The sequence below is a fragment of the Bittarella massiliensis (ex Durand et al. 2017) genome, from assembly GCF_009876955.1.
In the GTDB taxonomy this organism is placed as follows: Bacteria; Bacillota; Clostridia; order Oscillospirales; family Ruminococcaceae; genus Bittarella; species Bittarella massiliensis.
Map to the genome: position 1 here is coordinate 1 of NZ_WWVY01000008.1, position 56562 is coordinate 56562.

General features: G+C 64.2%; 56 protein-coding genes and 1 other annotated feature. Of the genes, 26 read left to right on the forward strand and 30 right to left on the reverse strand.

Annotated features, from left to right (window positions below; genetic code table 11):
• Positions 1 to 1278, forward strand: a 1278-nt coding sequence (locus tag GT748_RS09610; RefSeq protein ID WP_161222338.1) for a recombinase family protein, incomplete at its 5' end; no start/stop codon positions are given.
• 109 nt (positions 1279 to 1387) lie between these two features.
• On the opposite strand, the gene GT748_RS09615 is transcribed toward GT748_RS09610, so the two are convergent.
• The 3 genes from GT748_RS09615 to GT748_RS09625 all read right to left on the reverse strand — a co-directional run bounded on the left by GT748_RS09615 (position 1388) and on the right by GT748_RS09625 (position 3549).
• Positions 1388 to 2068: a DUF2461 domain-containing protein gene (locus GT748_RS09615; RefSeq protein ID WP_021658186.1), complete on the reverse strand. Its 681-nt coding sequence runs from the start codon at positions 2066 to 2068 to the stop codon at positions 1388 to 1390.
• On the reverse strand, positions 2065 to 2925 hold the full coding sequence (locus GT748_RS09620) for an RNA polymerase sigma factor (protein WP_021658185.1): 861 nt from the start codon (positions 2923 to 2925) through the stop codon (positions 2065 to 2067). Before GT748_RS09620 ends, GT748_RS09615 begins: the two co-directional genes overlap by 4 nt.
• Positions 2926 to 2994: 69 nt before the next feature.
• The gene (locus GT748_RS09625) at positions 2995 to 3549 is read right to left on the reverse strand and encodes a GNAT family N-acetyltransferase (protein ID WP_021658184.1); all 555 of its coding nucleotides are present in this window, start codon (positions 3547 to 3549) and stop codon (positions 2995 to 2997) included.
• Positions 3550 to 3651: 102 nt separating this feature from the next.
• Between GT748_RS09625 and GT748_RS09630 the strand changes: the two genes are divergently transcribed.
• On the forward strand, positions 3652 to 4236 hold the full coding sequence (locus GT748_RS09630) for a DUF6434 domain-containing protein (RefSeq protein ID WP_021658183.1): 585 nt from the start codon (positions 3652 to 3654) through the stop codon (positions 4234 to 4236).
• 11 nt (positions 4237 to 4247) lie between these two features.
• On the opposite strand, the gene GT748_RS09635 is transcribed toward GT748_RS09630, so the two are convergent.
• Entirely contained in the window at positions 4248 to 4808 is a 561-nt protein-coding gene (locus GT748_RS09635) for a YdeI/OmpD-associated family protein (protein WP_021658182.1), read from the reverse strand.
• A 43-nt stretch (positions 4809 to 4851) separates the two neighbouring features.
• The gene (locus GT748_RS09640) at positions 4852 to 5370 is read right to left on the reverse strand and encodes a methyltransferase family protein (RefSeq protein ID WP_021658181.1); all 519 of its coding nucleotides are present in this window, start codon (positions 5368 to 5370) and stop codon (positions 4852 to 4854) included.
• A gap of 309 nt (positions 5371 to 5679) precedes the next feature.
• Between GT748_RS09640 and GT748_RS09645 the strand changes: the two genes are divergently transcribed.
• Both GT748_RS09645 and GT748_RS09650 read left to right on the forward strand, forming a co-directional pair.
• Positions 5680 to 6441: an N-acetyltransferase gene (locus tag GT748_RS09645; RefSeq protein WP_044991844.1), complete on the forward strand. Its 762-nt coding sequence runs from the start codon at positions 5680 to 5682 to the stop codon at positions 6439 to 6441.
• A 130-nt stretch (positions 6442 to 6571) separates the two neighbouring features.
• Positions 6572 to 7144 (forward strand): DNA-3-methyladenine glycosylase I, encoded by a 573-nt coding sequence (locus GT748_RS09650; protein ID WP_021658179.1) that lies wholly within the window; start codon positions 6572 to 6574, stop codon positions 7142 to 7144.
• Between the two features lie 52 nt (positions 7145 to 7196).
• Here GT748_RS09650 and GT748_RS09655 read toward each other — a convergent pair whose 3' ends face one another.
• Entirely contained in the window at positions 7197 to 7634 is a 438-nt protein-coding gene (locus GT748_RS09655; protein WP_044991841.1) for a hypothetical protein, read from the reverse strand.
• Between the two features lie 127 nt (positions 7635 to 7761).
• Positions 7762 to 8019: a helix-turn-helix domain-containing protein gene (locus tag GT748_RS09660; protein WP_052537583.1), complete on the reverse strand. Its 258-nt coding sequence runs from the start codon at positions 8017 to 8019 to the stop codon at positions 7762 to 7764.
• A gap of 236 nt (positions 8020 to 8255) precedes the next feature.
• Here GT748_RS09660 and GT748_RS09665 point away from each other — a divergent pair, with 236 nt between their 5' ends.
• The 5 genes from GT748_RS09665 (at position 8256) to GT748_RS09685 (ending at position 13294) form a co-directional block, all read left to right on the forward strand.
• Entirely contained in the window at positions 8256 to 9212 is a 957-nt protein-coding gene (locus GT748_RS09665) for a GNAT family N-acetyltransferase (protein ID WP_021658176.1), read from the forward strand.
• Between the two features lie 250 nt (positions 9213 to 9462).
• Positions 9463 to 11238, forward strand: a complete 1776-nt coding sequence (locus GT748_RS09670) for an oleate hydratase (RefSeq protein WP_021658175.1) — start codon at positions 9463 to 9465, stop codon at positions 11236 to 11238.
• Between the two features lie 259 nt (positions 11239 to 11497).
• Positions 11498 to 12061, forward strand: a complete 564-nt coding sequence (gene lepB / locus GT748_RS09675; RefSeq protein ID WP_021658173.1) for a signal peptidase I — start codon at positions 11498 to 11500, stop codon at positions 12059 to 12061.
• A 19-nt stretch (positions 12062 to 12080) separates the two neighbouring features.
• Positions 12081 to 12350 (forward strand): acylphosphatase, encoded by a 270-nt coding sequence (locus GT748_RS09680; protein WP_021658172.1) that lies wholly within the window; start codon positions 12081 to 12083, stop codon positions 12348 to 12350.
• A 416-nt stretch (positions 12351 to 12766) separates the two neighbouring features.
• Positions 12767 to 13294: a CarD family transcriptional regulator gene (locus tag GT748_RS09685; protein WP_021658155.1), complete on the forward strand. Its 528-nt coding sequence runs from the start codon at positions 12767 to 12769 to the stop codon at positions 13292 to 13294.
• Between the two features lie 105 nt (positions 13295 to 13399).
• Here GT748_RS09685 and GT748_RS09690 read toward each other — a convergent pair whose 3' ends face one another.
• From GT748_RS09690 to GT748_RS09705, 4 genes are all read right to left on the reverse strand, one after another.
• Complete coding sequence (locus GT748_RS09690; protein WP_021658154.1) at positions 13400 to 14491, reverse strand: restriction endonuclease; 1092 nt, start codon at positions 14489 to 14491, stop codon at positions 13400 to 13402.
• Between the two features lie 100 nt (positions 14492 to 14591).
• The gene (locus GT748_RS09695; protein ID WP_021658153.1) at positions 14592 to 15764 is read right to left on the reverse strand and encodes a SpoIIE family protein phosphatase; all 1173 of its coding nucleotides are present in this window, start codon (positions 15762 to 15764) and stop codon (positions 14592 to 14594) included.
• Positions 15761 to 17467: a [Fe-Fe] hydrogenase large subunit C-terminal domain-containing protein gene (locus GT748_RS16020; RefSeq protein ID WP_021658152.1), complete on the reverse strand. Its 1707-nt coding sequence runs from the start codon at positions 17465 to 17467 to the stop codon at positions 15761 to 15763. The genes GT748_RS09695 and GT748_RS16020 overlap by 4 nt, the downstream gene beginning before the upstream one ends.
• A gap of 4 nt (positions 17468 to 17471) precedes the next feature.
• On the reverse strand, positions 17472 to 17726 hold the full coding sequence (locus GT748_RS09705) for a (2Fe-2S) ferredoxin domain-containing protein (RefSeq protein ID WP_044991830.1): 255 nt from the start codon (positions 17724 to 17726) through the stop codon (positions 17472 to 17474).
• A 259-nt stretch (positions 17727 to 17985) separates the two neighbouring features.
• Here GT748_RS09705 and GT748_RS09710 point away from each other — a divergent pair, with 259 nt between their 5' ends.
• The 5 genes from GT748_RS09710 (at position 17986) to GT748_RS09730 (ending at position 25458) form a co-directional block, all read left to right on the forward strand.
• A complete protein-coding gene (locus GT748_RS09710; protein WP_143161616.1) occupies positions 17986 to 18258 on the forward strand; it encodes a hypothetical protein in 273 nt (90 codons plus the stop codon).
• Positions 18259 to 18265: 7 nt separating this feature from the next.
• Positions 18266 to 19756 carry a 4Fe-4S dicluster domain-containing protein gene (locus GT748_RS09715; protein ID WP_021658148.1) on the forward strand — a complete coding sequence of 497 codons (1491 nt, stop codon included), beginning with the start codon at positions 18266 to 18268 and terminating at the stop codon, positions 19754 to 19756.
• Between the two features lie 650 nt (positions 19757 to 20406).
• Complete coding sequence (locus GT748_RS09720; RefSeq protein ID WP_073261125.1) at positions 20407 to 21396, forward strand: nucleoside hydrolase; 990 nt, start codon at positions 20407 to 20409, stop codon at positions 21394 to 21396.
• A gap of 37 nt (positions 21397 to 21433) precedes the next feature.
• Positions 21434 to 22411 carry a nucleoside hydrolase gene (locus GT748_RS09725; protein ID WP_161222339.1) on the forward strand — a complete coding sequence of 326 codons (978 nt, stop codon included), beginning with the start codon at positions 21434 to 21436 and terminating at the stop codon, positions 22409 to 22411.
• Positions 22412 to 22617: 206 nt separating this feature from the next.
• Entirely contained in the window at positions 22618 to 25458 is a 2841-nt protein-coding gene (locus tag GT748_RS09730; protein WP_021660633.1) for a cadherin repeat domain-containing protein, read from the forward strand.
• A 99-nt stretch (positions 25459 to 25557) separates the two neighbouring features.
• Here GT748_RS09730 and GT748_RS09735 read toward each other — a convergent pair whose 3' ends face one another.
• The 5 genes from GT748_RS09735 to GT748_RS09755 all read right to left on the reverse strand — a co-directional run bounded on the left by GT748_RS09735 (position 25558) and on the right by GT748_RS09755 (position 30506).
• Positions 25558 to 26403, reverse strand: a complete 846-nt coding sequence (locus GT748_RS09735; protein WP_143161615.1) for a hypothetical protein — start codon at positions 26401 to 26403, stop codon at positions 25558 to 25560.
• Between the two features lie 154 nt (positions 26404 to 26557).
• Positions 26558 to 27535 carry a nucleoside hydrolase gene (locus tag GT748_RS09740; RefSeq protein ID WP_073261120.1) on the reverse strand — a complete coding sequence of 326 codons (978 nt, stop codon included), beginning with the start codon at positions 27533 to 27535 and terminating at the stop codon, positions 26558 to 26560.
• Positions 27536 to 27564: 29 nt separating this feature from the next.
• Positions 27565 to 28671, reverse strand: coding sequence for a BMP family ABC transporter substrate-binding protein (locus GT748_RS09745; RefSeq protein ID WP_021660669.1), 1107 nt, complete (start codon positions 28669 to 28671; stop codon positions 27565 to 27567).
• Positions 28672 to 29471: 800 nt separating this feature from the next.
• Positions 29472 to 30032: a TIGR01440 family protein gene (locus tag GT748_RS09750; protein ID WP_021660672.1), complete on the reverse strand. Its 561-nt coding sequence runs from the start codon at positions 30030 to 30032 to the stop codon at positions 29472 to 29474.
• A 12-nt stretch (positions 30033 to 30044) separates the two neighbouring features.
• Positions 30045 to 30506, reverse strand: a complete 462-nt coding sequence (locus GT748_RS09755) for an S-ribosylhomocysteine lyase (RefSeq protein ID WP_161213565.1) — start codon at positions 30504 to 30506, stop codon at positions 30045 to 30047.
• Positions 30507 to 31262: 756 nt separating this feature from the next.
• Here GT748_RS09755 and GT748_RS09760 point away from each other — a divergent pair.
• Together GT748_RS09760 and GT748_RS09765 are read left to right on the forward strand one after the other, a co-directional pair.
• A complete protein-coding gene (locus GT748_RS09760) occupies positions 31263 to 32024 on the forward strand; it encodes an ABC transporter ATP-binding protein (RefSeq protein WP_021660675.1) in 762 nt (253 codons plus the stop codon).
• Complete coding sequence (locus GT748_RS09765) at positions 32021 to 32839, forward strand: ABC transporter permease (RefSeq protein ID WP_021660676.1); 819 nt, start codon at positions 32021 to 32023, stop codon at positions 32837 to 32839. The genes GT748_RS09760 and GT748_RS09765 overlap by 4 nt, the downstream gene beginning before the upstream one ends.
• Positions 32840 to 33250: 411 nt before the next feature.
• Here GT748_RS09765 and GT748_RS09770 read toward each other — a convergent pair whose 3' ends face one another.
• The 3 genes from GT748_RS09770 to GT748_RS09780 all read right to left on the reverse strand — a co-directional run bounded on the left by GT748_RS09770 (position 33251) and on the right by GT748_RS09780 (position 35996).
• Positions 33251 to 33736 carry an SAM-dependent methyltransferase gene (locus tag GT748_RS09770; RefSeq protein ID WP_353590610.1) on the reverse strand — a complete coding sequence of 162 codons (486 nt, stop codon included), beginning with the start codon at positions 33734 to 33736 and terminating at the stop codon, positions 33251 to 33253.
• Positions 33737 to 33953: 217 nt separating this feature from the next.
• A complete protein-coding gene (locus GT748_RS09775; RefSeq protein WP_021660679.1) occupies positions 33954 to 34541 on the reverse strand; it encodes a methyltransferase family protein in 588 nt (195 codons plus the stop codon).
• 894 nt (positions 34542 to 35435) lie between these two features.
• Positions 35436 to 35996 (reverse strand): DUF3795 domain-containing protein, encoded by a 561-nt coding sequence (locus tag GT748_RS09780; protein WP_044993077.1) that lies wholly within the window; start codon positions 35994 to 35996, stop codon positions 35436 to 35438.
• Positions 35997 to 36181: 185 nt separating this feature from the next.
• Between GT748_RS09780 and GT748_RS09785 the strand changes: the two genes are divergently transcribed.
• The gene (locus GT748_RS09785) at positions 36182 to 37219 is read left to right on the forward strand and encodes an ABC transporter substrate-binding protein (RefSeq protein ID WP_021660681.1); all 1038 of its coding nucleotides are present in this window, start codon (positions 36182 to 36184) and stop codon (positions 37217 to 37219) included.
• 173 nt (positions 37220 to 37392) lie between these two features.
• On the opposite strand, the gene GT748_RS09790 is transcribed toward GT748_RS09785, so the two are convergent.
• From GT748_RS09790 to ung, 5 genes are all read right to left on the reverse strand, one after another.
• Positions 37393 to 37569, reverse strand: a complete 177-nt coding sequence (locus GT748_RS09790) for a hypothetical protein (RefSeq protein ID WP_021660682.1) — start codon at positions 37567 to 37569, stop codon at positions 37393 to 37395.
• A gap of 51 nt (positions 37570 to 37620) precedes the next feature.
• A complete protein-coding gene (locus tag GT748_RS09795) occupies positions 37621 to 38424 on the reverse strand; it encodes a hypothetical protein (protein WP_021660683.1) in 804 nt (267 codons plus the stop codon).
• Positions 38418 to 39122 (reverse strand): ABC transporter ATP-binding protein, encoded by a 705-nt coding sequence (locus GT748_RS09800; RefSeq protein ID WP_021660684.1) that lies wholly within the window; start codon positions 39120 to 39122, stop codon positions 38418 to 38420. The genes GT748_RS09795 and GT748_RS09800 overlap by 7 nt, the downstream gene beginning before the upstream one ends.
• Before the next feature lies 1 nt (position 39123).
• On the reverse strand, positions 39124 to 39489 hold the full coding sequence (locus GT748_RS09805) for a GntR family transcriptional regulator (protein ID WP_044993078.1): 366 nt from the start codon (positions 39487 to 39489) through the stop codon (positions 39124 to 39126).
• Positions 39490 to 40119: 630 nt separating this feature from the next.
• Positions 40120 to 40812 carry a uracil-DNA glycosylase gene (gene ung, locus GT748_RS09810; protein ID WP_021660688.1) on the reverse strand — a complete coding sequence of 231 codons (693 nt, stop codon included), beginning with the start codon at positions 40810 to 40812 and terminating at the stop codon, positions 40120 to 40122.
• A gap of 223 nt (positions 40813 to 41035) precedes the next feature.
• Between ung and GT748_RS09815 the strand changes: the two genes are divergently transcribed.
• The 3 genes from GT748_RS09815 (at position 41036) to GT748_RS09825 (ending at position 44429) form a co-directional block, all read left to right on the forward strand.
• Positions 41036 to 42286 (forward strand): LCP family protein, encoded by a 1251-nt coding sequence (locus GT748_RS09815; protein WP_021660690.1) that lies wholly within the window; start codon positions 41036 to 41038, stop codon positions 42284 to 42286.
• Positions 42287 to 42433: 147 nt separating this feature from the next.
• A complete protein-coding gene (locus tag GT748_RS09820; protein ID WP_161222340.1) occupies positions 42434 to 43399 on the forward strand; it encodes an NAD(P)-dependent oxidoreductase in 966 nt (321 codons plus the stop codon).
• Between the two features lie 115 nt (positions 43400 to 43514).
• A complete protein-coding gene (locus GT748_RS09825) occupies positions 43515 to 44429 on the forward strand; it encodes a DMT family transporter (protein WP_044993079.1) in 915 nt (304 codons plus the stop codon).
• Positions 44430 to 45117: 688 nt separating this feature from the next.
• Here GT748_RS09825 and GT748_RS09830 read toward each other — a convergent pair.
• From GT748_RS09830 to GT748_RS15250, 3 genes are all read right to left on the reverse strand, one after another.
• Positions 45118 to 45801, reverse strand: a complete 684-nt coding sequence (locus tag GT748_RS09830; protein ID WP_021660694.1) for a TIGR00266 family protein — start codon at positions 45799 to 45801, stop codon at positions 45118 to 45120.
• A gap of 193 nt (positions 45802 to 45994) precedes the next feature.
• A complete protein-coding gene (locus GT748_RS09835) occupies positions 45995 to 46348 on the reverse strand; it encodes a hypothetical protein (protein ID WP_081693052.1) in 354 nt (117 codons plus the stop codon).
• 714 nt (positions 46349 to 47062) lie between these two features.
• A complete protein-coding gene (locus tag GT748_RS15250) occupies positions 47063 to 47587 on the reverse strand; it encodes a hypothetical protein (protein WP_205301336.1) in 525 nt (174 codons plus the stop codon).
• 381 nt (positions 47588 to 47968) lie between these two features.
• Between GT748_RS15250 and GT748_RS15795 the strand changes: the two genes are divergently transcribed.
• From GT748_RS15795 to GT748_RS09860, 6 genes are all read left to right on the forward strand, one after another.
• The gene (locus GT748_RS15795; RefSeq protein ID WP_021660698.1) at positions 47969 to 48103 is read left to right on the forward strand and encodes a hypothetical protein; all 135 of its coding nucleotides are present in this window, start codon (positions 47969 to 47971) and stop codon (positions 48101 to 48103) included.
• Positions 48104 to 48287: 184 nt separating this feature from the next.
• Complete coding sequence (locus GT748_RS09845; protein ID WP_044993080.1) at positions 48288 to 48695, forward strand: NusG domain II-containing protein; 408 nt, start codon at positions 48288 to 48290, stop codon at positions 48693 to 48695.
• 120 nt (positions 48696 to 48815) lie between these two features.
• Positions 48816 to 49238, forward strand: a complete 423-nt coding sequence (locus tag GT748_RS09850) for a YitT family protein (protein ID WP_021660700.1) — start codon at positions 48816 to 48818, stop codon at positions 49236 to 49238.
• A 26-nt stretch (positions 49239 to 49264) separates the two neighbouring features.
• On the forward strand, positions 49265 to 49705 hold the full coding sequence (locus tag GT748_RS15800) for a YitT family protein (RefSeq protein ID WP_021660701.1): 441 nt from the start codon (positions 49265 to 49267) through the stop codon (positions 49703 to 49705).
• A gap of 320 nt (positions 49706 to 50025) precedes the next feature.
• Positions 50026 to 50631, forward strand: a complete 606-nt coding sequence (locus tag GT748_RS09855) for a pentapeptide repeat-containing protein (RefSeq protein WP_052537703.1) — start codon at positions 50026 to 50028, stop codon at positions 50629 to 50631.
• A 14-nt stretch (positions 50632 to 50645) separates the two neighbouring features.
• Positions 50646 to 51251 (forward strand): sugar O-acetyltransferase, encoded by a 606-nt coding sequence (locus GT748_RS09860; protein ID WP_021660704.1) that lies wholly within the window; start codon positions 50646 to 50648, stop codon positions 51249 to 51251.
• Between the two features lie 77 nt (positions 51252 to 51328).
• On the opposite strand, the gene GT748_RS09865 is transcribed toward GT748_RS09860, so the two are convergent.
• The 3 genes from GT748_RS09865 to GT748_RS09875 form a co-directional block, all read right to left on the reverse strand.
• Positions 51329 to 53830 carry an AMP-binding protein gene (locus tag GT748_RS09865; RefSeq protein ID WP_021660705.1) on the reverse strand — a complete coding sequence of 834 codons (2502 nt, stop codon included), beginning with the start codon at positions 53828 to 53830 and terminating at the stop codon, positions 51329 to 51331.
• A gap of 1 nt (position 53831) precedes the next feature.
• Positions 53832 to 55244 carry an alpha-isopropylmalate synthase regulatory domain-containing protein gene (locus GT748_RS09870; RefSeq protein WP_073261116.1) on the reverse strand — a complete coding sequence of 471 codons (1413 nt, stop codon included), beginning with the start codon at positions 55242 to 55244 and terminating at the stop codon, positions 53832 to 53834.
• Positions 55245 to 55346: 102 nt separating this feature from the next.
• Positions 55347 to 55603, reverse strand: a binding site (T-box leader).
• Positions 55604 to 55678: 75 nt separating this feature from the next.
• The gene (locus GT748_RS09875; RefSeq protein WP_021659809.1) at positions 55679 to 56440 is read right to left on the reverse strand and encodes a GntR family transcriptional regulator; all 762 of its coding nucleotides are present in this window, start codon (positions 56438 to 56440) and stop codon (positions 55679 to 55681) included.
• Positions 56441 to 56562: the final 122 nt, after the last annotated feature.

Consider the following 56562-nt stretch of genomic DNA (forward strand, 5'->3'; position numbering starts at 1 on the left):
AACGAGTGGTATGCGGCGCAGACCAGCAAGAAAATCCGTGCGGTCAATGAGCTGAAAGCCTCTCAGGGCAGGCGGGTCGCCTCTGCTGTTGCCTATGGATACAAAAAGATCGAAGGCGACAAAGAGCAGTGGTATATCGATGAGCTAGCGGCGCAGGTGGTGAGAAAAATATTTGCTCTCTGCCTTGCCGGGAAAGGGCCGACGCAGATTGCACGGCAGTTGGAAAAAGAAAAGGTTTTGACGCCAACAGCATATTTTCACTCGATTGGCAGAAAGACAAGCAATCCCGTTCCGGCAAATATCTACGGCTGGCACGAAAGCACAGTAGAGCATATTTTGGAAAACCAGCAGTACACGGGCTGCACGGTAAACGGGAAATCTTCTACGGTCAGTTACAAGGTGCATAAGGTGATTGAGAATCCGAAAGAGGAATACCAGATCATTCCCAACACGCAGGAGGCAATCATTGACGAGAATGTATGGCTGCGGGTGCAGGAGCTCAGGAAGAACAAGCGCCGGCCGACGAAAACGAATCGGAAAAGCCTGTTTTCAGGACTGGTATTCTGTGCGGACTGCAAATCAAGGCTGCACTTCTGCGCCGCCAAGTCACTGAAACGCAATCAGGAGTTTTTCCGCTGCGCCAACTACAAGGACGGCAGAGGAAGCTGTACGATTCATTTCATTCGGGATGTGGTCTTGGAAATGATTGTGAAGGAAGCAGTTGCGGGTTTGGCGGATTTTGTGCGCTGCTATGAGTCGGTATTTCTCTATATGCAGAAGCAGAAATGCGGGGAATTCCAGAAAAAGCGGCAGCAGGAATTAAAGCTTTCCATGGAAGGCAACAGAAAGCGGATCGCCGATCTGGATAAGCTGTTCAATCGGATTTACGAGGACAATGTGATCGGGAAGCTGTCAGATGAACGCTATGCAAGGATGGCGGTGGAGTATGAAGCTGAGCAGAAAGAGCTACTGGAAAAGGTCAGGGAGGAAGAAAAGCAGCTGTCCGAAATGGAGCAGAAATCGGTGGATATGCGCCTGCTTTTGCAGGGGCTGCGGGAGTTTACCGATATGAAAGAACTGACGCCGACGATCGTCAACAAGCTGATTCGGCGCATTGAGGTACACAATCCGGAGAAGAAATATGCGCACAAGTCAGTGAAGGTCGACATCTATTTTACAGCGGTGGGACTAGTGAGCCTTCCTGACGAGCAGGAGATCCGAAAGATGATGGAACAGATGCGAAGCACATCACAGCTTCCAAAACAGCTGACTGCATAAAAAAGAAAACGGTGTAATCCGCCGCATATCGGGGGTTACACCATCTTCTCTACATTTTACTGCCTTATTAGCACCGGGCATTGCCGGCGGCTCGTTTTTTATTTCTGTCTCATCGGCTGGGCATTTCAAAGGGGGCCAGGGCCTCGTTCAAAAAGGCACCAAAGGGCCGCATCTTCAAAAAGAGGGCGGCGGCAAAGTCCACAAAGTCGGGGGCCAAAAGCTGCTCGTCGCCCAGGGGGTACTCCAGGTACCAGCTCTTGTTCTTCAGGTACTGGGCCTGGGGGTGATCCGGGTCGTAGCCCCGGGGAACGTTTTTGAGGGCGCTGCCGCCCACGGTGAAATGCGCCCGAAAGTCGGGGGCGTCGAGGATCTCCCCCCAGCGCTCCCCCTGGGCGGCAATGGCGTCCCGCACCAGGGTCGTGGCGTCCCGGAACATGTCGGCAAAGAGCCCCCCGCCCAGGAAAGAGCGCCCCCCCGGCCGCAAAAAGAGGTAGTAGCCCACCGGCACCGGCAACTTCCCCCTGGGGCCGATGTGGGCGCGGAAAGACGGGTTGTAGGGGGACTTGTCCCGGCTGAAGCGGGTGTCCCGCATCAGCTTGAAGGTGAGGGTCTTGGGCGCGGCCAGGGGGATTTCCGGGTCCCCCTGGTGCAGGGCAAGGTTCAGTTCCCCCACCAACTGCTCAAAGGCGGCGGTGGCCCGCCGGTACCCCTCCTCGTGGGCGTGAAACCAGTCCCTGTCGTTGTGCTCCTCCAGCTCCCGCAGAAAGGAGAGCATCTCCTCCATCTTCATCCCTTCGCCCCCTCTGCCTGCATCACGGTGGCAAAACTGCCCGAGGCCAGCAGCCCTTTCACCCAGTCGCGCACCTCTTCGGGGGTGCGGTAGGCGGGCAGGTCGGCAAAGACCTGGGAGAGCCCGTCCAGCTCCTCCATGGCGTCGGTAAACCGGGCGATGTCCCGGTAGCTGCACTCCTCCAGCCCGGGGAAGACCAGGTGTCCGGGGTCGATGCGGTGGGTGGCGATGGCGTAGTTGGTCCGCCGCTTGCAGGAACAGCTCCCGCCGCCCAGGCCGCAGTACTCCTTTAAAAACCCTCCCACCTTTTTGCGGATGCGGGAGAGCCGCTGCCGGTAGGCCGCGGGGTTCAGGCCGAGGATGTCGGCGGCCACCCGGCTGTCCAGGCGGAACATGGTGCCCAGCACGTAGATGCAGCGGCTCTCGGCGTCCAGGCACTGGAGCATGACGTTGGTGCAGGAGAGCTTGAGCTCCCGCTCCAACAGCCCCTGGTCCACCCCGCCGCCCAGGTCAGGGACATCCCGCTCCCGGCCAGAGGCGATGTCCTCGCCGTAGACTTCAAAGCTCAGGGGGCGCTGGGCGAACATCCCCTTTTTGTAGTCTCGCAGGTGATTGACGGCAATGCGGAACACCCAGGTGGTAAGGCTCGACTCCTGCCGGAAGGAGCCAAGCCGGGTCATCACCTTGATGAGGATCTCCTGGGTGGCGTCCTCCGCGTCGGGGAGGAGCCCCAGCATCCGCAGGGAGAGGTTGAACACCAGGTCCTGCACCCCGGCCAACACCTCCTCCAGCGCCTTCTGGTCACCGGCGACGGCCCGTTCAATGGTCTGTTTTTCCAGTGCGGTCAAATCGTTCATGCGCACACCTCCTATACACAGTTAGACGGCGCGCGCCGCCGGTTGTGACAGCCCATTCAAATTATTGGCTCAGCTTTTGCCGGCGCAGCCCGCCAGCCAGCGCGCCCGGCTCAGGCAGGTGATGTGCTCGGTGCGCACATCCCCCATCAGCGGCCAGGGGACCTCCCTGTCGGTGCGGCAGTAGAGGAACCCGCACTTCTCCTGCACCCGGCGGGACTTGTCGTTCCCCTCGAAATAGCCGCACCAGACCCGCTCCAGCCCCAGTTCTTCAAATCCGTGGCGCAGCAGCTCCCGCACCGCCTCGGGGATGAGCCCCTGCCCCCAGTAGGGCACCCCCAGCCAGTAGCCGATCTCGGCCTCCCCCTCCTTCAGGGGGAGGTTGCTGCCCTCGCCGAACAGCAGGCCGATGCTGCCCACCGGTCCGCCCGTCTCCCGCAGCACCACCGCAAAGGTGTAGGGGGCCGAGAGCACCCCCTCAATGAGTTCGCGGCTGTTTTCCACGCTGGTGTGGGGCGGCCAGCCCGCGGCGGGGCCGACCCGGGGGTCCTTTGCCAGTTGGTAGAGCGCCGGCGCGTCCTCCGGCCGCCAGGGCCGCAAAATCAGGCGCGAAGTTTCTAGGATCACAGTGCATTCCTCCTCTGTGTTCTGCCTCTCCCCTCCGCCTTTGACGGCGGGGGAAAGGCGGGGTATACTGACAGAAAAAGCAAGAGAAAAGGGGAAGCGCAGATGAAGGAGAGACCAGCCCTCGCCAGCCGCCCGGACAGCGCCACATTCCAACGCTATTACTACTGCAAGGAGGAGCTGATGGCCTTCTGCCGGGCAAACGGCCTGCCCGCATCCGGCGGGAAAGCGGCCCTCACCGAGAGGGTCGCCCATTTCCTCGACACCGGGGAGATACCGCCCCCGCCGCCCGCTCCCCGGCGCGCCGCCGCCACAGCCCCCCCGAGGGAGGATGCCGTCATCGGGCCGAACGCCGCCTGCACCCAGGCCCGCCGCGCCTTCTTTCAGGGGCAGCTCGGCCCCAGCTTCACCTTCAACGTGGCCTTTCAGCGCTGGCTGAAGGCCAACCCGAACAAGACCTACCGGGAGGCGGTGGCCGCCTACCGCGCCATCCTCACCGCAAAGAGGGAGCGACCGGCCCCCATCGACAGCCAGTTCGAGTACAACGCCTATGTCCGCGCCTTCTTTGCCGACAACCCGGGCCGGACCCTGCAGGAGGCCATTGCCTGTTGGAACTACAAAAAGCAGTTCCCCGGCAGCCGCCAGTACCAGCGTGCCGACCTGGCCGCGCTGGAAGGGCGCTCCCGCTAGGCCTGCCCCGCCTACATCGGCTTCAGGTTCTTGTTCAGCCGCTCGATCATCCAGGCCAGCCGCTTGGCCCGGCCCGCCTCGGTCTTGGCGGCGTAATAGCCCCGGGCATAGGTCCGCCGCACCGAGGGGGACATCCCCAAAAAGTTGCCGTGGGCCGGTTCCCGTCCCCGCAGCAGCTCCTCCAGCGCGTCCATCTGCTCCGCGGTGATGGCCGGGGGCGCGGGGGCGGCCCAGCGGCCGTCCGCCCGGGCCCGCTCCACCTCTTCCCGGCCGCGCCCGTCCATCCGCCCCTCCCGCAAAAGCCGCTCGGCCAGGGCCCGGTTCTTGGCTGACCAGTTGCTGCCCGGCCGGCGGGGGGCAAAGTACTTGCGGTAGCGCCCCTCGTCGATGCGCTGCATCTGCCCGTCGATCCAGCCAAAGCAGAGGGCCTCCTCCAACGCCTCCCCCGCCTTCACCGTCTGCGGCCCGCCCGCCTTGCCAAACACCAGCCAGACCCCCTCCGACGTCCGGCCGTTCTCCTCCAACCACCGGCGAAAGGCCGCTCGGTCGCCAAACAGCAACTCCCGTTCCATCGCGCTCTCCTCCTCTCCCCGCCCCCACAGGGGCGAAAAACCGCTACAAATACCGCCTGACCCGGCGCGCGTACTGCGCGTAGGCCTCGCCAAAGCGCTGGGCACACCACCGCTCCTCCGCGCGGATGATCCAGTGGGCCGAAATCTGAAAGGCCGCCGTCAGCCCCAGCAGCAGCGGCGACCGGCCCAGGGCCGCAAAGCCGACAAAAACGAGAAAATAGGCCAGGTACATGGGGTTGCGCGAGAGGCGGTAGACCCCCCGCTGGCAAAACCCGTCCGCCGCCGGGGCCGCAAAGGCCGCCACAGAGGCCGCCAGCAGCGCCATCCCCCCGGCGTAGAGGGCGACCCCCGCCCAAAAAAGGCCCGGCGGCTCCGTCTCGACCTTCAAAAAGAGGATGTCCAGCAGAATGCCCACGTTGGCCAGTTGGTAGACCCAGTAGGCCCCCCGCTCCCCGGGCGGCAGGGGGGCAAAGTGGGCCGCCCGCCCCACCGCGCCCCGGTCCAGCACGGCCAGCAGGCCAAAGCGCAGCAGAAAAAAGGGCAGCAACAGCAAAGCCCCCATCAAAATCACCCCCCAAAAAAACCTCTGTTTTCCCGCCCATCTCTCCGCCGCGCGGCGGAAGAATCTCCCTCCGCCGCAACGCCCAGCCGCCCCGGGCAAGTCGGGACCGCCGCTCCCACCCCCGCGGCGCAACGCCCTTGAAAACGGGGGATTTTGACCATTGTACCATGGGCCCGTCCCCCCGTCCAGCGGGGAGAGTCGGTCCCCCCTCCCGCCCCGGTCTCCTTGAGAAAAGCCGCCCGAAATGGTAGGATAAACAAAAGGGACGCCGCCCCGCAAAATGTGCGGCCCAAAAAAGGAGACAACATGATCGACCTTGTCAAAATCACCCCCGAAAATCTGGCGCAGGAGCACATCTGCTGCGCCCTCTCCAACAATGCAGACTGCCAGGTGCTCTCCAAAAAGGCCTGGCTGAAGGAGCGGCTGGCCGAGGGCCTCGTCTTTCTAAAGGGCGACGTCCGGGGAAAGTGCTTTATCGAATACCTCCCCGCCGAATTTGCCTGGGCCCCGGTGGAGGCCGACGGCTACACCTTCATCGACTGCCTCTGGGTGGCGGGGCGGTTCGCGGGGCAGGGCCACTCCAACCTCCTGCTGGAAGAGTGCATCCGCGACAGCAGGGAGCGGGGGAAAAAGGGGCTCGCCATCCTCTCCTCCCCCAAAAAGAGGGGCTTTCTCTCCGACCCCAACTACCTGCGGCACAAGGGCTTTGCCGTCGCCGACACCGCGCCCCCCTATTTTGAACTGCTCTACCTTCCCTTTGACGGGCAGGCCGAGCCGCCCCGCTTCGGCCCCTCGGCAAAGGGCGGGGCCCAGGGGCCCGCGGCCGACGGCTTTGTCCTCTACTACACCAACCAGTGCCCCTTTCCCGCCAAGTACGCCCCCCTCATCGAGGGGATGGCCAGAGACCGGGCGGTCCCGTTTCGGTCCGTCCACCTCACCACCCGGGAGCAGGCCCGGCAGGCCCCCACCCCCTTCCCGACCTACTCCCTCTTCTACAACGGCGCGTTCGTGACCCACGAGATCCTCTCCGAAAAAAAGTTTGAAAAGCTCCTCCTCGAAAGGGGGCTGTGACCCCCGCCGGCAGCGCGCCCACCCGCCACAGGCCCCAGCGCAGGCGCCGCCAACACCGGCAAGGGGCGTTTGGCCCAACCTCCCCCCTCCCCCCGCCCGCAGGCGGACAAACAAAAAAGGATGTGTTTTCATGTGTGAAAAGACAAGGTGCGCCTGGGCGGGGGAGCTCCCCCTCTCCATCGCCTATCACGACCGCGAGTGGGGCCGCCCCGTGCGCGAGGACAACAAGCTGTTTGAAATGCTGATTTTAGAGGGGATGCAGGCCGGTCTCAGTTGGAACACCGTCCTCAAAAAGAGGGAGGCGTTTCGCCAGGCCTTCGACGGCTTCGACCCCGCCAAGGTGGCCCTCTACGACGAGGCCAAGGTGCAACAGCTTCTGCAAAACAAAGACATCATCCGCAACCGCCTCAAGGTGCGCGCCGCCGTCACCAATGCCCAGGCCTTTTTAAAGGTGCAGGAGCGCTGCGGCAGCTTCCACCAGTTCCTCTGGGCCTATGTGGACGACACCCCCATCACAAACCACTGGCAGAAGATGGAGGAGGTGCCGCCCAGCACCCCCCTCTCCGACCAAATCAGCAGGGACCTGAAAAAGCTGGGCTTCAAGTTTGTCGGCTCCACCATCGTCTACGCCTATATGCAGTCTGTCGGCATGGTCAACGACCACCTGACAAGCTGCTTTGTCTACCGCGAGATGCAGGGCTAGCCCCGCCCCCAAGCAAAAAAGCGCCCCGGACAGACCCGTCCGGGGCGCTTTTCTATCCCTCTTCCCGCTTCCCCTCCTTGCACCCGCCCATAAAGTGGGCGGAGCGGGGGTTGGTGGCTGCATAGCGGCTGTTTTCGTAGGTCGCAAAGGCCGCGTCGCTGGCCTCTCTGGCCACCCGCGCCACCTCCCGCAGCAGCAGAGAGAGGGCCAGGCAGCCAAAGGCAACAAGGACCGATGTCCCTCCGCTCAACAGCGCCACTTCACCGGGCAGCCAGCCGCAGGGCCCGGCCAGAGCGCACAAAAGGGCCAGCACCGCAAACGGCACCCCCGCGGGGGCCAGCACCCGGGCCACCCGGCGGGTCCACACCTCCCAACGGACCGCCCGCACCCATCGGTCAAAGGCCCGGTTCGCCTTTTCCAGGGAAGGCGGGTGGTAGATGGGCTGGCAAGGGTCCACAAGCGGGCAGTCGTGGCGCGCGCTCTTTTTCACAGCTCTGTCCTCCCCCCACATACCGTATCGCTTCAGAATGTTTTTATGAAATGCGCCGACATCGCAATCTGCGCTATAATATAGGAGCGGATGTGCGCAAATTTACAACTGTATTTTGCTGCACAGGTCATTTTGAAGGGGGGATGCTGCCTCTTTGGTCTTCCTCCAGCAACTCCCCCGCAGGGACACCCAAAACCTCCGCCATCTTGAAAAGGGTCTCTAGTGAAACCCCTTTGGTGGTCCCTACCCCCTCGACCTGGGAAATGAAATTGTTGCTCCTGCCAATCTTCTCCGCGAATGCTTCCTGGGTGTATCCAGCCCGCTTGCGGTAATAGGCAATTTTTAGCCCCAATATCCGGTAGCGCTCCGGGTAATCGGTTTTCACAATATCACTTCCCCTCCTCACCATTGTATCAATACCGTTAGCGCGTTTTAACAAACGTATGGTAAGTGTTTCTTTACTCTGAGGGAACTTCATTCCTTTTATAGAAGTTCCTGGAAAAACGGCTTTCCCCTATTCATTTTATATCGCATAGCCTATATTTTGAAAAATACTACGATTCTGTTGCATTCCATAAAAAGCTCTTTTCCCAGTGGATATATCATAAGGAGGAGGCCCCCATGACCATTGTCGACTTCACCCCGTCCCACATCCCCGCAGCCAGCGCCCTCGCTCTGGCCGATTACCGGGAGCAGCAGCGCCGCCTTCCCGCCCTGCCGGCGGTCGAGGAGGGGCTGGACCTGGCCCCCTTTGCCGCAGCCGGCCTGGGCGTCGCCGCCTTCGAGGGCGGGCGGATGGTGGGCTTTCTCAGCGCCGGCCCGCCCTTCGACAACGCCTTTGGCTCCACCCGCTGCCGGGGGGTCTTTTCCCCCATGGGCGCCCACGCCGCCGCATCGGAGCAGCGGGGGCCGGTCTATGCCGCCATGTACCAGCGCGCCGCCGCCAAGTGGGTGCGGGCCGGGGCCCTCAGCCACGCCGTCGCCCTCTATGCCCAGGGGGAAGAGGCCCAGCGCCAGTTCTTCCAGTACGGCTTCGGCCTGCGCTGTGTCGACGCCATCCGCCCCATGGAGCCGATCGACTGCCCACCCCCCAAGGGGTACTCCTTCTTTGAGCTGCCCCCCGCCCAATTTTCGTCCGTCTATCCCTTTGAGGAGCTGCTCGACCGGCACTTCCGGGAGAGCCCGACCTTTATGGCCCGCCCGCTGGAGAGCTGCGACGCCTTCTGCCGCTCCTGCATGGCGGAGGGCGACCGCTGCTTTGCCGCCGCCTTTCAGGGCCGGTTGTGCGCCTATCTAAAACTGTCCGCCAAGGGCGAGACCTTTCTCTCCCCCTCCCCCCGCTACCGCCACATCACCGGCGCTTTCTGCCTGGGGGAGCACCGCGGCAAAGGGGTTGTGCAAAACCTGCTGAACTGCGCCATCCACTCCCTGGAGGGGGAGGGGTGCACCCACCTCGGCGTGGACTTTGAGAGCATCAACCCCGCCGCCCACGCCTTTTGGTGCAAGTATTTCTCCCCCTACACCCATGGCCTGGTGCGCCGCGTCGACGAGCGGATACTGGACCCCCTCCCCCTCTGATTTCCCCGCCAACAGCCGCCCCGCGTTCCCCCAGACAAATCCCTCTCCCCGCGCCGCCCCTCCGAATCGCCCCCTCCCCCTCATTCAGACACTTCCCCCCATCTGTCCAAACTTTTTACAATCGCGCCCCCCTGTCAAAAATTGCGACAGGGGGGCGCGATTGTCTATGGCGGCGGGGCCCGGGGGGGAGTAGGATAGACCCATCGAGAGAAGAGACCCATCCACCAAAGACAAAACGGAGGGATTTTTGATGTACTATTCCAACGGCAACTACGAGGCCTTTGCCCGCCCTGAAAAACCCGAGGGGGTCGACCGCAAGTCCGCCTACCTGGTGGGCAGCGGCCTGGCCTCCCTGGCGGCAGCCTGCTTCCTGGTGCGCGACGGGCAGATGAAGGGCGAACACATCCACATTTTAGAGGAGCTCGCCCTCCCCGGCGGCGCCTGCGACGGCATCAACGACCCGCAGCGGGGGTTCATCGTCCGCGGCGGGCGGGAGATGGAGAACCACTTCGAGTGCCTATGGGACCTGTTCCGCTCCATCCCCTCCATCGAGACCGAGGGGGTCAGCGTCCTCGACGAGTACTACTGGCTCAACAAGCACGACCCCAACTACTCGCTGATGCGGGCCTCGGTCAACCGGGGGGAGGACGCCCACACCGACGGCAAGTTCGCCCTCTCGGACAAGGCGGCCGCCGAGATCGTCAAGCTGTTCTTCACCAAGAACGAGGACCTCTACGACAAGACCATCGACGACGTGTTTGATGAGGAGTTCTACTCCTCCAACTTCTGGCTCTACTGGCAGACCATGTTCGCCTTTGAAAAGTGGCACAGCGCCCTGGAGATGAAGCTCTACATCCAGCGCTTCATCCACCACATCGGCGGGCTGCCCGACTTTTCGGCCCTCAAATTCACCAAGTACAACCAGTACGAATCGCTGATCCTGCCCATGGTCAAGTACCTGGAGGGGCACAACGTGGACTTCCAGTACGGCGTGCAGGTGCAAAACGTCCTCTTTGAAAAGAGCGGCGGCAAAAAGGTGGCCCGGCAGATCCAGTGCCTGCGGGACGGCCGGGAGGAGCGCATCGACCTCCTCGAGGACGACCTGGTCTTTGTCACCAACGGCAGCTGCACCGAGAACTCCACCCTGGGGGACGACGACCACGCCCCTGCCCAGACCACCCAAAACGGCGAGGGCGGCTGCTGGCAGCTCTGGAAGAACATCGCCGCCCAGGACCCCGCCTTCGGCCGGCCGGAGAAGTTCTGCGGCAACATCCCCAAGACCAACTGGGAGTCGGCCACCATCACCACCCTGGACGGCCGCATCCCCCCCTACATCCAAAAGATGTGCAAGCGCGACCCCTTCTCGGGCAAGGTGGTCACCGGCGGCATCATCACCGTCAAGGACTCCAGCTGGCTGATGAGCTTCACCCTCAACCGCCAGCCCCATTTCAAAGAGCAGCCGAAGGACCAGTTGGTGGTCTGGGTGTACGGCCTCTACACCGACGTGCCGGGCGACTATGTGAAAAAGCCGATGCGCCAGTGCACCGGCCGGGAGATCACCATGGAGTGGCTCTACCACATGGGGGTGCCGGAGGAGGAGATCCCCGAGCTGGCGGCCACCGGGGCCCACTGCATCCCCTGCATGATGCCCTATATCACCGCCTTCTTCATGCCCCGCACGGCGGGCGACCGCCCCAAAGTGGTGCCCGAAGGCTGCGTCAACTTCGCCTTCATCGGCCAGTTCGCCGACACGGTGCGCGACACCGTCTTCACCACCGAGTACTCGGTGCGCACCGCCATGGAGGCCGTCTACACCCTGCTGGATGTGGACCGCGGGGTGCCGGAGGTCTTTAACTCCTGCTACGACGTGCGGGTGCTGCTGGACTCCACCTCCAAGATGATGGACGGCAAAAAACTCACCGACATCAAGCTGCCCTTCCTGGCCGGGCTGGTAGAAAAGGCCACCATGAAAAAGATTTCGGGTACGGTCATCGAGGAGCTGCTGGCGCGCTACCACCTCATCTAGCCGCAGCCCTCCGTCCCCACCCCCTCTTCCCCATTTCCCCAAACACAAAAAAGGTGCGGCCTCCGGGCCGCGCCTTTTTTGCCGAATGCACCGGGAAACAGCGCAAAACAGGGCAAAAGAAGGGTAAATTTGTTATATTATATCTATATATTCCAATTTGTATAGTAAAAAGAGGGCCTGCCCGCCCTTTTCGGCGGGGGTGAATTGTGCTATATTGGTAACGATACAGAAAAACGCCAGAGGGAAGGGAAGCGGTGTCATGCTGCCGGAGGAACACGACGAGCAGGCCATGCGCGAAGTGGCAGAAAAGAAAAAAGCGGTCATGCGGGAGGTCGTCAGTTGGGTCAAGGTGTTTGCGGTGGCGGTGGCGCTGGCCCTCTTCATCGGGCTGGTGGTCATCGTCAACGCCCAGGTGCCCACCTCCTCGATGGAGGACACCATCATGCCCGGGGACCGCATCATCGCCCTGCGGCTGGCCTACACCTTCGGCGAGCCCCAGCGGGGGGACGTGGCGGTCTTCTACCCGCCGGACGAACACCGCCTCTACGTCAAGCGGGTGATCGGGATCCCGGGGGACGAGATCGAAATCGAGAGCGGCGTCCTCTACCGCAACGGCGAGATGGTGGAGGAGCCCTATGTCAAGGGCATCCCCCAGGGGGACTACGGCCCCTACTCCGTGCCGGAGGGGCACTATTTCCTCATGGGGGACAACCGCAACGACTCGCTGGACGCCCGCTTTTGGAGCACCCCCTACGTCCCCAAAAAAGATATGCTGGGCAAGGTGCTCTTCCGCTACTACCCCTCCATCAGCAAGGTGGAGTAGCCGAAGGGAGGGAACTGCCGTGCAAAAGCGGGTCTATGCCCGGGTGTCGGGCTGGGTGCAGGGGGTCGGCTTTCGCTACTTTGTCAAATACACCGCCAGCCTCCACGGCCTCACCGGCTGGGTGCACAACCGGGAGGATGGGGACGTGGAGCTGGAGGTACAGGGCCCCCCCGCCGAACTGGACGCCTTTTTGGAAGCAGTGCGGGAGGGGAACCGCTGGTCCCAGGTGGAGGGGGTGGAGACCCGCCGCCTGGAACCCATCCGCGAAAACGGGTTCGAGGTGCTCTGACGCGCGCCGTTTGCAACAAAAAGCTGCCGCCTCTTTGGCCGCAGCTTTTTTTGTTCGGGCGAAACGCCCCCATTACCCCTCCCGCCGGATCTCCATCTGAAAAGCCCCCGCCGCAATGGGCGGTGGGGATAAGGGACAGCCCGTCTCCCCCCCCCCCCCCTTCCGGCCGCTCAAATCGCCCTCTGGACCCTCCAGCCACCCCTTCTTTATCCCCCCGCAAAACGGCCCCCTCCCCCTCTTTTTCAGCCGCCGCAGAGAATGTGCACTTTTTCGCTATCATTGGCGGCCGAAACGTGGTAAAATAGAGTTGGGAAAGCGCGCCGTTTCGGCCTGGGCGACAGTCCGGCTGCCGGGGGGCGCGCTTTGGCGCAGCCCGAGGGGGGCTCGCCTTGCCCGTTCGGAGAAAAGGAGAGACCATGTTTCAAATTGGGGAGTACGTTGTTTACGAGAACACCGGCGTCTGCCGGGTGGAGAAGGTGGGCCCGCCGGTCGGCATCCCCGTGTCTGACAAGGAGCGGCTCTACTACGAGCTCTCCCCTGTGCGGGGCACGGGCACCATCTTCATCCCGGTGGATGCCGGAGCCTTCATGCGGCCCATCATCACCCGGGAGGAGGGGCTGGCCCTGTTGGCAAAACTGCCCCAACTGCGGGCGGAACCCTGTGCCGACCGGGACCAGCGCACCCTGGCCGAGCACTATCACAGCTTCTTCGAGTCCCACGACTGCGAGGATCTGGCGCGGCTGATCTACTCCATCCGCTCCAAGAGCGAGGAGACCCTCTCCCAGGGCAAAAAGCCGGGCAAGGTGGACCTACAGTACCAAAAGCGGGCGGAAGAACTGCTCTGCGAAGAGCTGGCCACCGCCCTCGGCACCACCTTTGAGGAGATCGAGACCGCCATCCAGGACGAGTTTGAGGGCGTCCCCAGCGGGGATGCCGCCCAGTAAAAAATAGACGGGAAGTCAAAAGAGAGGAGAGCGGACGCCGCCCTATATGGGTGCGTCCCCTCTCCTCTTGCTTTTTAACTGAAAGCTGTCCCAAAAACCAAAGAACTATATGTGTGCGTACGTTTTGTAAAAGCCCAGTAGATGTTGATACTCGGGTAAATCGTCTATCTTTTCACACAACATTTCTGCCAGCTGAATGCCGTCAATCAGAAAAAGGCCGTCTTTTTCCGCCTCTTCCACTGTCCTGTCAGCAAAGGTTCCACTCGTGAGCACACCATATCGAATATTGTCGGGGAGCAGCATCACTTGAAGCGCACTTCCCTCCTTTTCATATGAGAACAGGTAGCCATTTTGGATTTGATCTCTAAACTTTCTAATCTGCTCCAATCCCCCTAAGCCTGTCTCCCCCACATAATGCTTCACTTGAATAAAGTAAGCAAAAGAAAGTTCAGAGCTCGTACCCATCGGTTTGACCGCTAAAATATCTGCATCTGCCTTTCCCTCGCCGCAGCGCTTGGAGAGTATTTTTACAATAAAGCCATTGACTCTCAAAAGATTCGCCACCATCTCCTCCATTCCCTGACCGCCGGCAGGGAGGGAGGTGGCGGAATAGTTTTGCAAAACGGAAGCCATGCGCTGGATAAACGCCTGATCCTCTTCCTCCTGACGCTCAACCACTCTGTCTGATTCCGCTCTGTCCAAGCCGCTCTCCCACAGCTCTTCGATCCCCTGGACAACTCGTTCATCATCAAATTCTAAAATGCTGAATCCTCTGGTACGCAGCTTGGTCGTCAATGCCATATTTTTTCCCGCCCTGACAAATCGCAAGGGCTTTCCATCACTTCCGCACCGAAATCTCACCTGCAGCTGATTGGCCAAATCGCGCACCACAGCCTCGGATGAATAGAGATAATGGCCCGTTGACTCCCCGATGTAAAAGCCTCCCTTACAAGGGACAACGACCAGATCTCCGGATTTGATTTTGCAAAAACGGGTTACTTCGGCCTTTTTTCGGCCGACCAATTGGGGAGAAGCACCTGTGTGGTAGCACATCTCTTCGACCTTTTGCGCAGGAGACAGCCCTTTTTCTAGGCACTGCGAAAAATCGACCTGGCTCCACCCCACCGCTACAATTCCATTTTCTACATATTGGTGCGCATTCTCTCGAATGCGCACCAAATAGTACCGCTTAGCCATTTCTAAGTCCCCTTTTGCTTTCCACCTCTACCAAAACCGACATGTGAAAAAGGCGTTTTTCAAGCGGGCGATCCCGCCTTCTCTTGAACTGTGCAGCCGCTTAAAAATACTCGATGGTGACCCGCTTGCCGGTCTTGCGGAGTTCCTCCGCCAGCTCGCCGATCAGGCTGAATTTCAGCCCCAGGGAGACGGGCATCCCCGGGTTCTGGTGCGCCTCGTTGAGGGCCTGCCCCACCAGAAAGTGCACCTCGGTGGACTCCTCCATCAGCACCCTCGTCAGCTTGGTGGCGCCGTCTTTTTTCTTGTAGTTGATCAGCTCGTGCTCCCCCCCGGTCTCGTTGAGTTCGCGGATGTTCTCCAGCGCCTTGCGCAGGGTGAGCACCCCCTCGGTCACCAGGTCGACCCCGGGGAGGAGGGCGGTGGGCGGCAGGGCCGGGTTGTCGTAGTCCAGCAGCACCTTCAGCTCCCGCCCGGTGACCCGGCTGACGATCTGCGAGGTGGTGCCGCCGCAGACCACCTTCAGCCCCTTGGAGTACATCAGCCGGTTGACCACCGTGGCGTCCAGCTCCTTCTTGGCGGGGGGGCCCACCATCACGGTGACCGCCCGCCCCTCCCGAAAGCGGATGGCGCAGACGGTGGAGTCGTCCCCCGGCTTGTTCATGTACAGGGTGTTGACGGTGGAGACCATCTTCTTGGCCATCACCCGGGGGGAGATGTCCTTCTCCATGGCCTCCTCGGCGTACTTGACGATGTTGTCGTACTGCCAGCCCAGGTCCAGCAGGGAGCCGACCCCGGCGTGGACCACCCCGTCGGAAAACATCACCAGCATGTCGTCCACCTGGGCCTGGAAGGAGGAGGTGTAGATGATCTTCCCGTCGATCTCCACCACCTCCCGCTCCAGCTCCATCAACTTGCCGTCGCGAAAGTAGATGATGAGGGGGTTGTCGAACTCGGCGGTGTAGATCCAGCCGTCGGGCTTGACCTTGACGATGGTGAAGGTGGAGTAGGCCAGCCCCCGCTCAGAGCACTTGGGCAGGGTCGAGGCGATGGTCTCGACGCACTCGGTGAGCTTGGCCCCCTCGGCCATCATGGTGGCGATGATCTTGCTGGTGAGGGTGGAGAGGATGTTGGCCTTGACCCCGCTGCCCAACCCGTCGGCCAGCACGGCGTAGAAGCCGCCCCCCTGGTCGCGGATGAACTCCACCTTGTCGCCGCACAGCTCCTCGCCGTAGTGGTTGATGCTCTCATAGGCGGCGTCGGCAAAGAATTTCATAGGGCACCGTCCTCCCCCTGTTCCATGCTCTTTTTCAGGCTGGTGAGGGCCACCTTGGTCTCGGCGGTGGTCTCCCCCAACAGGGAGGCGATCTCCTGGGCCACCCGCATCTGCTTGTCAATGACCTTCTGGGCGGTGTCCACGGTGTGCATCCGCAGGGCCTCCAGCTTTTTCTTGTTCTCGTTCTCGGCGGTCATGTCCTTCATAAAAACGATGAACATCCGGTTCTCGCGGATGTAGATCACCGTCTCCTCCACGCTGACGCCCTCGCCCACCACCACCTCGTTCTTCATGGCCGGGCGGCCGCTCTCCCTGGCGCGGTCAAAGGTGTCGTCGCCGAAAAACTCGGGGATGATCTGGCCGACGGCGCTCTCCCGGCGCAGCCCCATCATCTCCTCGGCGGCGGGGTTCAGGTCCAGCACCTCCAGCTCCTCGGTGAGGGCGATGGTGCCGTTGGGGGAGTGCTGAATGACGGTGGAGGAGATGTTCTCCGCCTTCTCCCGCAGGTAGGGCAGGCACATGTTGACGTCGGCCTTCCCCCGGTAGACGGCAATGGCCTTGTCCCGGCAGGTCTCGTAGCCGCAGCCGCCGCAGTTGAGCTCCTGCTCGGGGCTGGTCTTGCCGATCTGGGCGAGGATGGCGCGGATCTCCTCCTCGGTGGGGATGGGCTCGGCCTTGGGGGCCCCCCGGAAGAGCCGCAGGTGATCCAGCTCACAGGCGGCTGAGGGGGCGGGCCGGGCGTCCCGGGGCTTGGGCTGGTCGTCGATCTCCATCCGCCCGCGGAAGCTGGAGATGCCCTCCCGGCGCATCACCGGGCCGCCCAGGCAGGCCCCGGCGCACATGTTGGCCTCGATGAAAAGGCCGGTGGGGTGCTCGCTCTCCAGCCAGGAGAAGAGCTCCATGCAGTTTTCCACCCCGTCGACGCAGACCTTGCGGTAGTGGCCGTAGCTCTCCGGCTCGATGCTCTTGAGGATGCCGCTGGGCTTGGGGTAGAGGCGGCTGACCGGGTGGGCGGTGCCCACCGCCTCCCCGTCGCTCTCCTCCTGAGGGGCCCCCTCGATGAGGGCGCGCAGGGCGTTGAAGCTCAGGGCGTAGTCCACGTCCCCCCCGGCCAGGGGGTCCATGGCCTCCTCCTTCTTGGCCAGGCAGGGGCCGATGAAGATCACGTGGATGTTCTGGCCGTATTTCTCCTTCATCATCTTGGCGTGGGCCATCATGGGGGAGTAGACCGGGGCCAGCCACTGGGCGATGGCCGGGTAGTGGCGCTCGACCATCATCACCACCGAGGGGCAGGCCGTGGCGATGATGTTCTCCATCTCGCCGGCGGCCATCAGCTGGGCGTAGGCGCGGGAGGTCTCGTAGGCGCCCACGGCGGTCTCCTCCACCCCGGCAAAGCCCACGGCCTTGAGGGCGGCCGAGAGCTGCTCAAAGGTGCGGTCGGTGAAGTAGCTCTTGTAAGAGGGGGCCAGGGTCACGTAGACCGGGTCGGGCCCCTTCAGCAGCTCCAGCACCTTGGGCCGGTGGTCGGTGGTAAAGCGGGCGTTTTGCGGGCAGACGTCCACGCAGGTACCGCAGAGGACGCACTCGTCCTCGATGATCTGCACCTTCCCGCCCGAAAAGGAGATGGCCTTGATGGGGCAGTGCCGGATGCACTTGTAGCAGTTTTGGCAGTTTCCCTCGTTGAGTTTGATGATGCTGCTCACCGTTTCATTCCTCCTCTACCTTGGGCAGTACGTACTGGTAAAAAATGTCGCTGGCGTTGGCAAACCCCACATGGGAGATGGGCTCGTCGTCCACCTGCATGGAGATGCCGTCCAAACAGCGCCCCATGCAAAACGAGGCCTTGAGGGCCACCTTGTCCTCCAACCCCCGCTCCTTGATGATTTCCTGAAAGGTCTTGATGACCTGGTAGGAGCCCTTCATGTGGCAGGAACTGCCCACACAGACTGTCACTGTAACCATCGTCTCTCTGCGCCTCCTCGCGTCAAAATGCCGGCCCCACCGCCCCGCCGGGCAGGGGGGAGGGCATGGCTTCTCTATTTTATCCATTATACACGATTGCGCAGGGCGGGAAAAGGCCGCGTTCCTGCCAAAATCGGGTGGAAAAACTGTCGATAAATGCTATTGAAATGGCGGTATGGCCAGTGTATAATAGATTAGATTGTTAATTCGGTATCAAACAGCCCAACCGCAAACCAAATAAGAGCAGGAGTGAACAAAGGTGAAAACGATGAAATCCATCCGTGTGGTCGTCTGCGTTTGCACCCAGTGCATCATGAATGGCGCCATGGACATCATTGAGTCGGTGGAGAGCCTGAAAAAGCTCAAGTACGAGATGCGCCACGGGGTAAAGATCGAGGTGGAGACCCAGGTCTGCCACACCGAGCACGACCACAGCCAGGTCTGTCCGGTGGTCTTTGTGGACGGCCAGCAGATCGAAAAGGCCACCAACGAAGAGGTCATGACACGCATTTTATCGATTGTGAGGAAGTGATTGCAACGTGAGAGGAGTTTACACACCCGTCACCAAAATTCGCCGCCAGATCTTTACCGAGATCGCCCGGCTCGCCTTTGAGGGGTGGAGCCATGAAAAGGTGGAGGAGCTGCCCTACAAGATCATCTCAGGCGAAATCCCCCAATACCGCGACAGCGTCTTCAAAGAGCGGGCCATCGTCGGCGAGCGGCTGCGGCTGGCCATGGGCCTGCCCCTGCGCGACATCAACGACAACGCCCCCATCTCCAAGGGCCTCAGCGACGACATGCTCATCAACCAGGCCTACGAGCTGCCGCTGATCAACGTCATCCCCTTCGCCTGCAACGCCTGCCCCGAGACCTCCTACATGGTCACCGACAACTGCCGCCACTGCCTGGCCCACCCCTGCGTGTCGGTCTGCCCGGTGTCGGCCATCCAGTTCACCGCCGAGGGGACGGTCATTGACCAGGACAAGTGCCTCAAGTGCGGCCGCTGCAAAGAGGTCTGCCCCTACAGCGCCATCGTCAAGTACGACCGCCCCTGCGCCGCCGCCTGCGGGGTAAAGGCCATCGGCAGCGACCACCTGGGCCGCGCCAAGATCGACTACGACAAGTGCGTGGCCTGCGGCCAGTGCATCGTCTCCTGCCCCTTCGGCGCCATCACCGACAAGTCCCAGCTCTTCCAGCTGGCCACCGCCCTCAAAGAGGGGGTGCCGGTGGTGGCCGAGGTGGCCCCCTCCTTTGTGGGCCAGTTCGGTCCGGCCGCCACCCCCGACAAGGTGAAGGCCGCCCTCAAACTCATCGGCTTTGCCGACGTGGTGGAGGTGGGCTGGGGCGCCGACCGGGGCACCGTAGAAGAGGTGCACCACTACGCCAAGCACGTGGCCACCGGGGAGGCCCGCTTCCTGGCCACCTCCTGCTGCCCGGCCTGGTCGGTCATGGCCAAAAACGAGTTCCCCGAGATCTCCCAGTACCTGTCCCAGGCCTACACCCCCATGGTGGAGACCGCCCGCCACGTCAAAAAGACCCACCCGGACCACAAGGTGGCCTTCATCGGCCCCTGCTCCGCCAAAAAGCTGGAGGCCATGCGCCGCACCATCCGCAGCGACGTGGACTACGTCATCACCTTTGAAGAGTTGATGGGGATGTTCGCCGCCAAGGACGTGGACTTCGGCGAGATCGAGGGCGAGCCCTTCGCCGACGCCGCCCCCGAGGGGCGGGGCTATGCCGTCTCCGGCGGGGTCGCCGGGGCCATCGCCAACGGGGTGCACAAACTCTACCCCGAGGTGGAGGTCAAGATGGACCGGGCCGAGGGCCTGGCCAACTGCAAAAAGATGCTGGCCATCGCCAAGGCAGGCAAGCGCGAGGGCTACCTGATGGAGGGGATGGCCTGTGTCGGCGGCTGTGTCGCCGGTCCCGGCACCCTGCAGCCCATCAACAAGGCCACCGCCGCCGTCAACAAGTTCAAGGCCGAATCCCCCATCGACCTCTTTGAAGGGGAAGGGGAAGAGGACCAGTAGACCCCATCCGGGCAAACGCCCGCCAGCAAGATAGGACCCACTAGAGAGCCGGTTTCCGGGCAGCGCCCGGACCGGCTCTCTTTTTGCGCCCCTTTCCCCTTTCCCCTTTCTCTTTTGCTTCTCCCTCTCCCTCTTCCCCGCCCTCGCCCCTGTCCTTCGCCCCCGTTCCCAAGCGCCCCAAACCCGCCATCCGCCCTTCCCGGCCCCCTCCCCGCCCTGCCAAGCCGGCAACTCCCGCCTGCCGTCGGTATTTTTGGCAGGGGCAGCGCTCCCCTCTCCCACCCCCTCTGCGCCCGGCACACCTCCCCTCGCCGTCCCTCTCCAGGGGTGCGGCGCCGCCCTCTCCCCTCAAATCCCCCCTCCTTCTCGCTCCCCCTGGCCGGGGCGGAGAAGTCTCCCCTCCCCGCCGCCCTCCCGCCAAGGGAAGCGCCGCCTTCCTCTTCCCGCAAGCCGTCCTCCTCCCTCACCCGGCTCCCCCACCCTTCCGAAGCGGCAAACCGCCCGCCTTTTCCGTCAAATCGCGCAAGAATAACTGTAATGTTTGTCTATTTCTTAGGGCAATTGTCCTTCCCCCGGAGGGGGGGAAGCGCCTATACTTGGGGTAAACAGGAGGGGAAACCCCTCCACAACAGTGACAGGAGGAAGGTTCTATGGACAAGCGGAAAGTCATTCTCGACGTGGACACCGGCGCGGACGACGCGGTGGCCATCATGCTGGCCCTGTTGGCCCCCGAGCTGGAGGTCATCGGCATCTGCTCGGTCAACGGCAACCGGGAGGTCCGCCTCACCACCGACAACACCCTGCGGGTGCTCGACCTGCTGGGCCGGGGCGAGGTGCCGGTCTACCGGGGCTGCGAGTACCCCATGGTCTCCACCCTCAAACCGGGGCGGAAGCCCAACATCCCCTGGCGGGAGGGGATGATGACCGGCGTCGAGGCCCTGGTGCACGGCGACCACCTGGAGATCCCCGAGACCGACCTCAAGGAGCAGGAGGAGTGCGCGGTCAGCTACCTGGTGCACGCCCTGAAAAACGCCAAAGAGAAGATCACCCTCATCCCCGTCGGCCCCCTGACCAACATCGGCATGGCCCTGCGGGTGGCGCCGGAGATTGCCGAAAACATCGAGGAGATCATGATCATGGGCGGGGGCTTCCTCACCAACAACTCCTCCGCCGTGTCCGAGTACAACGTCTGGGTCGACCCCGAGGCGGCCGAGATCGTGATGCAGTCGGGCTGCAAGATCACCTGGGTACCCCTGGACGCCACCCACGAGTGCTACCTCACCACCGAGGACGCCGCCGAGATCCGCAAGCTGGGCACCAAGACCGCCGACGCGGTGGCCGCCATCATCGAAAAGCGCACCAAAGGCTACTCCAACGACGTGGACATGAAGGAGTACTCCGGCGCGCCGGTGCACGACGCCCTGGCCGTCTGCGCCCTGCTGGACCCCACCGTCCTCACCGAGGTGGAGGAGGTCAATTGCCACGTGGACATCGCCGCCGGGTATGCCGACGGCCAGACCTGCCTGGACCGGCGGATGCGCACCAACAAGGAGGCGCCCAACTGCCGCTTCGCCATGCACGCCGACCGGGAGAAGTTCCGCTCCATGGTCATCGACATCTTAAAGCTGGCCGACCGCTAGACGCCGGGCCGGACGAGATAAAGGAGGAGACAACACCATGCCCAGAAAAGTGATTTTAGATGTGGACACCGGCACCGACGACGCCGTCGCCATCATCACCGCCCTGCTGGCCCCCGAGCTGGAGGTCATCGGCATCTGCTCGGTCAACGGCAACCGGGAGGTCAAACTCACCACCGACAACACCCTGCGAGTCAAGGCCCTCATGGGCTCCGACGTGCCGGTCTACCGGGGCTGCGAGTACCCCATGGTGGCCACCCTCACCCCCGGCCGCAAGCCCGGCATCCCCCACCGGGAAGGGGAGATGACCGGGGTGCGCTCCCTGGTCCACGGCGACCACCTGCCCCTGCCCGAGACCGACTTGAAGGAGGAGCCGGAGCCCGCCGTCACCTGGCTCATCGACACCCTGCTGCACGCCGAGGAGAAGATCACCCTCATCCCCGTCGGCCCCCTGACCAACATCGGCATGGCCATCCGCGCCGCCCCCCGCATCGTCGAGCACATCGAGGAGATCATAATCATGGGCGGCGGCTACCTGGTCAACAACACCACCCCCATGGCCGAGTACAACGTCTGGGTCGACCCCGAATCGCTGGAGGTGGTGCTCCAGTCCGGCTGCAAGGTGACCCTGGTCCCCCTGGACGCCACCCACGAGTGCTACCTCACGGTGGAGGACGCCGCCGACCTGCGCGCCCTGGGCAACAAAGCAGCCGACGCGGTGGCCACCCTCATCGAACAGCGGACCAAGGGCTACTCGATGGACGCCGACATGAAGGCCTACCAGGGCGCCCCCATCCACGATGCCCTGGCCGTCTGCGCCCTGCTGGACCCCACTGTCCTCACTGACGTCCGCCCGGTCTGCTGCCACGTGGACATCTCCGGCGGGTACGCCGACGGCCAGACCTGCCTGGACCTGCGGGCCCGCATCGACAAGGAGGAGCCCAACTGCTTCTTCGCCTTCCACGCCGACCGGGACAAATTCGCCGCCATGCTCAAAAACATCCTGGCAAGGGGCTGATCCCCCCCTTCCCATCCCCCTTTCAAAATGCGAGAGATCCGGGAACGCCGAAGGGGTTCCCGGATCTCTTTTCTTCTGCGGCCCCGTCTCCCCACCTGGGGACAGACGGCTCAGCCCCCTCCTCCCAGCGCCGCGTTTACAGCCCTTCCAAAACGTGGTAGAATTGTAAAAAACCTACCCCGTCCCCGCACCAGGAAGGAGTCCCAATGAAAAACAAATCGACACGGCTGTGCAGCCTCGCCCTCGCGCTGGTCCTCAGCCTCTCGCCCATGGGGACCGTTTCCACCTGGGCCCAGGGCGAGACCTCCGGGGAGATGACCCTGCTGGACATCAGCCGGGGCCCCATCTCCATCGACATCGATCACATCAGCGGCTACAGCGAAGACGGCGCCCTCATCACCCAGACAAACCCCAACGGCTACCACGTCGTGAGCCGGTGGCTGTCCCGCACCGACAACAAAATCACCGTGGAGGCCGGGGTGCACACCACCCTGGTGGCCGACAACCTCTCCATCCACATCACCGACACCGACAGCGAACACCCCTCCCCCCTGTTTGTCCGCCCCGGGGCGTCGCTCACCCTGATTTTGGAGGGGAAAAATGAATTTTGGGGAGCCGCTTACAACGCCGCCATCGGGGTGCCCCAGGCAGCCGACGGCACCATGGCCGAGCTGGTCATCCAGGGCACCGGCTCCGCCCTCTGCCGGACCGGCAAGCGGGGGGCCGGCATTGGCGGCGGGCAGCGCTGCGGCTACACCGATGGGGCCGGCGTCATCACCATCAACAGCGGCACCATTCAGGCGACCGGCGGAGACTATGGCGGCGGCATCGGCAACGCGGAGTACACCGGTCCCCGCCCCTGCCAGATCACCATCAACGGCGGCGACGTCACCGCCGTCTCCAGCAGCCAGTCCAGCGGCATTGGCGGCGGACGCCCCAAATGGGGGGCCGCGGCGGCAGACATCACCATCAACGGCGGGGTCATTCACGCCCAAAGCCCGGACACGGCCATCCGCGGCAGCTCCCTGCAAATGGGCGGCGGCAACGTCGTCGCCATCTCTTCGAGCGGCGTGGGGAATTGGCAATCCCTCTCCCCCGCCCCCACCGGTGCCGGGGGCGGGTCGGTCCGCCTCGCCTCGGTGCAGCTCGACCCCCTGGATGCCGGCAAGGAGCTGCGCATCACCTGCGGGGGCCGCAGCTACACGGCCCGCAGCGACAGCGGGGCCCGGGTAAACGCCATCCTCTTCGACGGGGAGGGGGACGAGGTGGAGATCGCCAGCCCGTCGGGCAACACCTATTCCGTTGACCTCACCGCTCTCACCTCCCCCAGCGAAATCGTCCAAACACCCTACCAATACCCCCTCCTCACCGTCACCCCCGACGCGGGGCAGCGCTTTTCATACGGGGATGAAATCGTCCCCTCCTTCACCGTCTACCAGGCGGATGGCACCCCTCTCGACCAGGGCGGATCCCTCTTTTCCGGCAACCTGAGCTGCGAGCGTCCCCTTTCCTACCCGCCGGTCAGCGTCTCCATCACCGCCGGGGACCTGCGCCTCGTCTCCCCTTCCCACTGCTTCACCGTCGCCCAGGGCGAAACGCTGCAGATCGACCGGCGGCGCATCCAGGTCACGGCCTCAGACCTGCAGGTCTACGAGGGCCAGTACAACTGCTACAACTACCCCTTTTCCTTTCAGCTCACAGGGGGCAGTCTGGCCCCCGGGGACAAGCTGGAAACCGCCTTTTCCGCCCGGGCCGCGCTGTATGAGGGGCAGAGCGCCTATCCCCAAGGGACCCATCCAAACATACCCCTCTCCTTTTCCAGCGGCTGGTACGACGTCTCCCTCGCGGGGGCGGGCCCCACCCTCACCGTCTTGAAAAACGAATGTCTCTTTGTGCCGGGGGACACCCTCTCCTTCGGCGCCGACGCCGACGGCAACTCCCTGCGCTGGACGGTGGCCGGCGTCGACGACGGCGCCGCCTATCTCTGCTCAGAGAGGGTCTACGAAGACCTCTCCTTCGCGCAGGCGCAGGACTGCCGCCGACGCGTATATCAGTACATTGCAGACCAATTCCCCAGCCTGTACGATCCGAGCTTTATCTTTCAGTGGGATATTTTGAGCAGCGAGATCGCAGCAGTCCTCTTTCCCGCCGGACTGCCGCAGGCCAAAGCCACCGACGCCCAGGGCAATCCCGCCCGCTACTGGATGTTCTGTGAGGGTACACCCCCCTACGCCGACCTCGCCTGTTATGTGGACGAGAGCGGGGCGCTGCAAACGGCCGCCAGCGACCAGCAGACCGCCGGCGTCCGGCTCTTTCTGGCCATCGATCTCACCACCCACACCGTCCCCCTCCTCTCCCCGGCAGCGGGGCTCACCCCCTCCACCACCTACGGCGACATTGCCGCGGGCACCCCGGTGGCGCAGGTGACCGACGGGGCGGTGATGGGCGACCACCAAACCAAGGCCTACACCCTCTCAGACCGGTCCACCCAGGCCGAGCGCTTCACCCTGCAAAGCGACGGCTCGATCGTCGCCAACGAGCGGCTCCCCGCAGGCAGCTACACCCTGTATGTGGAGGCGGAGGACGGGGGGACCGGCTACCGCTCCGAAGGGCGGCTGACCTTCACCGTCAACCCCAAACCGCTGACCATCACCTCCGCGCCCGACATCGCCATCCCCGCCGGGCAGCCGCTGCCAACCATCCCCTACACCTGTGAGGCGGGCGGGCTGCTGCCCGGCGACGCCCTCACCGGTCAGCTCGCCGTCAGCGGGGAGCTGACCCCGGGAGCCCACCCCATCGCCCTGGGCACCCTCAGCGCCGGGCCCAACTATCGCCTGGTGCTGGCGGGGGAGGCGCAGCTCACCGTCCTCGCCCCCCCAGAGGAGTCGCCGGAGGAGGAGACCCCTCCCGAACTCCCGCCAGGGCCCACCCCCGAACCCCTGCCTCCGGCAACGGGAAGCCCCGCCGAAGCGGGCCTCTGGGCGCCGGTCGCCCTGCTGGCCGCAGCGGTGGGTGTCTCTGTCAAAACCCGCCGCAAAACCCGCTAGCCCGTCAAAAGGGGCGCGCCGTCAGCCGTTTTCAGCCTGACAGCGCGCCCCTTTTTGCGCCCGTATCGAACGTTGTCCGGGCCCCGCGCCCGTCCCCCTCTAAAAGGCCAGCTCGCTTTCCCGCCGCCCGATCTCCCCCGTCGAGGAGACCGACCAGTAGACAAACAGCTCCAGCGCCCCGCCGGTGGCGGCCAGCTTGTAGGGCTGCCCAGCAAAGAGGTAGTAGGCGGTGTTCTTGCACAGGGGGAGGATGCGGTCGGGGAGGAGCAGCAGCCCCTCGCCCCCCACCACCAGGGCCATCTCGTCGGCCCCGTCGTTTTGGCAAAAGCCCCCCGCAAAGGCCGCCTCCGGCCCCACCAGCGCCCGGGCCGAGGTGAGGCCGGGGCTCTCGCAGGTCAGGGTGAGCTGGCAGCCCGGGCCCCAGCCGTCCCAGTCCGGCCCCCGGCCCGCCGGCAGCACCCGGTAGCCCCCCTCCTCGCGGTAGGGGACATCCGGTTTCCACTCCCCCCGGCTCTGGCCCAGCTGGCCGGGGTATCGCTCGCTGTCGGTGCCATTGAGTCCCACGCAGAGCTCCAGCCCCTCCCCGCCGGTGCAGAGCAGCCGGTGGGGCTGCCCCTCCCGGTGGAAGAGGCAGTCCCCCGCCGCCACCGGGTGGCTGCTCCCGTCCGGGTAGGAGGCGACCCCCTCCCCCGCGCTCAGGTACTCGATCTCGGCCCGGCGCTCGTGAAAGACATAGCCGGGCAGCTCGGGGGAGCAGACCCCCGGCTCCTGCAGGGCCCGCACCAGGGACATCCGCTCCTCGTCAAAGATCACCTTGCCCAGGTTGCCCGGGTCCACCGGGCAGCCCGAAAAGCTGGGGGCCGCCGCCCACCGGCAGCCGGGCAGGTACTCCCCCCTCACCAGATCCCATCCCCGTTCGCTGTCTACCACCTTGTACAACTGCAACCCTTCCCTTCTCCGCGCGTCTCTGCGGCCGCGCCTCTGCGCCCATTGTACCACCCCCGGCGGCGGGGTTCAATGCCGACCGCGCAGGCGGCAAAAGGGGGGAAGCGCAGGGCGGTTTCCCGCTGCGCTTCCCCCCCGCTGGGGAGTCAATTCATCAGCCGTTTTTGAGGATCTTCTTGAGGGTGGCGGCAAACTTCTCCCGGTCGGCGTGGAAGGCGAAGAGGCAGTTGGCCCCCTCCTTTTCCAGCCGGGCCCGCAGGTCCAAACAGGTCTGCCCGTCGGCGTACCCGCCGGCAATGTCCACGTGGCAGCAGACCGGCCGCAGGTCGGTGAGGATGCTGGGGTCGATGGCCGCGCAGACGGCCAGGGCGTCGTGGACGGGGACCCCGGGGTATCCCTTCATGGCCGGGTCGTCCCGGTAGTCCCGCAGCCACTCGTCCACCAGAAAGGCCACCGCCTCCGCCCCCGGTCCGCCAAAGCCGCGGATCTCGTCGGCGTCCGCCTGGGTGAGGTAGCACTCCATGGTGGCGTCCAGGGGCACCACCGTCACCTTGCAGCCCGACTGCAGCACCACCTCCAGCGCCTCGGGGTCGACCCAGACGTTGTACTCGGTCATGGGGGTGGTGTTTTGAACGCGGTGTCCGCCCCCCATGAGGACGACCTCCTCGATGTGCTCGGCAATGCGGGGGGCCGCCCGCAGGGCCACCGCCAGGTTGGTCAGGGGACCGACGGGGATGAGGGTGATTTTCTCCTCGGCGTGTAGCAGGGTGTCCACCAGCCAGGTGACGGCGGATTCCGGCTCCTCTGTCAGGTCGGTGGCGGGGAAGGGGAGATGGTCCCCCTGGATGCGGGAGCCGGTGGGGCGGATCTGCCCCTCTCGGCGGGGGATGCCCGGCCGCCGCCCGGGGGTGAGGGTGGCCACCAGGGGGTACTCACAGCCCCGGTAGACCGGCACGTCGGCCCCCATCAACGCCTTGACCCGCAGGGTGTTGTCGGTGGTGAGGGCCACCTCCCGGTTGCCGTTGACCGAGCAGATGCCCACGACCTCCAGCTCGGGGGCCAGTAGGGCGGCGATGATGGCGACGGCGTCATCCGGCCCGGTGTCCACATCCAATATCACTTTCTTGGGCAAACGATCGCCTCATTTCACAAAAATCGCCGTTAGGCCTTGACCTTGTTTCTCATCTCATTAAGGGTATCCTGGTCCATGCCGTAGGCAGTCGACACCTTGATTTCGCCGCTGGTGACCTTGCTCTCGCACTCCTTGACGTAGTCCTGCACATCCTGCGGGGTGTTTTGTTTGTAGTAGTCGTTCTCCACCAGGACCACCACCCCTTCGGGGATGCCCCAGGTCTCGTTGGTGCCGTAGAAGTCGGCGCTGCCGTCGCAGGTCTTTTCAATGATGTCGTAAAGGGTGATGTCGTTGCGCTTCATCATCGAGGTGAGGATGACGTCGGCCACCTCGGGCTTGGAGTCGATGAAGAAGTTCCGCTGGTCGGCGTCCACGCCGATGGTCCAGGTGCCCGGGTTGTCGGCCGCGGCCTCAAAGACACCCAGCCCGGCGCCGGCGGCCACCTGGTGGATGACGTCGGCCTTGTTCTGCTGGATCTGCAGCAGGGCCAGCTCCTTGGCCTTGGCGGTGTTCACAAAGTCGCCGATGTAGGAGAAGGCCACCTTGCTGCTGGGGTCGGCGTGCTGGGCGCCCTCGATGTAGCCCACCAGGAAGTCGTTGATGACCGGGGACTCCCGCCCCGCCACATAGCCGATGGTGCCGGTCTTGGAGATTTTGGCCGCCAGGGCCCCGGCCAGGAAATCGCCCTCGTTCTGGGCATAGGTCAGGCAGAAGACGTTGGGGTGGCCCGCCTCCTTGGTGGGGTCGATGTCAAAGCCCACAAACTTCACGTCCGGGTAGTCTTCGGCGTAGCGCTGCACCACCTCCAGCAGCTCGCCGCTGTAAAAGAACACCAAATCAAAGTTCTCGGCCGCGTCCAGCATGGAGGGCTCCATCTTCGACTTGTCGGTGCCGTACTCGATGGTCTTGACCTCCAGCCCAAAGTCCTTGCCGGCCTTGACCAGCCCCTCGTTGGCAATGTCGGAGAAGGACTTGTCCCCCAACATGTCGGTGACGTAGCAGACGCTGGCGATCTTCTTCTCCCCGCCACTGCTGCTCTCGCCGCCCTTGGCGTCCCCCTCGCCCTTTCCACAGCCGGTCAAAACGGCGGACAGCGCCAGCAGGGCAGCCAGTCCAGATGCGATATACTTTCTCACAGGAAAGCCTCCTTTTTTCCCGCGCCGCCCCGGTGGGACGGCTGCGGCTCTTGCTGCTTCCTAAGATAGCCGCCGCCCCCTCCCCTGTCAATAACCCTTCATTTATTTCTACCAAATGGCCACAGGCAGATTTGTTTATTTGTACAAAACTCCTCCTCGCCCCTCCCCACCCTCCCAACCGGTTGTGCGCTCCCCACAAAGCGCACCGGTCATTTTTTCCCTCTCTCCAGGCGGCTTTCCCCTCGCCTCAAATGGTGCACAAAAAAATTGTTTTTCCCTTGTACACCATTTCACAACACCTATTTTTTTCTTCTTTTCAATAGATATTTTTACTATACTTTTCTCCGCACAACGGGCAACTTGTCCAATTTTTCATTTTCTCCCGATCGACGCCTTTCTTCCCCTTTTCACAAAACACCCCACGCTCTCTCCATAAATCCCCCATCCCAACAATTTTGACATCCTCCTCCACCCAAAACGAGAGAGGGCCGGGCGAAATCCGCCCGGCCCTCTCTCGTTGATGGCATGCCCGCCCTCATTTCAATGTCCCCCGCCGGGGGCACCCCATTGCGCTCGCCCCCCTGAACAGAAAGAGCGCAAAGTCACAAAAAACCGCTCCCCGCGTAGCCACCACGGGGAACGGCCTCCCGGATCGCCGGTTTGCCAGGGGCGGCGGGTACCATGTGCCCGCCAAACGCCGCCGCTCACTCAGAGGCGACGCCTGTATGACGCCCGTTCAGGTCCGGCGCAGACCGTCCGTTTCACCGGCGGTTTTGCTTTTTTGCCCTCTTCTCCGCCCATCACCCCAGGGCGGGGTCGTAGTGGGCGCGCTCGCCGCCGATGTACCGGGGCCGGGTGCGGGCGCAGACCAGATTGGCCTGGCCGATGGCCCGCAGGCTCAGACGCACCGGCACCGCCACCGGCTGCAGGTGCATCCCGATGAGGGTGTCGCCGATGTCCATCCCCGCCTGGGCCTGTACCCGCTCCACCGCCACCGGGCGGGAAAACTCCCGGTAGGCCGCGGTGGCAAAGGCGCCCCCCGCCTTGGGCTGGGGGACGGCGTTGACCACCTCCAGCCGGTGGGCGCGGGCGGCCTCCTCCTCCACGATGAGGGCGCGGTTGAGGTGCTCGCAGCACTGAGCCGCCAGATAGACCCCCTGTTTGGAGAGCACCGGGAAGATGCCCTCAAAGAGGGCATCGGCCACCTGGGTGCTGGAAAAGGAGCCGATGGCGTGCCCGGTCACCTCGCTGGAGGAGCAGCCCACCACCAGCAGGTCGCCGGGGCGGAGGGCCGCCGCCTCGCAGAGTTCCCGCGCCGCCCGGCGCGCCTGTTCGGTCAGCTCTGTCAAATCCCATTCCAAAGCCGCCGCCCCCTATCCCTCGTAGTCCATCCGCTCGGGGGTCCAGCCCTCGAGCACCTGGCAGATGGTGCGGGCGTAGGCCTTGGCCTGGTTCAGGTCGTGGTCCAGGTAGTTGCCGCACTCGGGCTTGCTGGCGCCGGGAATCTGGCCCACGAATTCCGAGATGAAGAGGAAGGTCTCCCGCAGCAGGTCCAGCACCTGCTGGCGGCTCATGCTGTCGCGGGCGATAAAGTAAAAGCCGGTGCGGCAGCCCATGGGCCCCACATAGACGACCTCGTCGGAGTGGGCGCTGTTGCGCACATAGGTGGCGAAGAGGTGTTCAAAGGTGTGCAGCCCCGCGTTTTGCAGGTAGATGCCGCCGTTGGGGGTGCACATGCGGATGTCGTAGGTGACGCAGTCCCCGTCGACGCGGGACAGGTACAGCCCCTTTTGCAGCTTGGTGTGGTCGACCTGAAAGCTCTTGATGGTCTTCATCGGTTCTCTCATGTGAACTCCCCCTTTTGTTCTCGTCTGTTTTTACTTACAAAATCAAAATTATTATACCACAAATCGCCCTCTTTCGCAATTTGCCTTCCGCTGTTCCCCTCTCTCCGCCGCGCCGAAATTGCCCGGCCGGTGCGCGCTGCGCCCTAGGCGGGCAGTCGCTTTCCAGGCGGGCGGCATCGGGGAGGGCCGTCGCCTGCCCCTCCCCTCTCGCCCAGGCAAACCAGCACACCTCACAGAAGCAGCCATCCCAACGCCCGTCCGCCCGGTATCCCGCGTAGAAATACCCATTCTCCGTCCGCTCCCCCGGAACCCCGTATCACCCGGGCAATCTGGCACACTGCACAGAAGCAGCCATTCCACCACCTATCCACCCGGCACCCCGCACCGGTCGGACGATCCGGCGCACCGCACAGAAGCAGCCATCCCCCATTCGTCCATCCGGCCTTCCGCGCCGCCTGTACAGACCGCCATTGTGCCGCCGCCGGACAGGGTGCAGCGGCACAACAGGAGCGCCCCGCCGCTATCCTCCCGCTGCGCAGCAGGGCCTCCGCTGGGCGGGCGGCCTGCTAGGACAAAACTTCAGCTCTCCCCTGCGTCCAGAGGAACCACTCCCCCCTTTTCCTCCCACGGCAGAGCCCTTGTAAAGAGAGGGCCCAACAGCACAGGGGGCGAACGCCGCCCCCCGCCGCTGTGACGCGCAGGGGGGGCGGCGTATATACTGTGGTAAACAATCGAGGTGATTGCATGGACGCGATATTGAAAGTGGACCGAGTGTCCCAGACCTATCAGGCGCACAACGGCGAAGTGACTGCCATTGAAAATGTCAGCTTTCAGGTAAAAGAGGGCGAATTTATCAGCATTGTCGGCCCCAGTGGCTGCGGCAAATCGACCCTCCTCTCCATCATAGCGGGGCTGGACCAGCCCACCCACGGCACCGTCTGCATCGAGGGCGAGCCGGTCAGCGGCATCAGCGGGCAGATCGGCTATATGCTGCAAAAGGACAATCTGCTGGACTGGCGCACCATCTGGCGAAACGCCACCCTGGGGCTGGAGATCCGGGGGATGCTCAACGAGGAGAGCCGGGAGCGGACCATGAAGCTCCTAAAGACCTACGAGCTCTACGAATTCCGAAACAAGTACCCCTCGCAGCTCTCGGGGGGGATGCGCCAGCGGGCGGCCCTGATCCGCACCCTGGCGGTCAACCCCCAGATCCTGCTGCTGGACGAGGCCTTCTCGGCCCTGGACTACCAGACCCGGCTCACGGTGACCGACGACATCTACCGCATCCTCAAAAAGGAGGGCAAAACCACCCTGATGGTGACCCACGACATCCCCGAGGCCATCAGCATGTCCGATCGAATCATCGTCCTCTCGGCCCGGCCCTCGGTGGTCAAGGCGGTGCACCAGGTGGAGTTCGACCAGCCCGGCCTGCCCCCCCTGCAGCGGCGCAACAACCCGCAGTTCAGCCACTACTTCAACCTGATTTGGAAGGAGTTGAACCAATGATGACAACCACTGCGGCCATCTCCAAAGAGCGGGCCGTCTATCTCAAAAAAATTCGGCGCCGGAAGGTGAACATCCGGCTCTGCCAGGTGCTCATCCTGGTTTTTCTTTTGGCCCTGTGGGAGGTGTTGGCCCGCGTCGGCGTCATCGACGCCTTCGTCATGAGCCAGCCGTCCCGCATCGTCAAGACGCTGATGAACGCGTCCAACAACAACCTGGCCCTACATATCGGCGTCACCTGTTACGAGACGCTGATCGGCTTTTTGCTGGGCACCGGGCTGGGGGTGGGGCTGGCGGTCCTGCTCTGGTGGTCCCCCTTTCTCTCCAAAGTCTCCGAGCCCTACCTGGTGGTGCTCAACTCCCTGCCCAAAATCGCCCTGGGTCCGGTCATCATCATCTGGGTGGGGGCGGGCACCCAGGCCATCATCGTCATGGCCCTGGCCATCTCCCTCATCGTCACGGTGATGGAGATGCTGAACGGCTTTCTCAACACCGACAAAGAGACCATCAAGATGGTGCGCACCTTCGGCGCCACCCGCTGGCAGCTCTTCTCCAAGGTGGTCTTTCCCTCCAACCTGCACACCCTCTTCAACTCCCTCAAGGTCAACATCGGCCTCTCGCTGGTGGGGGTCATCGCCGGCGAGTTCTTGGTCTCCAAAGCCGGGCTGGGCTACCTCATCGTCTACGGCGGCCAGGTCTTTCAGATGGATCTGGTGATGACCGGCGTCTTTATCCTGGCGGTGGTGGCGGCCCTGCTCTACCAGTGCGTCGTCCTGCTGGAAAAGTGGGTCGACCGGCGGCTCCAACACACCGCCTAAAGGGGCGGTGCAAGCCCCTCCATCCACCAAACAAACAGCGGCGGGCAGATTTCCTCCAACAAAGGATCTGTCCGCCGCTGCTCTCTTTTCCTTTCACCGGTCGGGGCATCGCCCACACCCCGTCAACGCCCCCCAATGGGGACGCCGCCCCACTTCTCGATAAAGAGCAGAGGAAAGGGCCCGACCGTGCCCAACTGCAAAACGCGCCTCCAGGCCGCACCCTCAAACCACAAATCGGACAGAGGCCCCCTGCGATACAAGCCGTCTCCCCCTTGGCAGGTCAGAGGCCCTTCCTCGCAAACGACGAAAAAGGGGTGGACAGCCCAAAAGGGGACGCCGGTTGGCGTCCCCTTTTCTCTTTGGCCCGCGACGGCGCGGGGCAAACAAGGGCCCTCATCGCAGGCCCAACAACTAAAAGGAGAACTCCGCTCCCCAGTCAAAGTCGCCGCTCTCCTCCACACTGGCCGGCCAGTGGGCGCACCAGCCGGGCACATCCGGAGCCGCCACCCGGTCGAGGCTGGGCAGATAGGGCTTGATGTCGAGCACCGGGCTGCCGTCCTCGGCGTCCAGGTAGTCCAGGACGAGAACGCCCCTCTCCCGGTCTATCTCCAACACCCCCGCGCAGGAGAGGGCGATGGGGTTGGGCCGCCGGGGGGAGCGGGTGGCGAAGGTTCCCAGCAGGGCCGGTCCGTGCCGGTAGGGGGCCTCCTCGGTGCGGCTGGCGCGGGAACGCGCGTCCTCGCAGCCGGAGAACCACCAGAGGATCTGCAGGTGGGAAAAGCCTTCCAGCCCGGCGAGGGCAGGGCGATAGGGCGGCGCCACCTCCAGGCGAAAGGCGCCGCCCTCGGCGCGGACAACGCCGATGGGCGACAGGGTCAGATGGGTTGCATTTTGCACGGTCATTTCCTCCCAATTCGTTTTTGAGCAGCGCCGCTACTGCCAGTATAGCGAAGTGTGGGAACACTACAACCCCTTTTTCAAAAAAACGCCCCTTCCCTTTGCCCCGCGGCGTGCCAAAAGACGGCGGGCGAGACAGCCGACCGCCAAGGTCCGCATCTCCCCCTCACCCAAACGGCGCCCCGTCCACAGCCGGGAAGGGGCGCCGTTTTTCTCTCTAGCGCGGCCGCCGCCTGCCTAGGTAGCGGCAGACCCGGCTGCGGTAGCGGGCGTAGGCCGGGCCAAAGGCGGCGGGGAGAAAGGCCTCCTCCTGCAAGATCTGCAGGTGCAGGAGCACCGCCGCCAGGCAGGAGAGGGCGAGGAGGAGGGGGTTCCAAAAGGCCAGCAGCAGCCCCAGATAGGTCAGGTCAAAACCGAGAAAGGCCGGGTTGCGGCTAAAGCGGTAGATGCCGGCGGTGACCAACTCGGTCTCCCCCTCCCGGGGGATGCCCGCCCGCCAGCTGTCGCGCATGGTGTAGGCCGAGGCGGCAAACACCCCGACCCCCGCGGCCGCCAGCCCCAACCCCAGCCAGCGCAGCCAGGTGGGGGCGCTGTTCCAGTCGGCCAGGGCGCAGGCCGCCTCGGCCAGGGCCACGGCGTAGGTGGTCCCCTTCAGCAGCAACTCGGTCCAGAAAAGCCGCCCCCTCTTGTTCCCCCGGGCCATCTGGTCGGTGCGGATCCCCCGCCTGCGCTGGGCCAGCATCTTGCCCAGGTAGACGCCGTAAAAGGCCGCCAAGATCGCCAGGGCGGCAATTTGAATGGCCATCCCTTCTCCCCCTCTCTCCCGCCCCCGCAGAGGGGCGACCGGCCAAACGCCGGTATTGCCCAACCTTCGCTTCCCCTTCCCCCGCGCCGGGGGCGATTTGCGACAGAGGGCACCGCGGTATCAATATTCGCACTTCCACCCACATACCCGTGTGGGGTGCGACCACAAGCACGAGTTACCCTTTTGCGAAGACGAAAAACTTCAATCCACGCACCCGTGTGGGGTGTACCGCCCCAAACCAGTTGCGCCGGGCCAAGTGCGGCAAAATCCGATCCGCACCCCCCCGCGTGGAGCGAGACTATGGTCTCGGTCAGTTTTTCTTTGTCCACTGTCATTTCAATCCACTCGCTCCGCGCGGGGGCGACGCCTCTCTCCACCATCGCGCCCTTGCTCCCGAAATTGAATCCGTACCCCCGCGCAGGGGATCGCCGAAGGCCCAAGACCCACACCCCGGCACCATGCTATTTCGATTTGCCCCTCCCACGGGAGGAGACAACGCCGGGCGATGGGCGCACCGGCAGTTTGGGTATTTTAACCTCCCCCCCCCGCAGGAGACAGGAACAGCGAAAAGACTTCCACCGCCGGCAAAAGCCCCCCTCCCCCGGCTGGGCGCGCCCCGCCCCCGCACCCCGCCGGCCCCGGCCGCATTCCAGCCGTTTTGCCCGCCCCTCCCGCGGGAGGGGTGAGACCATGGATGCGCAAATTGCCTCCACAGCCCACCGCTTTTTTGACCCACCTACCCCGGGGAAGGAGCGAGCCTCCCTTTCCCAACCACAGGCTTCGCCGGGGTGCCATTTCGACCCACCCGCCCCGCGCAGGGGGACGACCCGCCACCCGCCCGCCAAGCGGCAACCGCGGACATTTCGCTCCGCGTCCCCCCTGAGGGGCGACCGCCTACCCCCTCTTCTCCCGGGGCTTGCGGCGCAGCTTGAGGGTCACCCCCTGGCGGGCGGCAGCCCCCTCCAACAATCCCACCGCCAGCGCGGCCCGCTCCTTGAGGGGCTGCCGGGGCGATGTCTCCTCCCGCAGCCGCGCCAGCGCCCCGCGGATTTCCCCGCACTCCAGCAGGTTGCAGGCCAGGCAGAAAAAGGTCTTGCGCCGGCCGTCGTTGTAGCCGGCCAACAGCTCGTCGAGGGCGGCCCGCCGCTCCTCCTGCTCGGCGCGAAAGGCGGCGGTGCCGATCTCCCGCACCCGCGCCAGGTTTTCCCGCCGGTTGCGGTGGGTGATAAAGGAGTCAAAGGGCTCCGGCTGCGCGTACCGCCGGCAGGGGTACTCGTCGCAGAGGGAGCAGTAGGCCACCCCGCCGTGCTCCCCACTGCAGCGGGCAATGGCGCAGGGCTGGTTGCCCGGCCCCCCGCCGCAGCCGGGACAGTGGCCGCCCAGCTGCATCGGGCAGAGGCCGCAGCACAGCCCGCAGAGGGAGAGGAGCAGGTCCTCTCTGACAAAATCCTTCACGGCGATCGCTCCTTTTTGGCGCCCCGGCGGGCGGATGTCTGTACCAAAAAGGATACTCCCTTTTCCCCAAAAGGACAACCGATCGGTCGATTTTTCCGCCAAAAGGGGAACCCCGGGGCCCATTTTTACATAGACTGCGTCGTAACCCCGCTTCACAAATCCAACAGGAAAGGGAGATACATAGTATGCAGAAAAAAAGCTGGCAAACCCGCACCGCCCGCCTGGCCGCGGGCACCCTGGCGGCCGCCCTGGCGCTGGGCGCCTTCACCGGCTGCGGCGAGAAGAAGGGCGAGGGCGACAAGGCCCTGACCAAGGTCACCGTCAACGAGGTCACCCACTCGGTCTTCTACGCCCCCCAGTACGCCGCCATCAACCTGGGCTTCTTCGAGGAGGAGGGCATCGACATCGACCTGTCGGTCGGCCAGGGCACCGACAAGGTGATGACCGGCGTCCTCTCCGGCTCCATCGACGTCGGCTTCGGCGGGCCGGAAGCCGCCATCTACATCTACAACGAGGGCAAGGAAAACTACAGCCAGATCTTCGCCCAGCTGACCAAGCGGGACGGCTCCTTCCTGGTGGGCCGGGAGAAGGACGACAACTTCAGTTGGTCCAAACTCAAGGGCACCACGCTGCTGCCCGGCCGCAAGGGCGGCGTCCCCTACATGACCCTGGGCCACGTCCTGCGCCAGAACGGCCTCATCCCCGGCACCGACCTGACGCTGGACGACAGCATCCAGTTCTCGGCCATGGCCGGCGCCTTCACCGGCGGCAACGGCGACTATGTCGCCCTCTTCGAGCCCACCGCCTCCATGCTGGAGAAGGAGGGCCGCGGCTACATCGTGGCCTCCATCGGCGAGGAGAGCGGCGAGATCCCCTACACCGCCTACTTTGCCAGCAAGGACTTTATCGAGAAAAACCCCGACCTGGTGCAGCGGTTCACCAACGCCGTCTACAAAGGCCAGCAGTGGGTGCAGAGCCACAGCGCCAAAGAGGTGGCCGAGGCCATCGCCCCCTCCTTTGCCGACACCGACGTGGAGCTTTTGACCACCGTGGTGCAGCACTACAAGGACATCGACGCCTGGTCCACCGACCCGGTGATGGAGCGGGAGTCCTTTGAGCGGCTGCAGGACGTGATGACCGAAGCGGGCGAGCTCAAGCAGAAGGCCGACTACGACAACCTGGTCAACAACACCTTCGCCGAGGCCGCCAAGGCAAACGGCTGACCCCCTCCCCGCCTCTCCCAAGCGCCTTCGCCCCCTGTGGGCGGGGGCGCTTTTCAGTCCCCCGCCCGTCCACTGCCCCCCGCGGCCCTGGGGGGCAACTCCCGCCCGCCCCAGCACAAAGACCGGCCCCCAGAGAGGGCCGGTCTTTGCCGATTGCGGGGAAAACACTCCCCCTATTTTCGCCCCATGAGGGCCAGGTTGGGGGCCAACATCACTCCGCAGGCCAGGGCGCAGAGGAGCAGTCCCCCCGCCGAGACCCGGGCCGAAAGCAGGGCCCAGATGCCCAGCACCAGCCCGGCGGCCCCCGCCAGGGCGGCCAGCAACCGGGTCAACCGGCGCAGGGCCGACAACCGTATCCGCTTCAGGGGAATCCCCTCCTCTCTCCGCTGTATCCCGATGTCCTACTCCAGATTGAGCTTTCTGGAGAGGATGAAGTTGGAGCCCGCGTAGAAGCAGCCGCCGAAAAAGACGTTGAGGCCGATGGAGAGGGCGAAGACCATCCGCAGGAAGCCGGCCATCTGCCCCAGGGGGACGTCGCCGAAGAAGTCCAGCCCGGTGAAGAGGCAGGCGACGAGCAGCGCCACGGTGGAGATGCTCTGGATCACCACGTTGAGGACCAGATAGGCCCCCACCGAGGTGAGGATCCGGTGGCCCCGCCCAAACTGCCCGATGGAGATGGAGAGGTAGCACATGAGGTTTGTCACCACCAGCGAGACCAGGACCGTGAAGAGGGTCCAGAGGAGGAGTTCGCTCATCCCCATCCCCAGTTCGCCCTTCATGGCCACATTGGCCGCCCGCAGCACGTCGGGCAGCTGGCTGATGATGCCGTGCCCGGCCCCCATCAGCAGCAGGGAGCCCACCGCCGCCAGACAGGTGCCCACGCTCCAGACGGTGGAGACCACCGTCTTCGCCAGCAGGTGGGTGCCGGCCTTGACCGGCAAGGTGAACATCAGGTAGCCCTCGTCGCAGATGAGGTTTTTGTAAAAGCGGGAGATCACCACAAAGAAGGAGAGGGCGAATGCCGCCACCATCAGGGCCACATAGGCGAAGATGAGGACCCCCTGGGCGAATTTGAGCACCGGCAGCTTGCCCTGCAGCGTCAGCCCCAGGTTGACCACCCCGCCCATGAGCAGCAGCGCCCCGTACACCGGCAGCAACAGCCGCCCGGTGGCCTTGAACTCGTATTTGATCAGTTTCCCTAACATCTGAATTCCTCCCTGAACAGCTGGTCCACCGATATGCCCCGGCTCGCGCGGATGTCGTCCACCGAGGACTGCAGGACCATCTGGCCGTTTTTGATGAAGACCACCTCGTCGAGCACCTTTTCAATGTCCGAGATCAGGTGGGTGGAGATGAGGACGGTGGCGTTCTCGCTGTAGTTCGAGATGATGGTGTCGAGGATGTAGTCCCGGGCAGCGGGGTCCACCCCGCCGATGGGCTCATCCAGCAGGTAGAGCTCTGCCTCCCGACTCATGACCAAAATCAGCTGCACCTTCTCCTTGGTGCCCTTGGACATGGTCTTGAGCTTGTCTTTGAGGTTGATACCCAGGCGGGCCAGCATATCCCGCGCCTTGGCCTCGTTGAAGTCGGGGTAGAAGTCGGAGAACATCTCCAGAATGCCCTCCACCCGCATCCAGTCGTTGAGGTAGGTGCGCTCGGGCAGGTAGGAGACGATCCGCTTGCTCTCCATCCCCGGGCGGTGTCCCCCCACCAGCAGTTGTCCGGCGGTGGGGGTCAACAGCCCGCTGACCAGTTTGATAAAGGTGGTCTTGCCGCTGCCGTTGGGCCCCAAAAGCCCCACGATCTTCCCCCGGGGGATCTCCAGGGTCAGCCCGTTGAGGGCCAACTTGTAGCTGTAGCGCTTTTGCAGCCCTTGACAGCTGATAATGGCGTCTCTGTTCATCTCACTCCATCTCCTTTTCCGCCCGCTCCAACAGGGCGATGACGTCCTGCCGGGAAAGGCCCATCTCACTCATCTTCTTCAAAAATATCTGCACCTGCTCGGCGGCCAACTGCTCTTTCATCTGTTCCAGCCTCTCTCTGTCGTCGGTGATGAACCGGCCTGCCGTGCGCTGGGCATACACCAGACCTAGCCGCTCCAACTCCCCCAGGGCCTTTTGCATGGTGTTGGGGTTGACCGCCGCCTCGGCGGCCAGGTCCCGCACCGAGGGGAGCTTGCCCCCCGGCGGGTAGACGCCGGTCAGGATCTGCTGCTGTAAGGTCTCCACCAGCTGCAGGTAGATCGGCCGGTCACTCTCGATTTTCCACATATCCCCGCTCCTTTCCGCCCATTGTACCATTGTACTAAGTCATTAATACAATAATACACCCTTGTGGATCGTCTGTCAACCTCTGGGCAAAATCATTTTTCGGGAGGTCGTCCATCCAACCTCCCCCCTCCCATCCCGGCAGGCACTCCCCGCCAAACCAATCTTCCATCCCCTTCCCGCCGAAGCCTCCCCAGTGCCCCTTCGCCAGCACAGAGAGGACTGCAAGGTCGCGCTGATCGCCCCGCCGCGGCCCACCTTAAAGAAGGCGGAGACGGAAAGGACCGCCCGATCCGAGGCGATCGCTCAAGCGCCACAGAGAAAGGGGTGAACAGGTATCTCCACAGGCGATATGCCGCCTCGGGAGGAAGGGCTGGGGGAGCGACCGGCGCCGGACGCCCAGCCAGCCCTTCCCGGCCTCTCGCGCACCCTGTACCGCAGCCAAGGGGGGCCATCTTTCTTCTTTTTCACCCCGCGCCTCCCTGCCGTCCACAGCCGGGCTGCACTCTCTCCAAACGGCCGCGGCAACTTCGCGCATCGCCGCCCCGTCCCCCGCCCTTCCCCGCAAACAGGTATAAAAAAGGACCCCGCCCATGGGGGCGGGATCCTTTTAAAGGGCGATCTTGCCGCCGCTCACCGCGCCGGCTCCTGGGGCGGGTGGGAGAGGTCCCAGTCGATGCCCTGGCCGTAGTGCTGCTGCAAAAAGGCGTTGGCCTTGGAGAAGTGGCGGCAGCCGAAAAATCCCCGGAAGGCCGAGAGGGGGCTGGGGTGGGGGGCCTGCAGGATCAGGTGCTGGGGCCCCTTGATGAGGGGCACCTTGGAGCGGGCGTCGGCCCCCCAGAGCAGAAAGACCATGGGCGCTTCCCTCTCCCCCAGCTTTTCGATCACCGCGTCGGTGAACTGCTGCCAGCCCAGGGCCCGGTGGGACCCCGCCTGCCCCCTGCGCACGGTGAGGCTGCTGTTCAAGAGGAAGACCCCCTGCTCTGCCCAGGGGCCCAGGTAGCCGCTGGTCGAGGGGGGGATGTCCAGGTCGTTCCAGAGCTCCTGATAGATGTTTTGCAAAGACGGGGGCAGCGGCACGCCGGGGGGGACCGAGAAGCTCATCCCCATGGCCTGGCCCGGGCCGTGGTAAGGGTCCTGCCCCAGCAGGACCACCCGCACCCGCTGGTAGGGGGTCATCAAAAAGGCGCGAAAGACGCTCCCCTGCGGTGGGTAGACGGTGGCGGTGCGGTACTCCTGCCGCACCCGCCGCACAAGCTCCCCAAAATAGGGCTTGGCAAACTCCTCCTTCAACACCTGGCTCCAATCGCCCAACTTTTCGTACACCGGTGTCCCTCCCCCTCTCCCGGCCCCACGACCCGGGCCGGCTGCGCTTTTCTGACCCCTATCTTACCACAGGGGCGGCGGGGCTGTCCATTCCCCGCCGCCGGCGATTGTTAAGAGAACCTTCATAAAAACGCCCGGGCCGCCGTTTGCCTTTTTGCAGAAAATGTCGTATACTAGTTGCCATGTGTAAACCCTGTATCGCGCAAACAAGGAGGTACAGCAGATGGCAAAACCCATTCGCGGAGACGATCCGTTTAATATCTTGGACCTAGACGACATCCCCAAGCCGGGGCGGGACATCCCGGCCCGCCCCGCCCCTCGCCCCCACTCCCCCAACCTGTTGGAGGAGGACGAGGTCCTCTCCGGCGCCGGCAAGGGCGAGGAGAAAAAGGGAGCCGCCCCCCGCCGCGCAGCCGGCCAGGGGCCAAAGCAGGGGCAAGGGCAAGGGCAGGAAACGAACAGAGATGGAAGGGAGGCGTCCACCATGGGCAAGAAGGAGCCGAAACGAAAGAAAAACGGCAAGAAAAAGATGAAGCTCTGGGTCAAGATCCTCATCCCCGTGCTGGTGGTACTGGGGATCGTGGGGGGCACCGCCGCCTACATCCTGATGGACATCGCCGGCAGCTACGACCCGGTGGAGCTCAACGAGGCCGAGCTGGGCTTTGACTCGGTGATCGACAAAAACGTCAAGAACATCGCCCTCTTCGGCATCGACAGCCGCAACGGCCTCCTGGACAAGGGCACCCGCTCCGACTCCATCATCATCCTCTCCATCGACAAAAACCACAACAAGGTCAAGCTCTCCTCCATCATGCGGGACGCCTATGTCAACATCCCCGGCCGGGGGATGGACAAGATCACCCACGCCTATGCCTTCGGCGGGGCCGAGCTGGCCATCCGCACCCTCAACGAAAACTTCGATCTGGACATCACCGACTTCGCCACCGTGGACTTTGCCAACATGGCTGAGATCGTGGACGCCGTCGGCGGGGTGACCATCGATGTGAAGGACAACGAGGTGGACAATCTCAACACTAGTGTCAGAGAGCAGGCTGCGGCCACCGGGAAACCGGCAGCATACGTGAAATCGAGCGGCACCCAGACCCTCAACGGCATCCAGGCAGTCGCCTACTCCCGCATCCGCTATGTGGGCAACGGCGACTTCGAGCGGACCGAGCGGCAGCGCACCGTCCTGATGCAGCTGTTCAACAAGGCCCTGGCCATGAATCCCACCAAATACCCCCAGTTGGCCAAAGACCTGCTCGGCCTCACCAAGACCTCCCTCGACTTCGGCACCCTGATGGGCTACGCCCCTCTGGCCCTGCAAAAGCCCACCATGGTGACCACCCGCTTCCCCACCGATTCGGACTACAAGGGGGAGATGATCAACGGCACCTACTACATGACCTTTGACGACGCGGTCACCACCCAGAAACTGCACGACTTCATCTACAACGACATCCTGCCCAGCTAAGGGCATTTTGCAAAACGGCGCTCTCCTCACCGCCCGGCGGCGGCAAAGGGGAGCGCCGTTTTGTATCCTGCTTTCAGCGGACACCCCCTCCCTCGGCATAGGGCGCGGCCATTCTGCCCATCTTATCTGCAAAAGGAGTGATTTCTCATGTCGCAACCGACCGTGCTCTTCACCCTCTCCTACGGGGATGAGGCCTTTGCCCGGGTGGAGAAGCTGGGCTACAGGGTCCTCTACATCGACGAAAAGCGGCTCCCCGAAGCGGCGGCCCCCCTGGCCATAGCCGCCCGGGAGGCCGAGGTGCTGGTGGGGTACAACCCCTTCCCCCACCTCTCCCTGGCCGACTGCCCCCAGCTGCGGCTCATCCAGCTGGTGAGCGTGGGCTTTGACCACCTGCCCCGGCGGGAAATCGAGTCCCGCGGCATCGCGGTGGCCCACAACGCGGGGCAGACCAAGATCCCCGTCAGCGAGTGGGTCCTCTTTCAGCTGCTGGAAATCTTTAAAAACGCCCGCCTCTTCCTGCACCAGCAGACGGAACACCGCTGGCAGGTGCAGACGGACATCCTGGAGCTCTGGGGGAAGACCGTCCTCTTTTTGGGGGCGGGGAACATCGCCAGCGAGACCGCCAAGAGGTGTAAGGCCTTCGGCTGCACCACCCTGGCAGTCAGCCGCAGCGGCCGCCCGGCGGAGGGGATCGACCAGGTCTCCCCCATCGGCCGGCTGGAGGCCCTTCTCCCCCAGGCGGACGCCCTGGTCTGCACCCTGCCCGCCACCCCCGAGACCCACCACCTGCTAAACGGGCCCCTGCTGCAAAAGACCAAGCCGGGCTGCGCCCTGGTCAACGTCTCCCGCGGCTCGGTCATCGACACCCAGGCCCTGACCCTTCTCGCCGCACAGCACCACTTCCGCGGGGTGGCCCTGGACGTGTTCGAGGAGGAGCCGCTGGGGGCGGACAGCCCTCTCTGGGACCTGCCGGGGATCTACATCACCCCCCACAACGCCATCTTCTCGGACAACTGCGACGGCCGCATCTTCGAGATGGTCTGCCAAAACCTGAAGGCCTACGCAAAGGGGGAGCCCCTGACCGATCTGGTGGACTTCTCGCGGGGCTACTGATCCCAAAAGGGCGCGTCCGATCGGGGGCGTGCCCTTTTTTGCCGCCCCCCGCTTTACAAAGGGACCCGTAGGCGCTATGATGGGGGCTGACAAGCAGTGGAGAGGGGGCGCAGCGATGGGCGCGCGGGGAAGGATGTTGGCGGCGATGGCCGTCTTTGGCAGCATTGGCGCCTTTGTGCGGGCCATCCCCCTGCCCTCGGCGGAGATCGCCCTCTGGCGGGCGGTGATCGCCACGGTCGCCATCGGGGCGGTGCTGCTGGTGCGGCGGCGCCCCCTCCCGCTGGCGCAGATCAAGGGGGAGCTGCCCCGGCTCCTCCTTTCCGGGGCGGCCATGGGATCAAACTGGATCCTGCTCTTTGCCGCCTACCGCTACACCTCGGTCTCGGTGGCGACCTTGAGCTACTACTTCGCCCCCTCCCTGGTGGTGCTGGCCTCCGCCCTCCTCTTTCGGGAGCGGCTGACCGCCCGCAAAGGGGTCTGCTTTCTCCTGGCCACCGGGGGGATGGCGCTGGTCATCGGCACACAGGGCCGTGGCGCAGGCGCGAACGACCGGCTGGGCATCGCCCTGGGACTGGGGGCCGCCGTGCTCTACGCGGCGGTGATCCTGCTCAACAAGGGCATCCGCTCGGTGAGCGGGGTGGACCGGACCCTGGTGCAGTTCGCCGCGGCCATCCTGGTGCTGACGCCCTACCAGCTCCTCAGCGGGGGCTTTCACCTGGGCGCGCTGGACCCCACCGGCTGGGCGGCACTGCTGGCGGTGGGGTTGGTGCACACCGGGGCGGCCTACTGCCTCTACTTCTCGGCCCTCAAGGAGCTGCCGGGCCAGACCGCCGCCCTCTTAAGCTATCTGGACCCCCTGGTGGCGGTGGGGGTGTCGGCCCTCTGGCTGGGGGAGGCCATCGGCCCCTGGCAGCTGGTCGGGGGCGCAGCGGTGCTGGTCTGCTCCTTTCTCAGCGAACTGGGCGGAGGCGGGGGCAAGGCCGAAGGCGAGGGCGAGGGCAAGGGCGAGGGTGGGGCCGAAGCCCACTGACGCGCCCGAGCGGGATGCAACCGGCTCCCCCTGCCCCCTCTAGACGACTCCATCCCATACACCCCCACAGGGCATGACTAGCTCCCCCCACTCTCCAAAGCGACTACACCGCACGCGTCCCCGCAGGACGCGACTGGCTTCTCCCGCCCCCTCTGAGACGACTACACTACACACACCCGCAGGACACGACCATCTCCCCCGCTCTCTCTAGGCGACTATACCCCATACGCCCCCGCAGGACGCGACTGGTTTCTCTCACCCCCTCTGAGACGACTACACCACACACACCCGCAGGGTGCGACCGCGCACCTCGGCGGCGATTTTGGCGGCAGAAAACACTCCAAAGCCGCGCGCTCCCACATTTGAACCAAAGCCACCGGTAAAACAGATGGTATCCTCTCCCCCGAAAAGGGCACTGCCCAGGCCCCACCCCCAAAGGGCATCGAGATTTTAGGGTTGCCGTTCACCCGCTGCCACCGGCAAACCGGCAGTCCAAGGCACCACATCGCATCCCCATCCCTCAAGAGGGCCCTTCTTCTTGCCCTTTCATCGCCCACCCTCTCAGAAAATCTTATGCCAAATCCAATTCGCATTTATTCTAAAATTATAACTTTTTGGCATTTCATCCACAACGAAAAAAGGGACCCGTCGGAGCGAACCCGACAGGTCCCTTTTCATTTTTTGTCTCTCACTGGCTGTTGCTGCTCATAAAGGGCGCCAGGGCGCCGGCAAACCCGCTGACCGGCATGGTCTGCAGGGTGACCTTGCCCGGCCCGGTGATGACGGTGTTGAAGAGCCCCTCCCCACCAAAGAGGACGTTTTTGACCCCTTTGACCGACTGGATGTCCAGCGAGCAGGTCTCGCTCATCATGGCCAGGTTGCCGGTATCCACAATGATGGACTGGCCGGGCCCCAGCTCGTACTCCACCGCGTAGCCGTCGATCTCCACAAAGGCCATGCCGGAGCCGGAGAGCTTCTGCATGATAAAGCCCTCGCCGCCGAAGAAGCCGGCGCCCAACTTTTTCTTGAAGTGCACCGACAGCTCCACCCCCGACTCAGAGGCCAGAAAGCCGGACTTCTGCACGATCATGCTGTTGCCCGGGGTGATCGGCACCGCGCGGATGGAACCGGGGAAGCTGGAGGCAAAGGCGATCATCCCCGCGCCGCCCTGGGCGGTGTAGCGGTTTTGAAACATGGCCTCACCGGCAAACATCCGCCCAAAGGCCTTGCCCAGCCCACCGCCGGAGGTGGTCTCCATCTTCATGTTGGGGCTCATCCAGCTCATGGAGCCCCGCTCGGTAATCATGGTCTCCCCCGGCTGCAGGTCACAGACCACCACCGGCAGGGGCTCCCCTACGATCTTATACTGCATTCACATCTCCTCCTCTGTATCGGGGGTGGCGGCCCGGAGGCGCGACTCCCCTTTTCTTGAGTATATCTGTTTAGAGGGCGAAGGGCAACTGTTTTCCGCGCCTGCCCAAGGGCCGACACCGATTCAACAGCAAGCCGTCCCCGGCCTTTGGTTGGCCGGAGACGGCTTGTCGTTTCGGAACAGAGTGGGAAGCCTACTCCCCCATGATCCGCTTGCGCTCGTTGCGGTAGAAGCGCTCGGTGGCCGGGTCCAGGGGGCGGGGGTTGTCGGGGCGCGCCTGGGGGATGGGGGGCTGCGAAATGGGGCGGTCCTCCTCGGTCTTGGCGCAGCCGCAGTGGGGGCGGAAACTGTTGTCCTCGAAGGTGTTGTCCTCGCAGGGGAGGTGCTTTCCACAGCGCCCATTTAAGTTGTAGGAGCAGTCCCGCTCGTCACAGTAGATGCGGGGGTAGCAGATGTAGCTGCAATCGCAGCAGGCGCCGCAGACATAGGGCCTGTCTTCGCCCGCTTCGCCGTGACAGAGGCAGCCGCTGGTGCTGCTGGTCTCCACCGATTCCCCGTCGGTGCCACCGCTGTACCCGCCGGCGCCGACGCAGCCGCCGCCCTCGCTGCGGCCGCAGCCGTTGTAGGCGTTGCCCGGCTCGCCACCGGCGTCGCAGCCGCAGCCGGTCTCATTTCCGCACCCCTCGTCACAGTGGGGGCAGCAGCTGGTGCAGCCGGTGTCGCCGCCACAGCCGCAACCGCCGCCGGTGCCGCCGGTATTGCCGCCCGTTCCGCCGGTACCGCCGGTGCCGCCGCAGGTACAGGTGCAGACACACCCGCAACCGCAGCCGGTCTCCCCGCCGGTGGCGCCGGTGTCACAGCCGGTGGCGTCGTCGCCGCAGCAGAGGGCGTCGCAGTCACAGTACTCGCTGCACAGGCAGTGCTGTTCGCAGTCGCAGTCGGAACACCCGCTGGGCTGACCGCCGCTGCACCCACAACCACAGCCACAGCCGCAGCCGGCATCCTCACCGCCGGCCTGGCCGCTGCAGCGGCAGAAGGAGGCGCAGTCGCAGTACTGGCTGCAATCGCAGCACTCGTCGCAGGTACAGCCGCTCTCACAGCCACTGCCGCCGGTCTCCCCGCCGGTGCCGCCGGTCTCATCGCTGCAGTGGCAGACGCCGTTTGCGTCCCAGTAGCCGTGGCAGTACCCGTTTTCATCCAGGCAGTCGCCGCCGGTCCCACCCGTTTCGCCGCCGGTGCCTCCGGTCTCTTCGCTGCAGTGTCAGACGCCGTTTGCGTCCCAATAGCCGTTGCAGTACCCGTTTGCGTCCAGGCAGTCACCGCCGGTCTCCCCGCCGGTCCCACCCGTCTCGCCGCCGGTTTCGCCTCCGGTGCCGCCGGTCTCGTCGCCGCAGTGGCAGACGCCGTTTGCGTCCCAGTAGCCGTGGCAGTACCCCTTTTCATCCAAGCAGTCGCCGCCGGTCTCCCCGCCGGTGCCGCCCGTTTCGCCGCCGGTGGGGCAGCCGCACCCACAGCCACAGCCGCAGGAAGATGCCGCGGGAACGGCCTCCGGGACCTCGGCTTCCCCTCTCGGAGCGGATTGGGCGGACTCCGCCTCCTTCGCCTGCGGGGCTTCCGGCGCCAGTTCCCGGGCCGAGTAGTAGCGGTCGAACCCGGCCTCGTCGGCAGGGCGGTCCGCCTCTTTCAAAATGTCGTCGAGCTCCTTGTCGGCAGCCCGCTTGTAGAAGCGGTCCCGGTCGCCAAAGCTCTTGATCTCATCGTACACGCTCAACAAGAGTGAGCGCATCTTCCCGCCCTGCCCCGGGTGGCGGACGGGACTCTCTCCGGCCAGGGCATAGGCCAGCGCAGGTCTCTGGAAAAACGGAATCATAGCAATCACCTTTTTCAAAGATTGGGGTTCACTCCCTGCCCGTAGTCTATTCACATCCGCCCGCCGCGGTTCCCCCTGAAAAGGGGGCAAAAGGGGGGGCGCCCCTCCTCCTTTTCGCTTGGCGGCGCCGTTTGTAGTTCTTTTGAAACCTTTGTTTCCATTTTGTAATCTGTTGTAACCAATTCTTCACTTGATTGTAAGCGGCCAGTAGTTTTATTTCCGCGGCGATGTAGTATACTGAAAGTACAGAAGAAAAGACGAGCGGCACAGCCGCCGGTTTCAAAGGAGGTCGCGAAGATGAAAAAGTTGATTGGTCTGCTCACAGCGCTGTTGGTGATCGGCTCGCTGGTCGCCATTGCGGGGGATAAGCCGGCTGACCGCTTTTACTCTGGCGGCAGCCAGATGACATCTGCCTGCGACCTGCGGATCTAGCACCCCATTTTTCCATACCTGACCCAGCGGGAGGGAGTCGGCGCGCGCCGCTCCCTCCCGCTTTTTCCTCCACCTGTCCCGGCCGCGGCGGGCGGACGGCCCTTGCCAAGTGAAAATTTTGTGGTATACTCGTAAGGAGAGCGCGGGCGCCTGCCCCGCCGGTTGAAACAGCGAGGTGTACCTTTTGAAGTCCAAACAATTTATCATATCCATGGCCCTGCTGGGCGCCATCCTCATCGCCTCGGCGGGGGGGCTGCTGTTCAAGCCCAGCCAGTACGAGGGGCTGATGGTGGTGGTGGAGTACGACAACAAAAACGTCCTGGAGATCCCCCTCAACGGGGAGCCGGCCACCTTCACCGTCAAGGGCAACAACATGGAGCAGCTCGACGAGAACGGCGAGCCCATCCTCAATGAAGACGGTTCCACCAAGACCTCCAACGTGGCCACCCTGGTGCGGGATGAAAACGGCGTCAAGTTCGTCGATTCCAAGTGTCCCGACCATCTGTGCGAGCAGTACGGCTACATCAACAAGGTCGGGGAGTCGGCCATCTGCATGCCGGCGCTTTTGTCTGCTACCGTCGTAGAAGAGTAAAATAGGAGAACGGACCCGCGGGAGACCGCGGCGGCCGTTCTCTTTTTTTGCGGGCTTTTGCAGCCCGCACCAACCCCGCCCCGGCAAACCGAGGGCGGTAGAACAGGAGGATACAAGAAGATGAAACAAGCGGCAAAACAGATCCGCAGCGTCGGGGTGGTGGTGCTGGGCAACGCCATTTTGACCTTTGCCATCGCGGCCTTTGTGCTGCCAAACCGGCTGATCTCCGGCGGGGTCACCGGCATCGCCCTGGTGTTTGAACATTTTTTCGCAATGGATGTGAGCGCCGGGGTGGCGGTGGCCAACGGGGTGCTCTTCCTCGCCGGCGCGGTGGTGCTGGGGAAGAAATTCGCCCTCACCACCCTGCTCTCCACCGTCCTCTACCCGGTCTTTCTCTCCCTCTTCCGGCAGCTGGATGTTCTGCAACATCTGACCCAGGACACCCTGCTGGCCGCCCTCTACGCCGGCATCCTCATGGGCGCGGGGATGGGGCTGGTCATCCGCGAGGGCTCCTCCACCGGGGGGATGGACATCCCCCGCTGATCCTCAACAAGTACTTCGGCTGGTCGGTGCCGGCCCTCATCTACGTCTTCGACACCGCCATCCTCCTCACCCAGGTGTTCTTCTCCACCAGCGAACAGGTGCTCTACGGCATCGCGGTGGTGCTGGTGACCTCTTTGGTGATGGACCGGGTGATGGTGATGGGCAAAAACCAGACCCAGGTGACCATCATCACCCCCCGCTACGAGGAGGTGGCCCAGGCGGTGCAGGAGAAGCTGGACCGGGGCTGCACCTTCCTCGAGACGGTGTCGGGCCACCTCCACCGCCCCGGCCGGGCGGTGATGACGGTGATCTCCCAGCGGGAGCTGGCCGCCCTGAACAAATTGGTGCAGGGGATCGACGGAGAGGCCTTTTTGGTCATCAGCAAGGTCAACGAGGTGCGGGGCCGCGGCTTCTCCATGGGCAAGCGGCACACCGCGGCCGTCTCCGACCAGGCGGCGCGGGGGTAGCCCCTCCCTCCCGGGGGACCGCCCTTTTGGGCACAGAAAAAACCGCCTGCAGTGGGGGCTGCAAGCGGCCTTTTCTAAAAGAGGAGTTATATGAAACAAAAGATGAGAGGATATCGAGTGTCGTCAGGTTTTCCCTGTGCTTATAGAATACCCCATCCCCGCCCCCATTTATACCGGTAGCGGGTAAACAAATTGTTGCCGTTTTGTGACAGAGCGGCCCCCGCTTCCCCGTTTGTCCAAACGCCGTTCACATTTGGCCCGGTTGCCTTTGCCCGGCGGTTGTGGCATACTGGGAGGGCGAGAAAAAAGGGGGGAGAAGGTTGTTTTCTGCAACACAGGAGCACTTTGTCGGGGAGACCTTTTTGGAGGAGGACCTCTCCGACCTGGCGCTGGAGGGGCTGACCTTTGAAAACTGCACCTTTCAGTCCTCCAAGATGGACTGTCTGCAGGCGGTGCGCTGCCAGTTTGTAAACTGCGCCTTTCAGTTTTGCCAGTTGGACGGGGTCAGCTTTACCCGCTGCGCCTTCACCGGCTGCAAGTTTCGGGAGTGCGGCCTCTTCGGGGCTCTGTTTGCCCAGTGCAAATGCATGGGCGGCAGCTTTGTGGGCTGCAACCTGTCCGGCCTCGCCCTGCAGGGGGGCAACTTCAGCTACACCGCCCTGCAGGGGGCGGGCTTTCGCAACCAGGACCTGCGGGGGATCAACTTCGAGCGGGCCGACCTGCGGGAGTGCGACCTGCGGGGGGCCGACCTGCGGGAGTGCAACCTGACCCTCTGCTACCTGCAGGGGGCCAAACTGCAGGACTGCGACCTGCGGGGCGCCCGCATCGACGGGGTGGACCTGCGCGCCTGCAAGATGAAAAACACCAAGCTGGACCTGGAACAGGCGGTGGTGATCGCCGAGTCCCTGGGCGGCGTGGTGCGCTAGGGGGAGAAAACGCGATGACAGAGAGAGAAAAGATGCTCTCCGGGCGGCTCTATCGGGCCGACGACCCGGAGCTCACGGCCATGCACCGGCGGGCGCGGGCGCTGGTGGCCCGCTTCAACGCCCTGCCCGCAGAGGACGACGACGGCCGCCGGGCGGTGCTGCGGGAACTGCTGGGGGCCCAGGGGGAACACTGCGCCATCGAGCCGCCCTTTCACTGCGACTACGGCTGTTTTTTGCGGGTGGGGGAGAACTTTTACGCCAACGCCGGACTCACCGTCCTCGACTGCGCGGCGGTGACCATCGGGCGGGACGTCCTCATCGGCCCCCGCGTGGGGCTCTTCGCCGCCGGGCACCCGGTGGACCCCGGCCTGCGCCGGCAGGGGGTGGAGTACGCCTTTCCCATCACCATCGGCGACGGGGTCTGGATCGGCGGCAACACCGTGGTCAACCCCGGGGTGACCATCGGCGAGCACACGGTGGTCGGCTCGGGCAGCGTGGTCACCAAGGACCTGCCCGCCGGGGTGGTGGCCGCCGGCAACCCCTGCCGGGTGCTCCGCCCCATCGGCCCCCAGGACAGGGACTTCTACTTTAGAGGCAGGCCGGTAAAGGAGGAGGGGTAGCCCCCTCCCCCACCGGCAGACGGAAAAAAGGGCCCCCGGCCAGTTTGGTCGAGGGCCCTTTTTGGGTGGGGCGGGAACTACCCTTCCAGCCCCAGCTTTTTGATGGCGTCCTCCCTCATCTTGTACTTGAGGATCTTGCCGGCCACGTTCATGGGGAAACCGTCCACAAAGTCGATGTAGCGGGGGACCTTGTGGTGGGCCATCTGCGCGGCGATGAAGCCGCGCATCTCCTCCTCGCCCATCTGCTCCCCCTCCTTGAGGACGATGCAGGCCATGATCTCCTCGCCGTAACGCGGGTCGGGCACCCCGATCACCTGCACGTCCTGCACCTTGGGGTGGGTGAAGATGAACTCTTCGATCTCCCGGGGATAGATGTTCTCCCCCCCGCGGATGATCATGTCCTTGAGGCGGCCGGTGATCTGGTAGTTGCCGCTCCCGTCCCGGCAGGCCAGGTCGCCGGTGTGGAGCCAGCCCTCGCCGTCGATGGCGGCGGCGGTGGCGCCGGGCATCTTGTAGTAGCCCTTCATGATGTTGTAGCCCCGGGCCACAAACTCGCCGGTGACCCCGTCGGGGCACGCCTCCCCAGTCTCGGGGTCGACGATGCGGCACTCCACGTTGGCAAAGGCGCTGCCCACCGTCTCGGTGCGCACCTCCAGCGAGTCGGTGTAGCTGGACATGGTGCAGCCGGGCGAGGCCTCCGTCTGGCCGTAGACGCTGACGATCTGGCGCATGTTCATCACCTCGGCGGCCTGCTTCATCAGGTCCGCCGGGCAGTTGGAGCCGGCCATGATGCCGGTGCGGATGTGGGAGAAGTCGGTCTTTTCAAAGTCCTCGTGCTGCATCATGGCGATGAACATGGTGGGCACCCCGTTGAAGCAGGTGATCTTCTCCCCGTTCACACAGGAGAGGGCCGGCTTGGGGGAGAAGTAGGGCAGCGGGTACATGGTGGCCCCGTGGGTCATGGAGGCGGTCATGGACAGCACCATCCCAAAGCAGTGGAACATGGGCACCTGGATCATCATCCGGTCGGCGGTGGAGAGGTCCATCCGGTCGCCGATGTACTTGCCGTTGTTGACCACGTTGTAGTGGGTGAGCATGACCCCCTTGGGGAAGCCGGTGGTGCCGGAGGTGTACTGCATGTTGCAGACGTCGCCGGTGTCCACCCGCGCGGCCAGGCGGTAGACCTCCTGCAAAGGGACGGCGCTCGCCCGCTGCAGCGCCTCCTCCCAGGTGAGACAGCCGGGCAGCTTGCAGCCCACGGTGATGACGTTGCGCAAAAAGGGCAGGCGCTGGGCGTGCAGGGGCTCGCCGGGACGGGTCTTTTCCAGCTCGGGGCAGAGCTGCTGGACGATCTCGGTGTAGTGGGAGTCGCGGTACCCGTCCACCATGATGAGGGTGTGGGTGTCCGACTGGCGCAGCAGGTACTCGGCCTCGTGGCTCTTGTAGGCGGTGTTCATCGACACCAGCACCGCCCCGATCTTGGTCACCGCCCAGAAGGAGATGAACCACTGGGGGATGTTGGTGGCCCAGATGGCCACGTGGCTGCCCGGCCCCACCCCCAGGGAGATGAGGGCGCGGCAGAAGCGGTCCACGTCGTCCCGGAACTGGGTGTAGGTGCGGGTGTAGTCGAGGGTGGTGTAGACAAAGGCGTACTGGTCGGGGAACTCCTCCACCATCCGGTCGAGCACCTGGGAGAAGGTCAGGTCCACCAGATCGTCCTTCTTCCAGACGTAGTGGCCGGTGTGGGCGTCGTTTTGGTAGAGGTGGCGGCGGGCCCGGGAGGGGCTGCCAAAACGCTCCATATAGGTGACAAAGTGGGTGAAGATGACCTCCATCTCGGTGAGTTCCATCATCCAGCGGGGGTCCCACTCCAGGGAGAGGTAGCCGTCGTAGTTGATGGAAGCCAGGGCCCCCATCATCTCCTCCACCGGCAGCGTCCCCTCGCCGATGAGGCAGTAGCGGACCCGGCCCCCCTCCTCCACCACCGAGTCCTTGACGTGGACGTGGCGGACGTAGGCGCCCAGGTTCTGGATGGTGGTCTCGGGGCTCTCCCCCCGGTCCCGGTAGGGGTGGTGCAGGTCCCAGAGGGCGGCCAGCCGGTCGGAGGCAAAGCGGTTGAGGACGTCCCGCAGCCGGGCGGTGTCCGAAAAGGCGCCCACCGTCTCCAACAGCAGGGTGACCCCCCGCTCCTCGGCCAGGGGGACCAGGGGGGCCAGGCAGTCGGCGGCGGCCTCGGCCGCCCCCTCCCCCTCCCCGGTGGCGTGGATGCGCACATAGGGGACCGAGAGGTTGCGGGCGATCTCCATGCAGGCGGCGATCTCGCGGCGGTTTTCCTCACAGGCGCCCCGGTCGGAGAGGTCGCAGACCGCGTCCAGACAGGGGATCTGCAGGTTTTTCTCAAAGAGGCTGCGGGCGGTGGCCGCCGTCTGGTGGGGGTGGAAGGGGCCGCCCCGGGCGTCGAGGGGGGTGCCGTGGACCCCCCGCAGTTCGATGCCCTGCATCCCCACCTCGAGGGCGGTCTGGACAAAGTCCTCCCAGCTGTATCCGTCCCAACCGTTGATGGAAAAAGACAGTTTCATCTCACATCTCCTCGTAGACGATCTTGTTGAGGGCGTTCAAGTAGGCCTGGATGCTGGCGCCGATGACGTCGGTGGAGATCCCCTGGCCGGAGTAGAGCTTGCCGCCGGAGCGCAGCCGGATGAGGGCGGCGCCCATGGCCTCCCGCCCCTCGGTCACGGCCTGGATCTGGTAGTCGTCCAGCTCGTAGTGGTGGCCGACGGCCTGCTCGATGGCCAGGAAGGCCGCGTCGATGGGGCCGTCCCCGGCGCAGATGCCCTGCAGGGTCTCCCCCTCCCTCTCCAGCTTCAGGTGGGCGATGGGGGTGATGACGTTGCCCGAGTTGATGAGGTAGCTCTGCAATTGGTAGGAGGGGGGCACCTGCAGGGCGTTGCTGGCGACGATGACGTCCAGCTCCTTGGGGCTGACGGTCTTTTTCTCGGCGATCTTGACAAAGGCCTCGTAGACCTTGGCCATGTCCTCCTCGGAGAGATCGTAGCCCAACTGGCGCACCGCGCGGCCGACGCTCTCCCGGTCGTCGTGGGCGCCCAGCTCGCCCCCTGCGGGGGCGGCGGCCGCCCGGTTGCCGTCAAAGGGGGAGCTGGCGCTGCGGCCGGGCTCGGTCATCCAGCGGATCTGGGAGACCGCCCGCTGCAGTTCGGTGATCCGCAGGTCGGAGTAGACCCCGCAGGCGTCCCCCCGGGAGCGGACGATCTGGGACAGGGCGTCCAGCGCCGGGCAGTCGCCGCCGTCCGCGGTGACCTTCACCTCGTCCGCCCCGGCGCGGACGGCGGCCACCGCGCAGGCGAGGGCCATCTTCAGCCCGTCGCTGCACTGCACCCCCCAGGCGCAGCCGGCGGCCTCGGGCACCTCGGCCCGGACAGCGGAGAAGAAGGCGGCAAACTCCTCCGGCAGGCTGGCGCCCGCGGCGTCGCAGAGGGTGATGACCGAGGCCCCGGCGGCCGCGGCGGCGGCGATCGCCCGGCGCAGGAAGGCGGGCTCGGCCCGGGTGGCGTCGTCGGCCACAAACTCCACCTCGGCACAGCGGGCCCGGCAGGCCGTCACCAGGGCGGCAATCATCTCCAACACCATGGGGGGCTTTTTGTGGCAGCCGTACTCCATCTGCACTGGGCTGGTGGGGACGATCACCTGCAGCCGGGGGTGCTTTGCCCCCTTGACGGCCTCCCAGGCGCGGGCGACCCCCTCTTCGCTGAGCCCCACCGGCACGCTGACGGCCGCCGTCTCGGCCAGATTGGCGATGGTTTTGATCACCAGGGCGTCCACCTGGGCGTCGGTGATGGGCGGGGTCTCGATCACCGGCACCGCCAGCCGGTCCAACAGCTTGGCGATCTCGATCTTCTCTTTGAAGCTGGGGGCCCCCTCGGGCCGGGCTCCGGTCATTCGCAGGGTCACGTCGGCAAATTGCAAGTTGCGCATCGCTTTTCTCTCCTTCTCTGGTCTGTCGCTTCTCTCTGCTCCTTTGCTCTGCGGGGCGATGGGGGGCGGAGGCAATCAAAAAAGCCCCTGAAGCCGACTGGCTTCAGGGGCGAAAACTCTCTTCCGCGGTACCACCCTGGTTACCGCCCGGCCGCTGGCGCGCAGCGGGGGCAGTCCCTCTTGTTCGGGACTCCAACAAGTCCCTATCCTGTAACGGGGAAACCGGAGCTCCCTACTCAATGGGGTTCAGGAGCTCTGCTCGGGAGGCAGACTGCACAGGGACCTTCGGCACCGGCTCGCACCACCCGCCGGCTCTCTGGAGCGCTCTGGTCCAGGCATAATTCCGTCAAAGCATTTCACTGTTTTTGGGGATGTGCTATCAACATACTCCTCCCGGGCCCATTTGTCAAGACCCATTTTTGCGGGCGGGGGCGTCAGCCTTCCATCCACTCCGCCCGGTTCTCCATCTGAAAGCGGACCCGGTCGGCCACCCAGAGGGTGGAGGAGTACTCCAGCGGCGTCTCCCCCTTCAGGTAGGAGACGCCCTTGACAAAGATGAGGGGGCTGTCGCGGGTGATCTGCAGGTCCTGGGCGTCGGTGTGGGTGGGGCGGATGATCTCCAGCGAGTCGGCCACCCGGTAGGGGGAGAGGCCGTACTCCCCCTCCAACAGCCGGACGATCCGCCCCCGGGGGAGGGGCTTTTCCTCCATCCCCGGGACGAGGGCGGCCGGGATCCAGGAGCGGGCCAGGGCCAGGGGCACCCCGCCGGAGAAGAAGAGGCGCTTGTAGTAGACCACCCGGCCCTGCAGCCCGAACTCCTGCGGCAGGTTGGGGAAGGAACCGGCGTCCCGCAGGCCGCTGTCGAGCACCTCCACCTCCATCCGCTCGCGCTGGTTTTTAAAGCGCAGGGAGGAGGTGAGCATGTACTTCATGGGCTGCAAGTCGGGGGTGGGTCGGTCGGTGAGGAAGGTCCCCTTCCCCCGCTTTTTCAGGAGGATGCCGTCCTTTTCCAGTTCGGCCAGGGCCTGCCGCAGGGAGATGCGGCTGACGCCGTAGTACTCGGTCAGCTGGTGCTCCGAGGGGATCTTTTCGTTGGGCTTCCACTCTCCCTGCTGGATGCGGCTCTTCAGGTCGCAGGCCACCTGGTAGTACAGGGGGATGGGGGCGCTCTTGTCGACGGGCGGTTGAGACGGCATAAATTCCCTCCTCTGCGGGCGGCGGGACCCCTTTTCAGGGGCGGGCGGCCCTCGTTTTTTCTGTTCCCATCTTCTCACAAATCGCGCCAAAAAGCAAATCTCCCGCCCCAAGGGGCGGGAGA

Bases quoted from the DNA above. Each gene is read 5' to 3' on its own strand.
- GT748_RS09615 (WP_021658186.1), bottom strand. From the start codon at position 2,068: ATGAAGATGGAGGAGATGCTCTCCTTTCTGCGGGAGCTGGAGGAGCAC.
- GT748_RS09620 (WP_021658185.1), bottom strand. From the start codon at position 2,925: ATGAACGATTTGACCGCACTGGAAAAACAGACCATTGAACGGGCCGTC.
- GT748_RS09630 (WP_021658183.1), top strand. From the start codon at position 3,652: ATGAAGGAGAGACCAGCCCTCGCCAGCCGCCCGGACAGCGCCACATTC.
- GT748_RS09635 (WP_021658182.1), bottom strand. From the start codon at position 4,808: ATGGAACGGGAGTTGCTGTTTGGCGACCGAGCGGCCTTTCGCCGGTGG.
- GT748_RS09640 (WP_021658181.1), bottom strand. From the start codon at position 5,370: ATGGGGGCTTTGCTGTTGCTGCCCTTTTTTCTGCTGCGCTTTGGCCTG.
- GT748_RS09650 (WP_021658179.1), top strand. From the start codon at position 6,572: ATGTGTGAAAAGACAAGGTGCGCCTGGGCGGGGGAGCTCCCCCTCTCC.
- GT748_RS09665 (WP_021658176.1), top strand. From the start codon at position 8,256: ATGACCATTGTCGACTTCACCCCGTCCCACATCCCCGCAGCCAGCGCC.
- GT748_RS09670 (WP_021658175.1), top strand. From the start codon at position 9,463: ATGTACTATTCCAACGGCAACTACGAGGCCTTTGCCCGCCCTGAAAAA.
- lepB (WP_021658173.1), top strand. From the start codon at position 11,498: ATGCTGCCGGAGGAACACGACGAGCAGGCCATGCGCGAAGTGGCAGAA.
- GT748_RS09685 (WP_021658155.1), top strand. From the start codon at position 12,767: ATGTTTCAAATTGGGGAGTACGTTGTTTACGAGAACACCGGCGTCTGC.
- GT748_RS09690 (WP_021658154.1), bottom strand. From the start codon at position 14,491: ATGGCTAAGCGGTACTATTTGGTGCGCATTCGAGAGAATGCGCACCAA.
- GT748_RS09695 (WP_021658153.1), bottom strand. From the start codon at position 15,764: ATGAAATTCTTTGCCGACGCCGCCTATGAGAGCATCAACCACTACGGC.
- GT748_RS09705 (WP_044991830.1), bottom strand. From the start codon at position 17,726: ATGGTTACAGTGACAGTCTGTGTGGGCAGTTCCTGCCACATGAAGGGC.
- GT748_RS09720 (WP_073261125.1), top strand. From the start codon at position 20,407: ATGGACAAGCGGAAAGTCATTCTCGACGTGGACACCGGCGCGGACGAC.
- GT748_RS09725 (WP_161222339.1), top strand. From the start codon at position 21,434: ATGCCCAGAAAAGTGATTTTAGATGTGGACACCGGCACCGACGACGCC.
- GT748_RS09730 (WP_021660633.1), top strand. From the start codon at position 22,618: ATGAAAAACAAATCGACACGGCTGTGCAGCCTCGCCCTCGCGCTGGTC.
- GT748_RS09755 (WP_161213565.1), bottom strand. From the start codon at position 30,506: ATGAAGACCATCAAGAGCTTTCAGGTCGACCACACCAAGCTGCAAAAG.
- GT748_RS09760 (WP_021660675.1), top strand. From the start codon at position 31,263: ATGGACGCGATATTGAAAGTGGACCGAGTGTCCCAGACCTATCAGGCG.
- GT748_RS09765 (WP_021660676.1), top strand. From the start codon at position 32,021: ATGATGACAACCACTGCGGCCATCTCCAAAGAGCGGGCCGTCTATCTC.
- GT748_RS09775 (WP_021660679.1), bottom strand. From the start codon at position 34,541: ATGGCCATTCAAATTGCCGCCCTGGCGATCTTGGCGGCCTTTTACGGC.
- GT748_RS09785 (WP_021660681.1), top strand. From the start codon at position 36,182: ATGCAGAAAAAAAGCTGGCAAACCCGCACCGCCCGCCTGGCCGCGGGC.
- GT748_RS09795 (WP_021660683.1), bottom strand. From the start codon at position 38,424: ATGTTAGGGAAACTGATCAAATACGAGTTCAAGGCCACCGGGCGGCTG.
- GT748_RS09800 (WP_021660684.1), bottom strand. From the start codon at position 39,122: ATGAACAGAGACGCCATTATCAGCTGTCAAGGGCTGCAAAAGCGCTAC.
- GT748_RS09805 (WP_044993078.1), bottom strand. From the start codon at position 39,489: ATGTGGAAAATCGAGAGTGACCGGCCGATCTACCTGCAGCTGGTGGAG.
- GT748_RS09815 (WP_021660690.1), top strand. From the start codon at position 41,036: ATGGCAAAACCCATTCGCGGAGACGATCCGTTTAATATCTTGGACCTA.
- GT748_RS09820 (WP_161222340.1), top strand. From the start codon at position 42,434: ATGTCGCAACCGACCGTGCTCTTCACCCTCTCCTACGGGGATGAGGCC.
- GT748_RS09825 (WP_044993079.1), top strand. From the start codon at position 43,515: ATGGGCGCGCGGGGAAGGATGTTGGCGGCGATGGCCGTCTTTGGCAGC.
- GT748_RS09830 (WP_021660694.1), bottom strand. From the start codon at position 45,801: ATGCAGTATAAGATCGTAGGGGAGCCCCTGCCGGTGGTGGTCTGTGAC.
- GT748_RS15250 (WP_205301336.1), bottom strand. From the start codon at position 47,587: ATGCGCTCACTCTTGTTGAGCGTGTACGATGAGATCAAGAGCTTTGGC.
- GT748_RS15795 (WP_021660698.1), top strand. From the start codon at position 47,969: ATGAAAAAGTTGATTGGTCTGCTCACAGCGCTGTTGGTGATCGGCTCG.
- GT748_RS09850 (WP_021660700.1), top strand. From the start codon at position 48,816: ATGAAACAAGCGGCAAAACAGATCCGCAGCGTCGGGGTGGTGGTGCTG.
- GT748_RS09860 (WP_021660704.1), top strand. From the start codon at position 50,646: ATGACAGAGAGAGAAAAGATGCTCTCCGGGCGGCTCTATCGGGCCGAC.
- GT748_RS09865 (WP_021660705.1), bottom strand. From the start codon at position 53,830: ATGAAACTGTCTTTTTCCATCAACGGTTGGGACGGATACAGCTGGGAG.
- GT748_RS09870 (WP_073261116.1), bottom strand. From the start codon at position 55,244: ATGCGCAACTTGCAATTTGCCGACGTGACCCTGCGAATGACCGGAGCC.
- GT748_RS09875 (WP_021659809.1), bottom strand. From the start codon at position 56,440: ATGCCGTCTCAACCGCCCGTCGACAAGAGCGCCCCCATCCCCCTGTAC.